Origin of the sequence: Parachlamydia sp. AcF125 (assembly GCF_018342475.1) — a bacterium.
Classification (GTDB): domain Bacteria; phylum Chlamydiota; class Chlamydiia; order Chlamydiales; family Parachlamydiaceae; genus Parachlamydia.
This window is the reverse complement of sequence record NZ_JAEMUD010000005.1, coordinates 1-57,671: the sequence shown is the minus strand read 5'-3', so window position 1 is coordinate 57,671 and position 57,671 is coordinate 1. Positions and strand designations below refer to the sequence as shown.

Sequence of the window (57,671 nt, the reverse complement as noted above, 5' to 3'; positions counted from 1 at the left end):
CTTAAAATGGGCAAAACGTTATAGAAACGATCTTCCAAGGCACACCTTACAATTTCTTCGAGGCATTTATGGAATTGCAGAGAACAATGCACACAGGGCTCTCGACGATGTGATTGTATTGCATCAAGTTTTCTCTGCCATGATAGACGACCTAACCATTGCTGAGGCATATGCTCTCCTGAATCAACCCAAACAGATTCAGCATATGCCTTTTGGGAAGCATCAAGGAACTCCTTTAAAACAGGTGCCTTCAAGTTACGTGCAGTGGCTAGCTGGCACAGGAGCATTCGAAAAGCCAGAAAACTTTGAATTGCGTCAATGCTTTGAAAAGCTAGGCCTCTTAAATGTCGGTTAAACTAAAAATTGGAATTTTAGGGTGCGGATATGTGGGAAAAGCAGTGGCACAATCTCTTAAGCCTCACCATGAGGTTACAGCCTTTACCCGTCGTGTAAATCGTTTAGAAGAATTAGCGACCTATGCCAACAAAGTCATGGTCATCGAAAAAACCCTCGATTCCTTGCTTGAGAATCAACAGATCCTCATTATCACTATTGCCCCCTCGCAAGGAGATTCCTACGAGGAATGCTACTTAAAAACCGCTCAGGCAATCGCTAGCTGTATAGCAAAATGCCCGAATCTAAGGCAAATCATTTACACAAGCAGTACCTCGGTATATGGAGAATATTGCGGTGCATGGGTAGATGAAAATACGATACCTAATCCACAAAATGAAAAAGAACAAGTTCTCTTACAGGCAGAAAAGGTGTTGCTCTCCTTAACTTCCAAAACTCCCAGCGTGTGCATTTTAAGGTTAGGAGAGATCTTCGGACCAGGACGAGAATTAACAAGGCGATTTGCAGGGAATGGTAGGAAAATTTTTCCTGGAACGGGAGAAAATTTTACCAATCTAACTCATCTCGCAGATATTATTAACGTTATTACTTTTGCCATAAACAACGCCTTGCAAGGGATTTACAATCTATGCCTCGACATTCATCCTACGCGTAAATTACTCTACAAACAACTCTGCAGGCGGAATCATTTTCCAGATCCCTTCTGGGATACCCAAGCACAAACAATTCATGCAGGCAATAAAAAGGTCCTTTGTGGTAAACTCAGATTAGCAGGATATTCGCTCCCCTTTCAGGGGTTAGCGTAAAAATCCAAGAATAAGCTATGCCTCCAATTTTTCGGATAAACAAAGGGGCCATTCATACGTAAGGATGGGTTGACCTCATAGACGCCATCCTAGCATTCATAGCAGCCGTATTTGCGTTTGATGAGCACATGGTTCCTAGACTAAATAGCCACTAGCTTCTCCTAAGTTCTTATTTGGAACTTATAAAACCGCCAGGGGAAAACGAGCTGTGTTAAAACAATTTAATGAACAAGATTGTTTGAAGATTTGCAAGCTGAGCTTCAAAACAACCGCTTTCAATTCTTTAGGCCAATCTTCTAAAAAAAGTATCCGAATTAAAGACCTTCTGTGAACTGTAAACCAGGTTCCAGCCATGTTTGTGGGTGTATTTTTAGTTCTTGTTGCTTGTTTGATTTGGGATTTAATTTTCATTGTGCCTCTCTTTATGGTTGGTTTTACGCCACTCGAAGTGGCGGTAGGACGTCACTTTTGTTTTGAAACACTATCGCTAGGTATTTTAGCCAGCTTTTGGTGGAAAGGGACGTTTAAAATATCCCGCTCTATGATCCCTACCGCTTTGAGATTCGCTCTAATCACCAATATCATTTACTATATTTCACTTGTGCTTGCCTTACGGAGTGCGAGTGCCGCCGTCACTGCCTTGATTTGTGGATTAAGCCCCATTACCATCGCCATTTATGGAAACATTAGGCAGCGTACGCATAGCTTTAAAAGCTTAATCATCCCAAGTATGCTCATTCTCTTGGGATTAGTGTTGGTAAATTTGCCCACCTTTGAAAACCATCGCATCGCCAACAGTGTCGAAGATTATTTGTTTGGGCTAGCCTGTGCAATCTTGGCGTTAGGAACCTGGACCTAGTATGTGGTAGCAAACGCAAGTCTTTTAAAACGGCATTTCGAACTCCCTTCCAGTCAATGGGCGACCATGATCGGCGCAGCGACATTTTTTTGGGTTATCGCCATTGCGACAGCAATTGGCCTCATTGACTCTACCCTCATCGATATCGGCAAACTGGCCACTTTTGAAGAAAAACTTCTTGCTTTCTTAGCAGGCTGTCTAATTTTGGGGGTGGTTTGCTCTGGGGGTGGAGCCTATCTATGGAATCGAGCAAGTACTTTACTTCCCCTCCCTTTAGCAGGGCAGCTGACCACCTTTGAGACAGTTTTTGTTCTTGTCTTAGTGTTGTGGATTGAACAGCGCCCCCTTTCTACTCGGAAACAGCAGGCATTATCTTAATGTTAGGTGCCATGGTGGGAAGCTTGTGGTTAATAGGCTCCCCTGGCAAAACAAAAAAGGTAGAAATCCCTGAATTAGACTAAATTCCAAGTCGTGCTCAAAAAAGTAGTGAAAGGACGAAAATGACCAAAAAGAGCACAAATAAGATCTTTGCAATTTGTGTGGCAGTCCCAGCAATTCCACTAAAACCTAGAATACCTGCTACAACGGCAATAATTAAAAAAATAACAGCCCAACTTAGCATAATTTTCTCCTTGTTCTTTTAAAAGTAATAATAATGTTTTTTTAAGTCAATTTATAACAAAAGCAAAATAGGTCTAATAAAAAACCTTTCGGATGTTATCCTTTTTTTAAAGAGATTTAAATGGCAAACCGACTATCCATTGATTGTATTTCAGATACACATTCCAAACATACCTCTCTCAAATTAGGAGGAGGGGACATTCTTATCCATGCCGGTGATTGCACTTCAACGGGTCAGCTTCCTGAGGCCTTAACTTTTCTCAATTGGTTTTGCAAGCAGCCCTATCATTATCATCTTTTAATTGCGGGTAATCATGACTTGATTTTCGAAAAACAGCCCGATCTAATTGAGGTGGAATGTAAGAAACGAAACGTCTATCTCTTAAATGATTCAGGACTTGAAATAGAAGGCATTAAAATTTGGGGATCTCCTATCACGCCATGGTTTGAAGAGGGGCCTTTAATCGACACAGAGGGGAAGAGATTAGGTCCCATTGGGAACTTATCCCTTCAAATACGGAAATTCTAATCACTCATGGCCCTTGTTGCGACATTTGAGATGAACCTAAGGGCCAAGACATTTGAAATCCCTTTACATCCCGCAATGAGCTTTGCCCAACCGATTAGAATCGGCCCCCATTACTATTTATTAACCGTAGAACTCGCAGACACACTGGTTGCCATTAAAAAAGCAAATGGAACGTTTGACACCTCTTTAGTTGCTTCTAGGCCTGATAGGGGTTTAGGAATTGGCACAATTAAAGTGCACGCCACCCTCATTGGCGTGGGAGATACCATTATTGCCTTTTCAAATGGGATTGGCGAATTTTTAGCTTTAGAAGAATGTAAGGAAATTATTTCGAGAAGCCCGTCCTCTCGCTTATTGGAAAATTTCAAAATTAAAATCATCGAGAAAGGTAGAGCATTTACCGAGCGAACAGGTGAAGCAAAGAGTCGTCTTGAAAAGGACCTAATATCAGCTAATCATCGAAATTTATTAAATACCACATTTTTGACAAGAAAAGCCCCGCATATCGCGATGATATTAACCTGTTTGTCTTGAGGGTGTAATCACTTGATTGCTATGCCGGTACTTTAAAGGAGCGGCCTAAGAAACCATTTTCTCAAAGATTCAGCTTGATTAAAATACCACGCTTTTTGCCTGTGCGCACTTTACAAAAGGAAGCATGCCCAATTCTTATTGAGCTTTTTCCAAAAATGGGCAGACTATGTCGAAGGAAGTTTAGAGCCGGATTTTAGGACATAGTCTTTCCTTCCCTCTAGCTTTAAGGGTATTTTGAAAACCAAAAACATGAGCAAAAGCTTCGAAAAAGTCAATGAAACGAAGGATAAATATCTACCAAACTTTGAAACCAAAAGTTTTTCGGTTGTTTGGGCATAATTAAACTATACGCTCTATCATTAAAACGATCCCATAGCAAGGAGCGTTAAAATGAGCAACCTACACTTTTTTCAATAGAGTCTTTATAAGTAACTGAGCTAACCATTTTTCATAAGCCTCTGACGACCATCCTTGCTCAACCACAAATAAGCGGTACATATCGCGCCCCGTAAAAGCCCATAAGATATCCCGCGCTTGGGTTAAATGGAGGCCCTTTGCAAGAGATTGCTCTTTTGCCATCGCTTCGATAGTCTCTTTTTGGCGTGTATAGCGAAGCTGCTCCCTTTCTTGTTCAAGTTCTTTGAGTTCGGGGGCTAAAACAGAAGCTCCCCGGAAAATATCTGTTTGGGCTTTTTCCGCATCATACATCTGTCGGGCAATAGCAGCTGCTAGCACAAGGCGCTCTTTGGAAGACTTGGCGTGTTTGACTTGTTCTACAAGCGCTTCATATTCCTCGACAGAAAACGCTTCATCCATTAATGCCCGCACAATTCCACGCTTAGATTGAAATAGGGCATAAATCGTGGAGGCGGCCACCTCAGAAGCTTGGGCGATTTTTTCAATCGTTACACCTTCAAACCCTTCTGCTTGAAATAGCTTTTTAGCAAAAATTAAAATGCGACTTCGTGTGAGCCTAGCCTGCGCTTGCCTAGTTTCTGATTTGTAATTTCTTTTCTGGCAGTTTGACATATTCAATATAGTTTGATACAATGAATTTACCACCCAATCCCAGGAGAAGATTATGATGGATAAAAATAATCTGGCGATAGCCAGAGCCTATTACACCACTTTGAGAGAAAAAGAGATAGATAAAACAGAAAAGTTTTTGCATCCAAACGTTCAAATTATTGGACCGCTAGCAAAAATGATGGGGAAAGAAACCGTTCTTGAAGCTTTAAAAAAATTCACCAACATTTTTAAAACTCTTACGATACGACAAGCATTTGCTGCAGAAGATCAAGCTGTAATCATTTATGATTTAGAATGTCCCGCGCCTATTGGGACTGTCCCCACAGCTGCATTCGTTACCCTCCAAAAAGAGCTTATCACAAAAATTGAACTCTTTTTCGACGGCCGCCCTTTTGATAAAAAGTAGGTATTGCAAAACTAGGGGTAAAATGCTTTTATTTTACCCCTATTTAATTTTTAACCCTTCAGAAAAGCCCTCCTCCCTCCGCTCACCCAAAAATTCCTAAACCACGCGCCCTTTATCTAATGTTGGAAACATTTGGTATTTAGGCCTAAAATTGTGAGATAACCCCTTTAAATTTTATTAGCTTTAATAAATGAGGCTTCTCGCGAGGGGCAAGGACTATGTAAAAAACAGGCTCTCGCCTCAAAAATGTGAAGGACAGAGCCTCTAATTTTTAGAAAAGCGATTTCTTCCTCAAACTATCGCCTATTTGAAGGGATGATAGAACCCCTCGCTTAGGAAGAACATTCCTTCAATTAGACGGATAAAAAGGCCTTTCCAATGATTTTAATTAAAGAATTGCAACAATCTGAAAGCAAAGCTCTTATTTCTCTTCTTAACGAACATTTTAAAGAAAATGGAGGGAAAGAAGAAAATGAAAAAAAACTTAAAAAAAGGGCTCTCTCTTGTTTGCAAGCTATGGAGAATACGAAAGAACTCACGCTTCTTGTAGCCATAGAACCTAATGCTACAGCTGTGGGTTATATCCTTATCCACTGGTTAAAGGCCTTATGGACCGATTATCCTGAAGCCTTTATCACCAGCTTTTTTGTGCGATACAATTGGAGGTTAAAAGGGGTAGGCTCTTGTTTATTAGAAGCAGCTATTCAAGAGGCTAAGAAGCGAGCCTGTGTCAGATTATTTTTAGAAAATAATCGAGACAATCCCATTTATCAAAAAAATTATTATGCAAAAAGAGGATGGAAAGAGCGAATAGATATCTCTATTTTTGAGTTTCCGCTCGAAAAAAATAGCTTTTAAGCCTTTTCATATCCTTTCTCCTGTCTAGCTCTAAAGAGCCTTACCTCCCTGAATTCTTTTTTCTAAATTGTGCAGAAAAGGCCCTAACTTTGATTGCTCCGCTTGCTCTAGCCGGTCAATGAAAAGAATCCCTTCAAGATGATCGTATTCATGCATAATTGCCCGCGCTTCCCAGCCAGAAACTCTTTCTTGGATTGTTTTTCCTGTAACTGAAGTATATTCAACTGTAACTTCTTTGGGTCGTTCCACCGAAGCGCGGATAGCAGGAATAGATAAACACCCTTCCGGGGCTTTCCATGTTTCCTCACTGTATAAAGAAAGACGCGGGTTAATAAAAACTTTAATCTGTCCAGCCTCAAATTTATCCTGCTCCATCTCAATGGGAGTGCGAATAACAAATAACCTAATCGAATGATGAATTTGGGGAGCAGCTAAGCCAATCCCCTCGTATGTATCCATCGTTTCTACCATTTCTTCTATAAGCTTGCTTGTGTCGGCAGTCATTTCAGTAATCGCCTCGGCTTTCTTTCTTAGAATTGGATCGCCATAGTAAGCTAGAGGTAACAATTTAAATTGACCCGTCGTAGCAAGAGTGGGTACATGTCCTTGAGCTAATTGGCCTCCTAGGTAAAACCATCTACAGCCGATTTTTTCAAAATGGCTCCTCTCCGTAAAAGTCGCATCCTGGCCTTCTTGCGAGATATAAGCCGTAAAAGTGACTATGGCTAACGCATCTTTTTCTTTAAAATCGAAAATTTCAAGCTTGTGAAAAGAAGTGTAGCGGGAAAAGTGTGAAAGGCTACGTTTCCAAGAAAATTTATTTTCCGAATATTGAGGACTTGCCGGATGAGTGGTTTCCACTAGATATTCGGGAATATTTAAAGCATACGCAGAGTATCTTGAGCACATGAGCAAAAGCGCATTTTCTGGTAGATTGCCTTGATGAAAAAGCTTACAACAGTAATCGTATTCCTGTTCACTTCCACATGGACAAGGTTTTACAAGACTCATCATTATTCCTCTTTTAAGCTCATTTCCTTACTATTGGAACCTATACCTAGAAAATATGCTTTAAAATTTGCTTATAAGAGGAGTTCGTAGGGCCTAAAATCTGAAACCTCTCCAAAGAGAGCTCCTACAGACAAACCTCGGCCATCCTTACCTCATCGCAGCTCCTTTCTCTGCAAAAGGAAAAATACTTGGAACAAGATTTCTTGAAAAACGTGTTTTCTGGATGAAAAATACTAAATCCCAAAAACAAACGATATATTTTCACTAAGCGTACAGAAAAAAACTTACAAAATAAGAAAGGATCGGAAACATTCTCAATTCTGAAATGTTTCCGAAAATGTGCCCAGAATAGGACTCGAACCTACACACCTTACGGCACCAGAACCTAAATCTGGCGTGTCTACCAATTTCACCATCTGGGCAGGCGAAAGAACTTAGAATGCTAGCAGTTATTCCCTTGTTTTGTCAATCACATTGTGATTCTTTCATATAAATAGCTACACATGGAAATCCCAAAGGCTGCAAATACAGGGGTATTTGTCCACGCTTTGTCATATAACTTATAAATAATATTCAAAACGCTTAATACAATTAAACCTGGGCATAAAACCACCAAGATAGGAGAAAGCATATTTGCAATCCCTGTAAAGCCTAAATTTGCAATTACGCCAGAGATTAATAAAGTGATTACAAGGGGCAAAATCTCTCCTCCCCGCCCTTTCAAAAGATCTTTTTTAATATACTCTCCACAGATCGATACAAGCGGTATGGCAGTCGTTAAACAAGCCATCGCTACAGCGAGACAGGCAACAAAAGCACCTTTGGAACCTAACAAATACATGGCAATCGCTGAAAGGCGCTCTTCTGGAGCATGTCCAGCCTCCAAAATGGGTGTATAAAAGGCAGCCACGTAAGTTAAACCTACATACATGACGGACAATAGCCCTGCAGCCAAAAGGCTGGCTTTCACCATCTGTTTAAAGACTTCGCGTCTTGCCATCAAGGGATCTTGCCCATAATCCATTCCGATAAAATGAGACATGACAAAAGGAGCAAAAATAAAGGAAGCGATTAAATCCAGGGTATTATAGCCCACGCGCAAACCTTCAGAAAATGCTTCGGAAGGCGATAAGGGACTGGCTGCTGCGGGAGGAGGATTTTGAAACCCCAAAAATAAGATCATTCCCAAAGATCCGAGTAATACAGGGGTTAACAATAATCCGAGCAGATCGATAATACGCCTTTTTTTCACGGTAAACACTAAGACAAGAATCCCGGCCGCAAGGGTGAAAAAAGTAAAATTCATAAATTCCGGCAAATAGGGCTTCAATGTGGCGTAAGAGAGGGTAGCAAGACGTGGAATCGATCCTATAGGCCCCAAAATTGCTTGAATAATAAAAATTAAAATTACGCCAGGAACTTTGCCGATTCTTTCAAAAAATGCTCGATAATTCCCCTCAAAGAGCATCATAGAAATTAATCCTAGCAAAGGTAAACTAACCCCCGTAAAAATCAAACCTACCATTGCAAAAAAATTCTTGTCGCCCGAATTACCCCCAAGAATGAGAGGCCAAATTAAATCCCCCGCTCCAAAAAACATAGAGAATAAAGCCAGCCCAGCTGCCACAATATTAGACTGTTTTTTTACAATTGAAAGGGACATATTTACTCTCCGACGTTAACGTTCCATTTGAGTTCCGCCAAAGAGATCTATTCTAAACTGTGAGGGGGAGGAATGATCTAGGCGGATCAAAGATGATTAGTTGCGTGTCCCCGTATCCCCTCGTCCCATGGCAAAAGAAAAAGAAGATAAAGCTTTACTTAAACCTTGCTTTTTCAAATGAGCAAATAGAGAAGAGGGATGCGCTGAATACATGCAGTAAGATTTGCCTAGTTAAATTAATTTAATAAGATTTTAGCCTAAAAACACATATAAATCAATCTCTTTTTAAACGCAAAACGGGATAGGGAATAAAGCATTAAACCCATTATGCGCTTTTAGGAACAAGGAGGAGTTGGCCTTCGGCTAGCAAAGGGAATTTGAGAGTTTAAAAAATTCCTTTCTTGTTTCCTAGCCCCCTGCCCTTTTAAATTTTTTTTCAGCAAAGAGCTTTCAATTAAAACTTTAGCGATGGCCTGTTAATTTCCTCATAATACCCTCCGGCTACCATTGCCGCTTTTAATATTAGTTTGTAAACAATCTATTTTTAAATAATTATTGATATTTTATTTTTAAATAATTAAAATTATTTACAAAATGTTTAACTTTAATAATAAAGAGGTTTTTAAATGGTCTCATTACAACAGGACTATTCGCGAGTATTTCTAAACATTAAAAATGATGACCGATTTGTCTCCATTCATACCATCCCCCCTATTTCCGCCGAGACTCAAAAAATTTTGGAGAGATTGGGAAATCAATCGGTGCAGGCTTTCAAGAGCGCTCCTTTAAAAGAGAGAGCAACCCAGCTGGCTGAAACCGTTAAAAAATTTCATGCTGCTAGAAAAAAAGACACTAAGCTAAATAAATTTTTAGCTATATTGCAAACATCATTCACTGTGGCGATTGCTGTGGGAGGCCTCTTCGGTACCCTGGCAGCGCTCGCCGCAGGCTGCCCTCCCGTTGCGATAGGAGTTGCTCTAGGAGCTAGCTTAGTTTATTGTCTTCTTTGCGTTTGCAACGCGCATGATTATGATATTAAAATAAGGCCTCGCCTTAAGGATATTGTGAAGGTATTCCTATTAGGCCCTTTTTTCACCTTATATGAAGCCTTTGGGAAAGCCGACCGCATCAAGCAAACGATGCTTGCACAAAAAGAATCCCTTGAAGCAAACTTTACGGAACTAACCGACTTCTTTAACAGCAAGCATGCGCAAATAAAAGAAAAACTCCTCCAAGAAATGGAGAATCTCGAAACTTCTCTAAAGAGCTTAGAAAAGCTTCCCTTTCAAACGCTTGCTATAAAAATTGAGCTTTATAGACAAAGAGATCATTACCGCACAGCGTTAAGCGAGCTAGATGAAGCTAAGACATTTTTCTCAAAATACCGTTAAATTTCTCGAGGTGCATCAAATGATGCATCCTTTAGAACCATTTTTTAAAAATAACACACGGCCGAAAGCTTCCAAATTATTTTACAGGAGGTATTTGAGAGTTTTTGCCTCGCATCACATCCTCAAAAAGAAGTAAGCACAAAGAGGGGCTAAACACCAGAAAGCTTCAAAAGCTAATCCTCCATAGCTTGCTGCATTTTCTCTACCCTCTTCTTCATTTCTGCTGGTTTAAGAGGTTATTTAAACTTTTCCATACACATTTTAAGCCGGAATTTTAGAGTAGAACCCTCCCTATTTTCGCAGGGGATATAATGAAAGCGGAGGTGGAGAGCTGTTTGGCCGACTTCTATGCCGTTTTTTGCAACAATAAATAGGGGGAAATCCCACACGCTTTTTCAGCGGCAACATTCACTTTTTTGATCACTTGTCCTATTTGCATTATTCGATAACAGCGAGACCTTCGAAACGCTCAACGGGCCTTTTTGGAATAACGAGAGAATGTCTTAGCAAAATAGGCTTGTGAGTATAAAGAGCCATAATAAGATCCTCTTTGTAAACTTTTGATGACCCCCCTATGGGACAATTGCAAAAAGGGCAAGAATCCAAGCTTGAAGGGCTATTAGTAAAAGACTTGGAAGCGAAAAATAAGGTCTCCCCTATTAAGAGCACCACGCTTATAAAAAAGCCATTTGTATGTTTGCCCCATACTCCCCCTCTCTCACTCAAACTTATCAATTAAAGTTTACTCAATTGCAATTTTGACAATAATTTTATTGATATGCTCGTTAGACACAAAAGGGGCATGCGCATCTTCCGGGAAAAAAATAACAAATTTATTTTTTACCATAGGGATCCAAAGCGAGGGTTGATCGCTAAAAAACATAATGTCCCTTTCGTCTTGGTAGGGTTCAGAAAAATGTTGACATTCCCCTTTCCATTTCCAGCCAATTTCTTCTTGCCCGGATAGTGTATATTGCATATCAATATATTTCTTGTGCGCTTCCAGAGGCACTTCTCCTCTTTTCCTCCCCTCTCTTGCTTCTACTATGGCTATAAGACGCTCATCTTTTAGATAAATTTTTTGAGGAGGCAAAGATTGGGTATGCGCGCGAAGGATAAATTCAAAAGCTTCTTTAAAAAGAGGGTGTATAGGTAGATACCGATTGGCATGGCTGAGATCATCAATAATCATATTTCCCCCATTTTATCTCTTTTTTACCTACTAGATAGCCTTAAGAAGTGAGATGTTATTTTTTGTTTTTAAATGCCCTAGAGCTTTTTTTAATCTAGTTTAATGCGCTTTCTTTAAAAAAAGAAAGTAAAACCTCTTGCATTCAATGAAACACTTAAACTCCTAACGGCCTCATAGCCAAAGTGGCAAAAAAGGGATTTAAATATCCAAAAGTAGCTAAAAAGTCTCTGAAGATATTATAAAAAATACCCAAAAGGGCTTTAGGCTAAAATTCTTTGCCCGTTGTTTAACAGCTTGCGCATTTATGGAAAGCAGACAGAAAATCCCTTATCACCGTATGATATTCCAACTGTGAGCATGGGCTGAAACCATAACCCCCTTTATTCTCTCTCCTAAGCTCCGCTGTTTGTTCTTTTACCCAATCTCCAACTAGAATCTCGGCTAGAGCAAGCATCCTCTGCCGCAAGATAAGCTAAAGGAGAGGGACGAACAGTGGAACTGAGGTTTTTAAGCGCCTTCCTGCATTATAAGATTTTTTTGGACTAAAAAATAAGGGGCGTCGATATCTTCTAGCACTTCCTTTTCCTGCTATTTCTTTGACAGATGCCCGTTTCGTACCTCTCCATTTGTCTTTTATCCTGGCTGGGCAATTATCTAGGAAAGAAGAGGCAAAAAACAAAAGGTGCAAGATCTTCCATTGTTTCAACAAAGAAGACTTGTCTTATTCCTTTGAATTCTATGAGAAATCAAGCGCAGGGGTATGCAAAAAATTTGAAGCATCAATAAATAATTTTATCTTCCTTGATGCGAGACTCTTGGTTGTGGTAAGATTGATAAAAGTAGAAGCTGTTTCGACGAAGGAGTTATATGCAATTACCGCTGGCGTATTATGGAGATCCTATCCTAAGAAAAAAATGTGCTAGAATAGAGCAGATTGATCATCAACTTAAACAGCTGGTGAGCGATATGGAAGAGACGTTAGAGGCGCATCGAGGCATTGGTCTTGCAGCCCCCCAAGTTCACCATGCGCTCAATCTTTTTATTACAAAAGTTCCCCTTAAAAATACTTATGAGGAAGAAATCCCTGCAAAGTTACGGGTTTTTATAAATCCAAAAATACTGGCTTATTCTCAGGAAAAAAATATATGCGCTGAGGGGTGTTTATCCATTCCAAACCTCTACGCACCTGTCGCCAGACCTATCTCTATCTCGCTGCAATATACAGACTTAGAGGGGAAAATTTGGATTGAAGAGTTTAAAGAACTAGAAGCCCGTTGCATCCTTCACGAGAATGATCATATAAATGGAGTCCTGTTTATAGATCGGGTAAAGAAAGGCAACGAGCGCAAACTTTTGGATCCTTTATTAAAGCAAATTAAAAAGCAATACCACCCAAAACAGTGATTAAGAGTTTTTTTCAATGCTATAAGGGTTTAAATTAGGCACCTGAGGGCGTCCAATGGCGGTTGTCCACAAAGAAAGCAATACGCAAGAGGTTAAGAAAGCAATTGCTAACCAGCCTGTAAATTTTTTTAATACGTCAGGAGTAGAAGTTCCAAAAAGAGAATCAGACGTATCGCCGCCAAATGAAGCACCTAGGCCAGAAGTTTTACTTTCCTGAATTAAAATCACAAAACACAGCACCACACATAGTAATAAAAAAAAGGTGATGGAAATAAAATATAAGGCCATCATGAAGAAACTCCAGAATTAAAATTTTGATACTCGATAATTTGATGAAAGGTAGTAGGAGATAACGATGCCCCTCCTACTAAAAGACCATCGATGTTAGATTGAGACATTAAATGAAGGGCATTTTCAGGTTTGACAGAACCTCCATAAATAAGAGGTAGGCTCTCTGCAGCTTCTTTTCCCCACCTTGCAGCAACTACTTCTCTCATAAAAGCATGGACTTTTTCCGCTTCCTCGGGAGTTGCCACATGGTTAGTCCCAATCGCCCAAATAGGTTCATATGCAATCATCAAATGAGAAAACTGGTCCTGAGTGACTTGGTTTAAGTTGGCTTCAATTTGGGACCGAACTTTCTCCTCTGTTTTGCCGGCTTCTCTTTCTTGCAACGTTTCTCCCACACACAAAATCACATTCAGCTGATCCGCAAATGCACGCTGAATTTTTTGGTTCACAACTTCATCTGTTTCTTTAAACAAAGTGCGCCTTTCAGAATGCCCCACAATAACAAATTGTGCTCCAGCTTCTTTCAACATGACTCCTGCAATCTCTCCCGTGAAAGCTCCTTGTGCAGCGTCATTCATGTTTTGAGCTCCGATGACAATAGAAAAGGGACGGGCAGCTTCCACGGATGGATGAATCGCAGTAAAAGGAACGGCTAAGCAAACTCGCGGTTCATCCTTTGTAAGCAATTGACCTAATTGCTTAATGAACTCAATTGATTCTTGAATGGTTTTATGCATCTTCCAGTTTCCCACGATAATGGGAGTTCTTTTAGAATCAGACATAAAAATAAGGCCCTCTTTTGCGGTTCAACTTGATCCTTGTTAAAACTGGAAATAGTAGCAGAGAAAGATTTTGGTAGCAAGTCGGGTTTCTAAAATTGACTCTCAAACTTTTATGCTGTATAGTATTTGTAAGATAAAATTTGTTTCTTAAGGTTTCTAACAATGCAATTAACCCTCGATTATTTTCAACAAGAAGATGTTTTAAAACTTGGGCAGGATTTGCTTGGGAAGTACTTAATGACCCATATGGACGGCCTGTTAACCGGTGGACAGATTGTGGAAGTAGAGGTTTATCGAGGCCCTGAAGATCGAGCTTCCCATGCCTGGAATAATCGTCGCACAAAAAGAAATGCGGTCATGTATGAAGAAGGAGGTGCCTGCTATGTGTATTGGTGTTACGGCATTCATGCCCTGTTTAATATTGTCGCCCATAAAAAAGAAGTTCCTCATGCCATACTCATTCGAGCAATTCAACCTGAAATTGGAGTGGAAACTATGCTAGAAAGAAGAAAATCTTCTCGCTTATCTCGAGCAACGGCTGGTGGGCCAGGCGCTTTAACTCAAGCCCTTGGGATTACAGTCAAGCATAATGGGCTTCTCCTAACCGGACCTTTCATCTGGGTAGAGGATAGAGGGGTTACAGTCCCTCTAAAAGAGATTGTATGCTCCCCAAGAGTGGGGATTGATTATGCAGGTGAAGATGCTCTTTTACCTTGGAGATACCGCATTAAAGACAACCTTTGGACTTCTCCTGCTAAATAAACCACATAAGGGATTTGCAATGAAAAAATCGTTTATCACAGGACTTGTGATTCTTCTCCCATTGGCTACAACACTTTTCGTTGTCAATTTTGCCTTTAACTTTTTAACCGGTCCATTTGCAGGCGTTCTTTACCCTCTTTTTAATTATTATAACCTTTTTAATGAAGGATTTTTGTTTTTAACTGCTGAGCGCACCCGGCAATATGTCAGCCAACTTCTCGTTCTTTTATTCCTTTTTTCTTTTACCTTGGCTTTAGGAGCAATCGCTCGTTGGTTTTTTGTGCATTATTTAATTCAAGTTTGGGATCTTATTCTTTATCGCATCCCTATTGTAAGAACGATATACAAAACGTGCCAAGATGTCATTAAAACAATTTTTACGAGCGAGAGCAAATCGTTTAAACAAGTCGTCATGGTGCCCTTTCCAAACCCTGAATCCTTTGCTTTAGGCTTAGTCACAAAGGAAGACTTACCAGGCATGGGGCCCCACCAAAATCCACTTGTAGCAGTCTTTATTCCCACAACGCCCAACCCCACTTCTGGCTTTCTCCTCATGCTGAAAAAAGAAGATTTAGTATATCTTGATATGAAAGTTGAAGATGCTTTTAAATACATTATTTCTTGTGGGGTGATTCAAACACCTTTTACAGCGATATCAAGGGACTCGTGATGATTAAGAAATATTTCCTCACCGGTTTGGCCATTCTTTTACCTATCTTTGTCACCTTATTTTTGGTTGCATTCACTTTTAATCTTTTGTCAAAACCTCTGCAAGGCATTATGTTTAGCTTGCTAAATTACTATGGTTTGACAGAAAAAATCTCCGCTTTTCAATCGGACCAAATTTTGACCATTGTAAGTAAAACATTGAGTTTTTTAATTTTGATGGCCACTATTCTCCTCGCAGGTATTGCTGCACGCCTATTTTTTATGCGCACGATTTTGCGTTTTGGCGATTATATTATCCGTAGCATTCCAATAGTAAATAAAGTTTACAAAGCTTCACAAGAGGTAGTCAAAACTCTCTTTGGGTCAAAAACCAACAATTTTTCCCAAGTGGTACTAGTCCCTTTTCCTCATGCTAGAGCTTTAAGCATTGGTTTTTTGACAAATGAAAACTCTTCGATTAGTTCGGCGGAGAGAATTGAAGACCGGGTTTCTGTATTTGTACCAGGAACGCCTAACCCAACAATTGGTTTTATGCTAACTTTTAAAAAATCTGAAATACAATTTATTGAAATGACCGTTGAGGAAGCTTTAAAGTTTATCGTCTCTTTTGGGGTGGCTGTCGAACCAAAGTTTTCCTCTATTTTCTTAACCCATAATATTCAAACGAACAACTCTTCTTCCTCTCTTATTTAAAAAATGAAAGAAAAAAATTATCCTCTTGTTGATTTTTTCTCCGTAAATAACGCGCGCGAAAAGCTAACTTCAATTTGTCAAATAGTTCAACACCATTTTCTTAAAAAGAAACGGCTCTTGATTGCAGCTCCAAATGAAGAGGCAGCTCAGTATCTGAATGGATTGCTTTGGAAATATCCTGAAGAGAGTTTTGTTCCTCATATCTGGACAGAGTCTCCAACGGAAGAATGTGTAGCTATTACGTGTTCACAAGACAATGTCAATCGGGCATCTATCTTGCTTCACCTTGGCCCTTCCGTGCATGTGAAATGGGGATTATTTCAACAAATTTATGAACTATTCGATCAGACGGATCAAGAGAAACAAAAAGCCTCAGAAGCTCGCAAAGCCTATTATATTGAAGTAGGCTGCCAAGTTAACTTTAAACAGTCTGATTTTTTTTCCACACGGTTTTATGAAGCATAAATAGCCCGAGAATTACTTCTCAGAAAGGAGCAACGCAAGCGATTTTTCTGGCTCCCTCCCGGAAATTTTTGCGTTTTGCTTTTCGATTTTCATTTCTAAAAAGTCGCAATCTTCTTTCAACATTTTGATTTCGACAGCTAAATCTTTTATTTTCCTGTCTCGGGAATTGTTCTTTTCAAGCTTTCTTTCAACTTTTGCAAGCCTAAGCTTTAACTTTTCTTTGGCTTCTTCGATTTCATCATAATTGAAAGAGTCATAATTTAAATTTAATAAATGAAAAGCATCCCTCATTTGATTTTTGTCATATTTTTTTTCACAATAAAACCACCCCACTTGTACGGGAGCGGCAATATAGGCATCCATTTCATTAATGACAGAAATTAAGCCCTCTTTTTCCTGTAAACACTTCTCTTTATACACCAAATCGTGCGACTGAGCTGCCTGCTTGGATGCCATTGAAGTTTCTTTTTTAGCAATTAATTTTTTCTTTAGGGAAAATCTATCTTCCAAAATTTTCAAGTGCCATTTTGCTTGTTCAATTTCCTCTTGAAGCAATTTTTCATTCAGCTGGGCCTCTTCCTCGGAGTTTACCGCACCCCTATCCTCAACTTCAGTGGAGGGGTGAGCTCGCTCAAAGTATGCATTATAGGCAGTAAAAACCTGAGAGATAACTTCTTTAAATCTTTCTTTATAGCCTGGTTTAAATTGCATTTTACATTTTTCCAGGAAGCGCAAAAAGCAAATCCAAATCTTGGCCACAAGCCCTTTCTGCCCTTCCGCTGGAAAATGAAAATACACGCTGCGCCCTCTGTAGGCTTGCTTAACAGCGTTGTCGAGGAAATAATATTGGTGATACTTCTGCGTCTCTAAACATTTTTTAACTTCGTCTGGAGGAGGTAGACTAAAATCCATATGCGTCCTGAAATTAATACCAAACCAAATAAGTAGAGGTCTTATTGTGTGTGTGTTTGCTTAAAAATATTGTACAAGAAATAATAAAAATATCAACCTTTTTTAATTATTTTAAACTTAACATTTTAACAAATTTATCTGTAACCTCAGTTGTGAGGGGAAGCTTCTCCAAATTTATAAGGTCCATTAGCTCCTTTAAATCCTGGTTAGCAAACCTCATCGACCAGCTTGTTATTTGTGTTTTTAAAGGAGAATCTTCAGGCCTTTCTAAGAAAATTTGCATTAAAGGAGAGCTTAAGGAATCGACAAAAGTGGTGACATGCGCTGCATACTCATTTGTACCTTTTAAAACAGAAAACTGATTAATAGAAGCTTTAAATTTTCTTTCCATTGCATAAAAAGCAGCATATGCGGTAATCCTTACAGCCCCTTTCCCTATGCCAGTCATTTTCTCAGCAGACTTTAGCATTTTCAGCGCGCCCTCTAAGGAGCCTTCCTCTAATAAATAATGACTCACCATAATCAAGATGTCGAAAAAATGAGCAAAAATGATAACCCTGTTTGCCTCGTCTAATCGAGGTTCGTTTGTTTCAGAATTTTGGCCGAACACAAAGTGAATAAGTTGCACGTTATTTTTTATTTTATCCTCAGAAGGAATTAGGAGCAAAGAATTAACAAATCCTGCAATCGCCCCGCTGATTTTCAGGCCATTTTCCGAATCTTTTAAAGCTTCAGACAAGACAAAAAAAAGAATCGCACTTTTTTGACGGACAATTTCCACCTCTTTACTACCAGACAATTCTAATTTAGCCGTCTTTACTGCTCTTTTTAGAGGTCTTTGTTGTTCCTCATAATGAACCTCCCACTCCTTTTCGCCTACGTGTCCTTTAACGAAGGTTCGCATCACGATCAAAACCATCTCTAAATACCGCTCTCCTAAATTTTGCTTAATTCCTTCTTGCTGCTCTGGATTAAGTACCTCCTTATCGACTGAAGGGGCAGTCTCTAAAATAGCAGGTTCAAAAATTTTTGCCTCGAGTTGTGCTTCTATCTCTTGAATATTCGCTTGTACTCCTGTTAATTGGTTTTTCAACGCTGTCAAATGCTCTTCAAAACTGGCCAGTTCCTTTTGTTTTAAAGCGTGCTCTTTTTCTTGTTGGATCATTTGCTCCTTACAATCCGCTATTTCTTTTTTCACCTGCTCTATCTGTTTAAGCACTTCATCCAGCTGTCCTTGAATTCTTAAAATTTCCTCATCTATTTTTTTAAAATTAAAGTTAGGGTCTAGCCCTTCAATCTCGAGCTGGCTAGGGTTTTTATACCATAGAGAGAAAAAAAAAGATCCGGGAGCTTCTTTAAATTCATGGGCAGCTTTCAGAATTTTTTGTAACTTTTCATTTTGTAGGAGGAAAAGCTGTAATTCCCCTTCGGTTTGAGGGATGCGTTGGGCAGAAGGTTGGCTGGATGTGCCCATTTGGTTTAATAAACCACTTCTTGTTTGCTGGGTTTGTTCGATTTCTTTCTCAATGTCTGCTTGAACCTTTCTTAGGTGGCTCAATCTGCCTTTCAGCTCAACGTTACTTTCTTTTTCTGTAACTAGGGGGGTATGAGGAGCTCGATCGTCGACTTTAAATTTTTTTTGGGTATGAAGCGTATAAGCTTCATCGATCCGAGCAATCGCTGTAGTAAATTGAGTTTTATATTTTTTATTAAAAATCAATTTGAGCTTTTGCCAAACTTTATGGAATATAATCGCTATCCTTTTTGAAACCGAGCCGATAGAGGGATCGAGTTGATCAAAATCTGAGGAAATAACAATTTCTTTTTCAGGTGTTTTCATAACCCCTTTAAGAAGTGACTTTCTTGTCGGATATTTAAAATATTCCCCGCTTATATAGCTTTGAAAGATGACCCCTTGATTTCCCACTAAAGCACCCCACTAAACTTAAGTGAATAAATTCAACTATTTTAACAGAAAATCAGTGAAAATTCAATTAAAACTACAACATAAATAACTACCAATTAATTTGATCTCAAGCGCAATTTAATTAATACTTGCTCACTTAGTTGCGGTAAAAGCTGCAAACCATACATACTTAACACCCTTATCCAAGCCATTATAATCCGAATCCACAATATAACTCGAATTAACCAAATAGCGCTTTTTTCCCCCATTTTCATTGCGATAACAACCCCTTGCTTCATTAACGCTAAGACCTGTTTTTTAGCTTTTTGGAAAGCTTGCCTTCCCTTTTCTTTAAAAGATTTCATAAACTGGTACATCTTTTGAAGAGCAGTAATGACCCTCTGCTTTAAAGATAAACTTTTAATGACTAGCAATCGTAGTGCTTTGTATGAATGGTTGATTAATTGGCGACCGAGCTCTTTTCCCCTAGAGAGCCTTGACCCAAGCGCGGGAGGTAAGAATTTAAGAAAAGTATGAGCCATTTGAGACCCGATTTGATAAGCCGGAGATAGTGGCATCTTGACCCACTGAAATCCTGCCTTGCTTGCATCTATAAAACGAGCTAGACCTTCGACCGCCTTAACTTTGAGGTTATAACCGAAGCCTTTTGCTTTTAACCATGACGCAATTAACATAGGTTTTGTCCACTCAGCTAGCTGATTGGTGAATTGTTGATAAAGATAAGTCAGTTGAATTTGGGTAGAATGGATTTTTTTGGTAGCAGCTTCAGTATAAGGGCGAATCGCCTCTTTCCATTTTTGCACGATTTTTTCAGCTTTTGCTTTGGTATTGGCATTTTCTCGTTTAAGAATTTTAAAAGCTTCTTTTCCTTTCCCCGCAGCCCATATTTTTATAGATTTAAAAAAAGAATGAAGAGAGGGAGAGTAAAGGATAGCCCCCATTTTTTTTGCAGCGGCTTTTGGCAATTTTAAGAAAGACGACACATCTGTAAGCTTACTTTTAAGCTTTTGTTGCTGAGATGAAAAAAAGCCTAAGAAAGTTTGATTGATGCTTTTTACCCTAGCATAGCTTTTTCCTAGCATCCTCAAAAAAGGCTCTAGCCCTTGCTTAATTATACGCTCTCCATTTTTTTTCACTTTTTGAAGGCGATGACGTATATACTCGAGCACTTGGGTGTATTTTCGCGATAATAGCTGAAGGGGGAAGATAAACTTTACTCTCATTAAAGTTGCCAATTGAAGAAGAAGTTCGCCCCCTTTATTCCAATTTGCTAGGAAAATTTCCACCATTCTTGGGGTTAATTCTTTAGCAAGCCATTTTGGTATTTCATATAAAAAAAAATAAGGAGGAAAAATAATCACGCTAAAAAAGAGTTTGCTAGTAGACACAAGAACGAGCACTAAAAGCGGCTTATTTTCACTTTTGAATTGCTCGTCAACTTGTTTTTGAACTTCTTGTTGAGCACTACTCTCTATGGTGTCTTTTGGAACCCTAGGCATTTTCGCTGAGGATACATAGGGACTATAAAGATGAGAAGGGGGTTCACATTTTCCCAAGCTATCTAAATTACCCGGCATACTAAAACTCCTTCCGCAAAAGTTTTTAAATAATTATTTTACTACATATCCTCTTTTCACTCAAGGCATAACTTAAAAGCTTTTTTACAAAAAGTTAGCTTTTAAACACTTCCTCTAAAAGCCCCTTTTTTCTCCCTTCTATAGCCGTCTAGAATATCCCAGAAGGGCTAGAACCTTCGTTATTATTATTCAATAAAACTAACTTCCGTTATTAACATTAAAACAAGCTAAAAAACCTCTAATTATACCACTATCAGCAAAATAACCTATCGCTTATTTTTATTCCTCTATCTTTTACTAGCAATCAAAGTAAGAAAAAGAGGAAATTCATCTCGACTTCTATTTTCCATTTTTGCCCTTTTTCCTTCGCTTACCTTATCCGAACACCACTCTTCTAAAAATTCGATAACAAATCCTGCTTCATGCAACCACCGCGTATAAGAAGAAAGAGGATGATGAAAAGACCACGTTGTTGAGGAGTTGTGGCCTTCACTTGGATGGGCTTGGATAGGAATTTTTTGAGCAGATGCATAAGAGTCTAAGCGTCGGTACTGCAATTTTTTGCTTTCATCAATTCCCCAAGAGGATTGGCGTGGAATGCGAAAACAAGGGTGATTCATGACAATCACAAACAGCCCTTTTTCAGCTAAAGCCGCGGAAACATGGTGAAATACTAAGTCCGCCCTCTCAAAATTTTGGACGGCTAAGATTAAAGTAGCATGCGAAAACAACCTTTTGCCAAGTTGATACGGCTTAGCAGCATCCCTCACTAAATATTCATGCTGAGGATTGCGATCTAATTGCTTGGCAGCTTTAATAAAAGAGGGAGCGATATCCATTCCTACATACGCTACCTTTTCAGGCAAATGGCGGGCCAAAATTCCTTGGCCACAAGCCACGTCTAAAACAGAGGAATTTTCGTTTAGATTGAGAAGATTCAGTAACTTTGGTAAAATAACAGATTGATGATAATAATGTCCCTCTTTGCCCACTGCTTGGTGATACCATTTGCTTACTGGTTCCCAAGATGTAGAAATTTGTTTTGAGCGGGACTTGGTTGGCTTTGATGGCATAAGACTCCCCTAGCGTTAGCAAAGTCAAAAAATGAAGCAATGAGATTATCGATTCCAGAGTTTTTTGTCGACAGATTGGGAAGAACGGAATAAAGCTTGTAGATTTGTTCCGTCTTAGCATAGAATTTTTGCCCTTGATTTATAAACAAGGCCCAAATATAATAGCCTTTTAATGCAAAGTAAATGATGTTGAAAATAGTAGCCTTTTTCGGCTTTAACAATGGGAGATCTGCTAAATGTCTCTAGACCAAGGTACAAAAGAAGAAATTACAAAAAAGTTCCAACTTCACGAAAAGGATACAGGATCAGCGGATGTTCAAATCGCAATTCTAACCGAAAGAATTACCGAATTGACTGAACATCTGAAAAGAAATCCAAAAGATCACGGGTCGCGTTTGGCTCTTCTTAAGCTTGTAGGCCAAAGAAGGCGTTTACTGGATTATCTAAACTCAACTGATACTGTGCGGTATCAAAATTTAATTACAAAATTAAAATTGAGAAGATAATAGCGGTTTAAGGCAGCATTAGCTGCCTTTATCATTTAAAATAGGGAGGGAATAGAAATCAGAAATCGATCTTCAACAAGCTTTTGAGGTTTGTTTTCTGAATTCTATGAATAATAAATTCCCTTTCCACAATTCCAGCTCCTTGACTAGGAGTCATGGATCTAATCAATCAGCCAGCTTAAAGTGGTTAGCCCCATTTTGACGCATAGCCTTCTTTTAGGACTTCATCCTCATCCTCATCGTTCAAAAGCACAAGAACATGCGGAGATTATAACATTTAGGAGATTAGATGAATATGGAACGACGTACCACACGAGTTAAAGTTGGAGAACAAGAAATTGTTTTCGAAACCGGAAAAATTGCACGTCAAGCAAATGGAGCTGTTTTGGTCCGCTCTGGAGAGACCATCTTATTTAATACAGCTTGTGCTGATTACAACCTAACTCCTGGTGAAGATTTTCTCCCCTTAAGAGTTGACTATCAAGAAAAATTCTCTTCAGCCGGAAAGACGGTGAGTGGATTCATTAAACGAGAAGGGCGCCCCTCTGAGAAAGAAACCTTGGTCTCAAGACTGATTGACCGCCCTCTTCGCCCCATGTTCCAAAACGGCTATTACAATGAAACCCAAGTGCTTTCTTACGTTTGGTCCTATGATGGGGTTAACGCTCCTGAACCCTTAGCAATTTGTGGAGCCTCAGCTGCCCTGGTGATCTCAGATATTCCTCTCATTAAACCCGTAGGTGCAGTGCGAGTGGGCTTAATCGGCGGTAAATTTGTCGTCAACCCCACTGTTGAGCATCAAAAGAAATCCAAACTCGATCTTATTCTTGCTGGAACAGAAGATGCTGTTTTAATGATTGAAGGGTATTGTGATTTCTTAACAGAGGAACAAATTTTAGAAGCTATCGAAATAGGACATCAGGGAATCAAAGCCATTTGCGAAACGCTCCTTGCCTGGCAAAAAGAAATAGGTAAACCTAAAACATTAAATACTTTGCGCCCCCTTCCACAAGAGGTGTTCCAAGCTGTAGAAGAAATTGCAAAACCTCTATTAGACCAAGCTTTGCGCATTAAAGAAAAACAAAAAAGAGAAGAGGCTTTAGGGGCTATAAAAACAACAGTTGAGCAAAAGCTCTTGCCTGAAAATGAGGAGCCTCTTTTCCCAGCTAAAGACGTAACGGCAGCGTTAAAAGAAGTTTCTTCCAAGTATATGCGCCAAATGATTTTAAATGAGAATCTGCGCAGTGATGGAAGGACCTCCGTCGACATTCGCCCCATCGATATTGAACAAGGTCTCCTTCCTCGCGCACACGGAAGCTCCCTTTTCACCCGCGGCGAAACACAAAGCTTATCCGTCTGCACATTGGGAGGCGAAAGTATGGCCCAGCGGTTTGAAGATTTAGATGGAGAAGGTAGTCGCACTTTCTATCTCCAATATTTCTTTCCCCCTTTTTCAGTGGGAGAAGTGGGACGCATTGGCTCTCCAGGGCGAAGAGAAGTTGGCCATGGTAAATTAGCTGAACGTGCTTTACAAGCAATCTTGCCAGCCAAAGAAGCTTTCCCCTACACGATCCGGCTTGAATCTAATATTACAGAATCCAATGGGTCTTCTTCCATGGCAACAGTTTGCGGCGGATGCCTAGCCATGATGGAAGCCGGCGTTCCAGTTAAACGCCCTGTTGCCGGGATTGCGATGGGGCTCATCCTGGAAAATGAACGATTTATCATCCTATCCGACATTTTGGGGATCGAAGACGCTCTTGGCGATATGGATTTCAAAATTACGGGGGATGCAGAAGGGATTACCGCCTTTCAAATGGATATTAAAGTGGAGGGGATCACGCCAGCTATTATGAAGGCCGCGTTAGACCAGGCAAAAAAAGGGCGTATTCATATCCTTCAAAAAATGTTGGAAGTATGTCCAACCCATAAAAAAGAGATGTCCATTTATGCCCCACGCATTGAAACCATGCAAATCAAACCAAGCAAAATTGCGACAGTGATCGGGCCTGGCGGGAAACAAATTCGCGCTATTATCGAAGCAAGTGGGGTGGAGATTGATATTAATGATGATGGCCTCATCAGTATTGCCTCCTCAAATCTGGAAGGAATTGAAAAAGCTAAAGCGATAATTGTCGGTTTAACTTCCGAGGTTGAAATCGGAAAAGTTTACACGGGTAAAGTCGCCAACATTGCCCCCTTCGGCATCTTTGTGGAGATTCTTCCTGGAAAAGAAGGGCTTTGCCATATTTCGGAGTTTGACAATGTCCGAATCAATAACTTGAATGACTATGTCAAAATAGGCGATATGATTACTGTTAAAGTCCTCGAAATTAATGAGAGAGGCCAACTGAAACTAAGTCGAAAAGCCACCTTAGTAGTTAGCGGGGCCAATTAAACTCAGCCAAAAGTAAAATTGTAGTAGTCCAAAATCCACATTTTTTGGAAGGATAAAAAATAAGAAAGCACCCATAATGGGTGCTTTTTCTTTATCTTTTCTTAACGAGCTTACTGCATAATAACTGCACACCAAGGATCATATATGGGATTAAAGCCGCCTCGCATTCCTTCTTCAACGCTTGCAGTGTCAACTGCACCGCCGGCAAACAGCAGTAAATCGCGCAGTAAGCTTATGAAGATTGCCTTGGCAATTTTAAAGTTTCCTCTTCGCCTCATTCAGGCGGTTTGCTTTTGGAAAAAAAGATCGGTCAAATTATCCACAAAACAACAAGAAACCCTTAAAAATATACGGGAAAACCCAGCCTACCTGCTTACAAAACAGGTAAGGCCTATTCCCACCTCAGGCGCTCTTCAAGAAGACATCGCCTTAGAAAAGCTTCAGGATTTTACTAAAAGATTTTGTGTCCATTTTGCCAGGAGCCTCTTTGAGGCAAAATTAAAAGCCCCGCTTGAAAGCATCAACCCGAATGAGGAAGCCATTGCCAACCTGAATGATTGGATCCAATTTTTCCTAGGGCATACGATTGAAGCAATGATCCAAGCTATTTACACTCTCAATGAATCGCCCAATATTGCCGAAGATCTTAAAAAAGTCACCAACCTGAATGATACAATGAAGGCCCTTTTCTCCTGGTTATGCCAGGATCAGGACCGAAAAAAATTGCGAAAAGAAATTGAGGAGAAACTCCCCAACAAAATTAACGATTTAGCCCGCTTGAGCAATACCCAAGTTCCTCAAGTTAGTATGTGGCACTTTACGCCTGCAGAGAAAGTTTTAGGTTGGGTTTTCGAGTCCGATCATAGCAATTCTTCCACATTTTTTACGGAACTCGAGCTATCAAAATATGGAGAAAATGATTTAGTTTTTAAAGCCATCTTACAACTTCTCATTGAAAACAATATTACACATCTTCAAACCACTATTCAAAATGCCTTGCAAGATAAATTGGTGGATGTCGCCCAAAAGCTTTTTGAAAATTCTGCGGAAAAAATTGGAGAGACCCTTGGCAAGTGTTTAACCGCTCGCATAGGGAAGTTAGACTATTCTAGAACTTTTGACTCCCTTGTAAAAATTTTCTCCCAGCACATCGAAGCTTATATAAATGCGGAAAAAAGGCTAGACACTCTTTTCAAAAAAGCTAAAAAAGTAAAGTCGCTAAAAGCCTCAACACCGGAAGAAGAAGCTTTAAAGAGAAAATTAGCAAACATTGCGCGCGCAATCTCAAATAATGGAGAGAAGGCTGCAAAAAAACAGATGATGGCTTTTAGCTTTGCTGAAGAAGAAAAGTGCCATCCAACCATTCAAAAGATGCTGATCATTCCTGAAGAATCAGAAGCTTTTCGAGCAAATATCGCTGAGTTGGAAGAAAACGACTTATATACCAAGATTTCCGCTGAAATATTTAAGCTTCTTTTACCTTCTTCCACTCTTCAAAAAGGCGGGGAAAAAACAGGCCTAGAGCAAATCTGGGATGTATTGATTGATAAGAAAAACTTGCCAGAAGAACTGGAAGCTTTAGTGAGCAAATTCAAAGATACGTCGGATAAACTTTTGCCTGGCTTAGAGCAAACCTGGGATTCTCTTCTCACCAAAGCAGACGTCCAGAAAGAATTGGGAGACTTAGTAGATGCCTCTTTACCGCCAGAAGTGGGAGATTTTCAAAAAATCAAGCAAAGCCTCTTTTTAGGTGTAAAAAAATTCAGCTTAAGTCTAGCGGAAGAGATCCTTAACCAAAATATTTCTACAGGAGTCCGAAAAATAGTTGAGCTCCTTTCCGATCCCGCTTTAGTAGAAGAGCTACTTGGCTCTCAAATTCTCCCTGCGCTTTCTAATCAACTTTTATTAGCAAACATTCGTCAAACCATCTTCACGTCTACACATCTTAAGAAAATAGCCGGCCTTTTCTTGTATTTACGAGCTAGTAAGACTTTAAAGGATAGTGATGCTATTAAGCAGGACATACGAAGGGCCATTTTAGAGATTAGCAAAAAATCCTTTAATAATTTTCGCCTTGAAAAAATGGATAAAGAAGAGTTTGCCCATATCGTAGCTTCCTTAATTAAGGAGATCGAAATCCTTCTTGAGCTCACCATTCGACCTACAGCCTCTTTAAGAGAAGTCATTGCTGTTATGCAAGAATACAATAAGGGGGTCCAAGTCGATAAAAATGCAACATACGGCAAGCTTTTTATGCACGCCTGCTTTGGACTTAGCTCTCTTAAAATTTTTGGCGGGGAAAAATTTTTAAGCCGTTTCAAAGGAAAAATTAGCCAACAAATTAGCGACGCAGCTTATGCTGTAAGCCATTCGTACGTTAGGCCCCTCTATACGGCTTTATTATCTGCCCAAGGAGCATATGGAAAGGAAAAACAAGTTCAAGAACTCTTTTTTGGTGAAAAAGCTTCTTTGAGCCCAGCCAAACGAAAAGAAAAACTGCGAAGAGAAATTAACAAAACAGCATGCCTTGCCCACGATCTGTTGCGCCAAAGCCTGAAAAACAACGTGGGTTTTGCTGCTTTAATTTTTATGCCTTCACGCAAGGCCATTAATCAAGTAGTGACAGACACGGTACAAAAACTCTTCTTAACAAACCCAGCTATTAATAAAAGCCTTTTATTCCATATTCAAAAAAAGACAGCGAAGGCCTTAAAAGGTGGGGAATATGAGTAAAAAAAGAGTTTTTTTGTCCTCTTATGTAAGGTCTAAAGGAAGCCCTTTTAAAATGCTATTACCAAATGAGCTATTTTTTTATATTAAACTTACTCATTCATAGAAAAAAGAAATGATTTCTCAAATTAAACATTCATTTTTTTACACACGTATACTTAAAAGGACATCGTGATGAATATCCATTTTCCTCCCACACTTCCCCCCCACTTTCCTTCAGCTCCGCCAGCCACAAAAAAATCTACCTGGAGTAAAATAGCCGATTTTTTTATTAACTTTTTTAGATACTTTTTTCCTTCAAAAAAGCTGACTGAGCAAGAAGCTAAGCTGGTTAAGCAAACCGCATTTTTATTCGAAGGGAAGAAATTCATCTCCCCCACTTCCCCTTCTCTGCGGCAGGAAAAAAAAACCTCTTATCGCTTTTCTTTTCCAGCTTCTATTCAAGATAATAACGAAGTCACCCCTTCTGCAAACTATGATTCTTCTCTTGTAGCCATGCGAGAATTTTTCAGCCATTTTCCCATGCATATTGCCGATTGCTACTACGATAAATATGCAAAAAATTCTGTAGAAAAAATGAGTGAAAAAGCAGCTAAACTGCAAGAATATCTTAGGGCGGGCGCAAAAATTATCGTTCAATTAGGAAATAAAACCTCTAAAATTTTCATAGATTTAGAAGCAAACACTGCGCGTATTCAAGAGATGGTCGCCAAGAATCGCTCTGAGATTGACTCTTCCTTAGAGCAGATGTTTAAGTGGCTTACCGAAGGAGAAACCCAAGAAACCATTTTAAATGCTTTTCTGACGCATTCAGATAAACTTTCAATTCCCCTAAATAAAAATCTACAAAATGATTACCTCTCTCCCCTTCTAGCTTGGATTTTTAGTCCGACCCATCCAAACCCTCTCACTAAAGCAACTCGAGAAAATGATAAAAAAACTTTCGACACTATTCTCCAAGAAATCGTTTTGATTTTATTAGAAAAAAAAGTCGACTCTTTTGTCGCCCTTATGCATGACACCCTGGGTGAAAATAAACTTCCCCAACTTATACAAACTTCGCTTTCGCAAGTAGTCAAAAAGGTTTCTGACATTTGCAGCGATAGGTTTGCCAATCTTATTCATCATCTCAATGAAATCAAAAAGGACAAGCCTCAAGAGATTGACACCACCTATTATATTGCAGCTTATGACGATATTTTCAAGCAGCTGGAATCCCATGTCGATGCTTTGACACGCCTTTCTGCAGATCCTGCATCTTTTGAGGAAAATTTTGCTGAGGAGGAGAAAGTTTGCCATCCAGCTGTTAAAAATATGATTTTAAATAAAAAACAAAGGGCGATTAGCCATGTCCTTTTAAACGAGAAGAAGGCCTATTTCCATTTCGCTGGGCGCCTCCTTGATTTAATCTGCCCTCCTCAAGTGGTGTATGATTTTGAAGGATATCTTATAAAAAGAGATGGGATCGTCGATCTTTTTTACCAGGCATTGCCAGCCGTCTCACCCGAATTTAAACTCCTCATTCAAAAAGGAGCGCATGTTTTTCAACAAATCATGCCTCAAGAAGCTTTAAAACATATGGAAAAGGCCAAAAGGCCTATAATTGCCAGCGTGGAAAGGGTAATTTTAAACTTTGCCAAAAGAGTTATACAAGAAAAAATCGCTGAGCTCCTAAAAGATACTGTGAATCGCCTTGCTACTCCTGAGCATCGCACAGCGCTTATGGCCGAACATGTTCTCCCTCAAATTAATCGCGTTCTACTTACCCAATATATTTACTCCTTCTTTTCATCGACTGCTAACTTGCCATCAATTGCAAAAGCCCTAGAAAAAACAAAGGGAAGCGAAAATCCACAAGCTGAATTGAAACCATTACTTTCGGAATTATTTGGAAATTCGACCGAAGAGGAAAGAACCCGTTTACAAGATAAGTTTCAGATTGGGACTACCCAATTTGATGAAATCTACGAAGAGTTTATCGCTGATATTCAACTAACATGGAAGAAAAATCCCAATCAGTCAGCCGAAGCATGCTTGAAAAAATACTTCGAATTTTCTGACGTTCCACCAAAAGATATCTATGGAGAGCTTATCGTTAAGCTTGTGGTCAAGATGGGTAAATTGGGGTTTCTTGGCGAATGGGGAGGAGAAACAATCGCACGTCTATTTATCCACAAAATCAATCAAGCCACAACCGTCGCTCTCCATAATTTTAGCTCTTCTCATCAGAAAGTGCTTTCAACGATCATCCAAGCTAGCCAAAAAGCCTATGGTAATAAATCGCAAGTAGATGAATTGCTTTTTTCCCCAGCCTCTCCCCTCTTGGTTGAAGAAAACAAACAAAAGTTAAATATCCAATTTGCACTGTCAGCTTTCCTCACCTACAAACTTTGTTATATTAATGCAAAGTTAAAAATGGAAGAATTTAACGCTAAAATGGGAGAATTTGGCGCTAATCAGACTACTCCTAGTAAGAAAACCATTAAAGGCGCAATTAAAAAAATCTATGAAGAGCTCTTTAAGAGTGAATTAGCCACAAAAAGCTTGATCTTTAAGGTTTTTGAAATTGTTCTCAAAGCCCTTACAGACGCGGCAAAAAACATTCAAGATGAAAAGAAATAGCAAAAAAAGCAAAATCTTCAGCTTCATAAAGAGAAGAAAAGGCAGAGGAAATAAAAAAAGCTAGGAGTAGCAAAAAAAGAGAGCAATTCTTTTCTACTTTTTTTGATGAAACGGCAAAAAGCCCCTTTTGAAGATCGCTTAGCCTTTGCCTTCCCTTCTTATATAGATGCCTTAGCTAATCGGGCTTTATAGGACAGGTGAAGGGTAGAATCATCCTCTGCTCCTCTCCCAATCCGAGTAGAGGTGCATGCCAGCGTCGGATCCAGGCAAAAACTTTGGCGTTAGTCGAAGCCTTTTTTCTAAGGCCCAATTTGCTTTATCGGCTTTAATTCTTTCAGCATACACAACCGGCGCAAACAAACGCTCTTTTTTCTCTCGCTGAGATTAAGGGACTTAAAGGCTGAGAACACTTTTTTTCCTCTTAGCAAGCAGCAATCAATCGGATTAGCTTTCCTTTCAAAATTGAACTTAGAAAAAGGCTTTTTTCCTTCCCTCCTCTCCCCTCTCTTATTTTTTTAACTTTTCTTTTGAATTCCTTGAGATCTATTTTCAATTCGTATAGAAAATAAATCACATTCAACACGCAAGTCTCTAAATGCTGCCTGTAAAAATGAATAAAACACGAGGTAAAGAATGCAAGGTGCAGGGAATCCCACTGATTTTATAGATAGTGAATCTATGAACAATTTAATACAACTCACTTCTGTTTCTCCATCTGGTAACTGCAGTGGCAGAAAAGTAGTGAATTGGCAAAACATGCAAGGAGTCTTGATTGCCACTACCTCCTTGGCAACATTGGCTTTTAAAATTTACAATCTTGTTCAAGGAAAATTTTATGTTGATGAACTGGATGTCGGGGCTAATATAGCTTTGGGATTTCAAGCCAGGCTTCTTTTGCCTCACCTTGCTTCAGAGAAAAATTTAAAATCGATCATGAATTTCATGCAAAGATATTCCTTAGAAATGGTGATGGCTTTAACTCAATTTTACTTAAATGCGCCGAGCTCTATTCCACTGGTAGCATTAAATCAAAGCATTTTAACATTTTTTAATACTTTGTTAGGCTTATTGACAACGGATAGCCTTATTACAGCTTTCACCCTTAAAAAAGGGGATCTTGAATACAGCTATCTCCATTCAAGCAAACCTCTTCCCCTCCTGTCTGGAGAAGCTCAAAAGGGGAAACATTTTTTTATTTATTCAGCTTGGAAAGCTGCTGCATGCGTGGCTTTCCTCATCCCAAAAGATAAATACCATTTATGCCAAGCAAGTGGAATTTTCTTTGGTTCAAACTTTTTAGGGGGACTATTTTCTTTTCTCTCGAGAAAGTTTAGAATAAAAGCCCTAAAGCCAGTTCAAAATGCCCCCACTCAAGACCCTTCTTTGGCCGTGCGAGTATTAAATAATTTAGCTGTTTTCAATCAAGTTACCCATCCTATTGTGATTGCTTTTTTAAATGTTATTTTGCCTAAGGTATTTCCAGCCTACAATGTGGATATTGGCATCGCAGGCTTCCTTTATGGGATGAACAGCCAAGAACAAAAATACCATTTCCAACAAAGCTTCCTGAGCCAATCCGCAGAGGAATCTAGGTTAACGCCTGAAACAAGCGATCTTTTATGGCCAGGAGAAAGGTCGTATAGTGGCCATGAGTATGTCTTAGTTCCAGCAAACGAAGAAAGTGCAGGAATAATGAGTATTAGAGATAAAAAATTTTCTAATATCTATTCAGGAGACGATTCAGATGATAATGAAGAAACAGGTCAGCCCACTCATCGTTTAATCGAAGGGACCGTGTTACCCATAAACGGAGAAGAAGAAGCAAATGAAAAAATTCTTGCCTTGCCTCGTACTGCCTTTTCAAGCACCCGAAGTGCTCGTCAAAGCATGCAATCAACGGCAGCTAAAGTTCAAAATTATGCCAAATCAAGGTGGAAAGAGCTTAGTTTAATGGGGGCATTTGTGGCTGTCACCCTAGGTTTTACCATTTGGGGAGCCACATCCGATGATGCAACCAGCAGAGATCTCATTTCAGGAGCATGTATTGTTGGAGGGATGTTTTTAGCCTATATCTATGCTCTTACCGTCTCTTCTAAGTTTGATCCTCAAAATGCTTCCCCTCCAAGGAAAAATGTATCTAATCAATCCTGCATAGCAAAATCTTATCACAATTTTTTGGAAGCTATAAAAAATACCACTTTTTTTAAAACCATCATCGATCCCTACGGATTTGTGTTTGCCTTTCTTTTATTAAATTCGCTCGGCATTAGATTTGATGATGCAGATTTTAAAAACTCGGAAACATTAGAATATATCATGCAAAACTTAGCCTTAGGGGCTTATGGCGCCAACTGGGGATTACACCGAGCTAAAGCAGATCGCCTTAATCGTCCCGATCGATCGATGACGCCTGTTATGGTGCTTAATATTTTAGTCACAGTCGCCTATCTTCAAGCAACGGGTTACTACAACCAGCAGCCTAGTTAAAAAGCTTCCGACTTCGGCTCCTCCTTTGTAGGGCCGAAGTCCGGAAATAAAAGACGCTTCAGGTTACAAAAAGCCCCAGATCTACTAGATTGCCTAGAAGAAGGCTGCTAGATAAGCAATGCGGGCAAAATTCTTGTAAAGTGCATGGTCAATCATTTATAAACTTAGGTCTGCTTCTATTCTTTTTCATATTTGTTAAAAAGATAGGGGAGCCTTTCTTAAAGATCTCCAGTTTTAAATTATTCAGGGTAAGTCGCGCATATATCCTTCTTAGTAGCAGCCTTCTCTTTATACCTTCCTATGCGAAAAGACCTAATCGTCTGCGAAGGAGATAAACTGCTATCATAAGCTTTTTCTTAGCTTCTTTCTTTTGTCTAATAAAATTTAGCATTAATTTTTCTTCACACCAACTTTCACTTTTAATGAAATTGAAATAAAACAATTTAGTTAAATTAAAGAAAGTTTTAAATAATTTGAAATTAAAATAGCTTCCATGTTAAAAAAATAAATGTAGCCTTTTTTAATTATACATCAAGTAAAGGAGAATCTCATGAAAACTCTTATCATGCGTTTTTTGACATTATTTGTTGTTATCACTGGATTTGGTGTAACTATTCCAGGCTCTGCATTTGCTATCCATTTCGGACCAATACCTGGCGCTGATATAAAAAATGAGCCTTTCAGCGAACAAGTAGAAATTGAGGGAGAACACCCTGAAGAATAAATATAAAGTCCTCTGTAATGACAAGTTACAGAGGACACATTCTTAGGAAATTAGAGACTGATAAAATTTCCACTTTAATTTTAATATTTGCCAGTACAAAAGATCAAGTGATGGTAAATTGGGGTAAATCACTTTGAAACTTACTCCTCCACTCAGGCAGGTAAAAACAAGTTCGTGACAGCTTTCTTCTATCTTATTTGGGCTTCCGTCCAAAGTTTGTAAGGCAAATAAAGTGTCTTTAATGCCCAATTCTTCTTCCTCTCCACACTCTTCCACTTCCTCTCCATTAAGGCAGCGGGACTCTAGGGCCTGGCTTTCCTTGTAATCAGGGCGTATGGCGGCCAAAAATCGATAGCCTATATCGACAAATAAACGCTCTCCCACATTGATTTCTAAACCCTTTTCCCAAAAGAAACTTTCTCCTTTCTTTATTGCTTCTAAAAGGCTTTCCATCTTCACCTGATAATCTTTTTTGCAAATATAATATTTAGGATCGCCGCCTAAATCTACAGGCACAAGAGAGAGATACTCAGAATTGGTAAAGGTAGACCCCTCTAAAGCAATTTTATGCACTTTTCCTAAAGAAGCCTGTTCAGGAAAAGAAATCTTGAGCATTTTTTCTCGAACACCATATTTGAGTTGGTAATAAAAATTATAAATTAAATGGCCTATTTCTTCTTTATCTTCCGCCTGGTAACTTTCCCAAAGGGAGCTTAAAATCGAATGATTAGACAATGCTAAAAGGTTTTCAAACAGATGAAATTCTTGTGGGGCGTCTCCCGACTCCAGTTCTATTTCTCTGCCTTTATCCTGGTTCTTAGGCGTTTCAATTCTTTGCCAAGTCCCTTCTTCCCTCAGACATTCAGGCTCTTCCATTTTAAGGGATTCAAATTCATCGCATAAATAAGTAGAAAACACCCTTAAAATTTGATTAAGGGCATGATCTTGACTTAACCTGGTTTTAGGAATAAATAGGGTCGCTTCTAGATTAAAAGATTGAGGGGTAAGGATAGAAGGGAAAAAAATAAGGGACATTTGAAAGTATTTATTTCCCTCCTGGGCTTTCCACCCCGAATTTACCCATAAAGCACTTTGCGAAGGTTCTAACATCCGGAGAACTTGGCAATTGCCTTTTGCCCACTTAGCTAAATCTTTAAAAATAGGCCCTTTTTGCTCATTAAGAGCCAAAAAAATAAAAGGGTATAAATCCTTTGCAGAGATATGAGGATAAAGGGCAAACCGCAAACATTCAGAAAGCAACCTATTCGCCTCTGGTTTTTTGTCAACATAAGGACAGTCGGGGATGATTGCCTGAATTGTAGTATCAATAAGAGTGGTAATTTGAGGGGAAATAAAAAAGAATTTTTTGGTCGCAAGGAGGATATCCCGAATTTGGAATTTTGTTTCTGTTAACTTTTTTTTCAATTCTTTAATTTCTCTAATTTCTTTTTTGCTCAAATAGTGCCAATTTAAAATATTATAAACAACATCGGCAGGCAATGGGAAGCCGCAAAATTCTTTAAGGTCTTGGATAATTTTTGCGCAAAACATTAAATCGACAGCTTGATAACCAGCAAAATTAGCTTCTAGGTTTTGTATAATCAGCCCTTTCCTAAAGCATGCTACAAAGATCTTCATTTTAGCTCTTTGGGTCTTTGAGAAAGCATACCCTTTTAAAGTTTCGAGAATGATTTTTAAAGATTCTACGAGGGTTTGTGAATGATTCACTGGATTTGAAACCCTTTTACCAGCAGCTAGCTTAGAAAAGGGATTGAGCCAAGACGTTTCAAAACTTGTGAAAGAATTGCGCAACGGTTTTCCCTCATAAGGCTGCGCAACCTGCAAGTACAAAAATTCATACAGCTTCCTTTTTTCCTCTAAGCTCATTTTCCAAATACCCATCAAGATTGCCTTTCGATCATTTGGCGAATATTCTGGACAAATCTGAATGGTGTGCATCGTCAACAAGCACACAAGAAGCAGTTCGTAAAATTTTTTTTTGTTTTCAGAAAGGGAGTACTTTTTTTCTTGAGCGGGTTGATAGTTATAAGTTAAATGTTTGATTTTCTTAAATTGATTTTTTAGCACGTTTTTGAAAAGTTCATAATCCAAACCACCCGGGTTTTGTTTGGGAATATTTTGGTACTCTTTAACCGTATCGGTAAAAAAATAAACAAAAGTGTGCCTTTTTTTTTCTGTTTGGATTTCTTTTAAAAAAATATCATATATTTTGACCGGAGCCAAGGATCCAAGGTCCCCACATAAATACCTGAAAAAGTCTCGCAAAGTTGCATCTTGAATATAATTTTTAAAAGAAAGTTCCGGCGGAATTTTACAGCTGCCAAACTCAATGACAAACTCTTTTTTTGTGCTAAAAGGGAGAATTTTTGCCTCCCTTGGTAAGAAGCAAGAGAGATGATAAGTTTCCATAAAAGAGGTGACTGGGGGAAGTATGCCAGAGATTTTACCTCCCCATTCTTCATGTTGCGCCCACCTCATGATATGCGTTTTCCAACTCCCTTTTTCTATAGGAAAAGGTAAGCATTTTATTTCACATAATTCTCGATCTAAAGCCTCTTTTAGCTTACCCCCTACAATATAGGCAGAAGGCCCAAAAAGTTTATAAATCCATTGCACCTTGGCAACATAATTTTTTTTTAATTCTTTGGCATACTCATAAGGCGTGGAGATATCCTCCAGCGGTTTGATTTTATACAACCTGAGACACTTTGCTTCTTCAAAAGGAAAAGGCTGATATAAAAGATATTGGCACATGATTCTCAATACCGCCGCAGTGGTATGAAGGCAAGCTTCAGGTCCATAAGCGGAGCGATTTCCTAAAAATGTCCGCTTTGCAGCATTCAAATTCTCTCCCCTAGAAAGAGGTTTAAAATAATTTTGAAAAACACCCTCAAATTCTTTTTCTGTTTCTTTATAGGCATTTTCCATTAATTTTTTATTTAAAACACTATCAACCTCAGAAATATTTATTTTCCCATAAATTCTCAAGAGGTCTACTCCGTTTTTATTTTTAATGTCGGATAGCGCTACGCGAAAATTTCTTTTTTTTATCTCCTTATAGAGTTCAGCCGCGAGTGGCGACACAGTAGGCGGTTGAGGTTCAAGCACCCCCATATAATCCTCCAAAAAAATGATTCAGGTTAAGATAAAAAAGTAACAGACAAATTTTTGTTTGTCCATGTTGCTCTCTAGTGTATGTAGAAATTATTTGATAGAAAACTAAAAAATTAAGAGCTTCGGCGTGGGAGAATAAGGAGGAGATTCTTTACTGGAAGAATTATTCTTTTTAAGTTATTTTTACTTCCTTCACGAGGAGAAATTATGATCATTGATGGGGCAAAAATTGCAGCTAAGATTCAGCAGGAACTTTTCGATTCTATTAAGCATTTGCATGGTCGCCCCCCTTCCCTGCACGTGGTGATTGTCGGTCACCACCCTCCTTCTGAAATTTATGTCAAACGCAAGACAGAAGCCTGCTCTAGAATTGGCATTCTTTCACACACCCACCGTTTTTCTGCAGAAATTACAGAAAATGAACTTTTAGCGCATCTTCAGAAATTAAATGCAGAAGCTGCAGTGGACGGAATTTTGGTGCAGCTTCCTTTGCCAGCGCATATCCATTCAGGCCGCATCACCCAAGCAGTGGCTCCCGACAAGGATGTAGACGGATTTCATATGATCAATTTAGGAAAACTCCTGATTGGTGACCCATCCGGATTTATCCCTTGCACCCCTCTTGGCATCCAAACCTTGCTGACTCGCTCCTCTATTGAAATTTCAGGAAAGCATGTCGTAATAATAGGCAGAAGCCAGATTGTGGGGAAACCGATGGCCACTTTATTAATGCAAAATACCCCTCAAGCTAATGCAACTGTGACGGTGGCCCATAGCCAAACAAAAAATTTGAAATCGATTTGCCAAACAGCCGATATTTTAATTGCAGCTATAGGCCAGCCCCGTTTTGTTACCGAAGACATGGTCAAAGAAGGATGTGTGGTCATAGATGTAGGAATCAACCGTGTGGCGGCTCCCCACCTTCCCAAAGGGTATGAGATTGTGGGCGATGTCGATTTTCAAAATGTGCAACAAAAATGCGCATTCATTACCCCGGTGCCTGGCGGAGTAGGTCCCATGACCATTGCGATGCTGCTAAGCAACACCTATAAAAGCTACTGTCTTAGAGAAGGGCTACAGTCAACATGAAATATTGGCTAACCCTCTTTTGTTTTTTAATCCTCTCCTGTCAAAAACCCCCTTCCCTCTACCAATTTACTGGCCAAGCAATGACGATGAATTATCGTATCTTGATTGGTCATTCTCTTTCGCCTGTTGAGCAAGAGCAAATTAAAGCAACTATTCGGGCGATCTTTGATGAAATTAATTTCACGTACAACAAATGGAACCCCGCTTCAGAGCTTAGCAAGCTTAATCAGCTCCCCGCCTATGTTCGCGCTCCCTTGTCCCCTGCCCTCAGCCAATGTTTACAAACAACCGAAAAAATTGTGCATCTAAGCCATGGCAAATTTGATCCGACCATTGAAACGATTCAAAGGATTTGGAAAACTCATCTAGCTGAAGGAAAAGCCCCCTCCTCAGAAGAAATTCAATCTGCACAGGAAAGTACTGGCTGGAGTAAGCTTCACTTCGATCACAACGAATTTTGGAAAGAGCATGATAAAACGCAACTGGATTTAGGAGGCATCGCTAAGGGGTTAGCGATTGATCTCCTTGTTGAAGAGTTGAACCATTTAGGATACAACAACGTGTATGTAGAATGGGGCGGAGAAATCCGCACAAGTGGACAACACCCGGGAAATAGAGCATGGCGTATTTACATTCGGCACCACGAAACTCAAGAGGCAGCCCGAGCATTAGCTACAGTTGAGCTAACAAATCAAGCGATTGCAACCAGCGGGGATTACCTGCAAAAATGGACCCTCACAAACGGGGGAGAAAAAACCACCTATTTTCATATTATAGATCCTATTACAGGTTCCCCTCTGATTTCTCAACCAACAACCATCGCTAGCGCAAGTGTACGTGCACCTACCTGCGCATACGCAGATGGCCTTGCAACTGCAGCGATGCTTTTCTCCAATCTAGAAGTAGCTAAAAAATGGGCACAAGAGCTAGAACAGCAAGACCCTCAGCTCCATTTTTGGCTGTTGGCTTCTGATGGCGCCTTTTATATCACAAGTCGAGAATGATTACCCATGCCTTAGAAGTAAATCTCTGGCTGCTTTGGCCTGCTCTTTAAGGCTGGCATATTCTACCGAATCGTCTGCATAATCAATTGCAAGCTGTAAAGCTTCGAGTGCACTTTTGCGATCATGGACTGCAAATAAACATTTTGCTAAATAAAAATAGGGCACAGGGCTGTCCAATCGATTAATGGCCGCCATTTCATAGGCATCGATGGCAGCTTCCCAATGACCGCTTAACTGGGTGGCCATTCCCAATCCCAACCAATAATCGTGATTATGGGGATTTAATGTTGCTAAAAAAAGAAAAGCATTTGCGGCATCTAGGTAGCGTTTTTTTTCAAACAAGTAATAAGCTGCCTGATAAAATTTAGCCATCGTTTCATCAGAAAATTCCATGATTTCCTGCGCTGTCTTTCCTGCAGCGATCTGCTTTTTTAACCAAGCTCTATCTTTCAGTTTTTGTTTCACTTTTTTAGAAAGTGTGAATTCACTGAAGCGATCATCCATAAATATCTCAAAATCCTTAAGATCAAATGAAAAATAACATCAGGCGGCTTGCATTTTTTCCCTAAGAGCAAACTAAAATTCGGATAAGCCTATCTTACCTTTTAATAACGAATCACGCGGTTGCTGTAAAAGAAATTTTATGGCGTAATGCAAAAAGATTGAATCTTAAAGAGTTAGTTCCATTTAGGGTGAAAACGGTGAAAGGCTTCTTGAAGATGGGCGCTACTTACACGGGTATAGCGATCTGTGCTGCTAATGTTTGCATGCCCTAATAAATCTTGAATAACCCTTAAATCCGCCCCATTATTAAGTAAGTGAGTCGCAAAGGAATGGCGCAAGGTGTGAGGGGAGATGGTTTTTGTAATACCGGCTTGTTGGGCATATTCTTTTATTGAGCGCCAAACTGAGATCCGATCTACTGGCTTTCCCTTTAAAGTGACAAATAAAGATTGTTCTTTCTCGCTATCCCACTGCCAACGATAACGGTTTAAATAATCATCCACAGCCTTGATAGCTTTACTACCCACAGGCACCAGCCGCTCTTTGCTTCCCTTTCCATACACACGTACATACTGGTCATCCATCGAGTAAAGGGTTAAAGCACACACTTCGGATACACGCAAGCCAGATCCATAGAGGAGCTCGAAGATGGCGCGATCGCGTACTCCTTTTGCAGTCTCATTGTCGGGTTGTTTTAGCAAAAGATCTACCTCTTCAATATCTAAAATATCGGGAAGGATCTGCCAAAGTTTAGGACTTTCCAATAAAAGGCTAGGGTTTTGGGTGACGGTGCCTTCTCTTTTTAAAAAAGAGAAAAAAACTTTTAAAGAAACCAGCGTTCGTGACAAGGTGGAGGTCGCATATTCTGCCGCTTTTAAAGTGCTTAAAAAAGCCACCACATGCTCAGGCTCAATGGCATTAAAACTGCATATGCCTTGCTGCCAAGCATGATTAGCAAAAGTTTGCACATCACGCATATAAGCTTCAATTGTGTGGGATGAAAGCCCTTTTTCTGAACGAATAAAAATAAGAAAATCTTTAATTTCTCGAAAAAAAGAGGCGTGTGAACTCGATTCTTTTTGCTTCATGAACGTAGCTTATTGGATAGGCGAGCTTGTAAATCTAAAATTTTTTCCCTTTCTAAATGCACTTTTCGTACAGAAAAAGTCTCTTCTGATAAAGGATCTTCGTATAAGTGTACTTCTTGTCCATTTTTTTCATGAAAGCAGTGGCGCAAAACAATTTTCCGTTTACGTACAAGCCACAAGGCTAAAATAAAAGCCTCGTCTTCTTCTCCCACTGTTTTAGCGGCATTTCTAAAAAGCTCCATGGCTTTTTCTTCGTAGGTAATTAGAGGCATCCCCCCTTTTATAGAGGAGTTGGGGACTTTTGATTTCCAATACGCGGCATTATCATCCGTTATTTTCCCCTCCTTTTCCCAACAATTCAGACAGTAGTCTTTGCGTTGAAATTCAGTTATTTCAGATGTTTCAAGCAGCACTGAACAATACTCCATACCTGGTGTAAAAGGTTCGTGCCCGAGCGCACAGGCGGCCTGACGTTTAGGAACTTCAATTAGAAAAGGAAATTTAATAGCCATAAATCAATGGAGGGTATCTAAATGTTTTAAAAAAGCTTCTCCAAGAGGATAAGACTGTTTAGGTGTTTTAGTCGACCCTTTTTTAGATGCAAAGCACGCGATAATCTGATTGGCCAGCACCTTTCCGAGTTGAACACCTTCTTGGTCAAAAGAATTAATATTCCAAATAAACCCTTGAAAAGCTACTTTATGCTCATAGTAGCTTAAGAGAGCTCCTAGAGATTGAGGATCAAGAGATTTCCCTAATAAAATATGAGAAGGCGTATTTCCTGGAAATACTTTATTTGGGTTTTCATTCGTTTGCCCCAAAGCCAATGCTAAAGATTGGGCAAACAAATTAGATAGCAACTTTTCACGCGAAGAGGTGCCTTTTAGCATAAAATCGTCCATTTGTCCTTCTTTAAAGCCAATAAGTTCTAAAGGAATCGTAGCTGTTCCTTGGTGAATAAGCTGAAAAAAAGAATGTTGGGCATTTGTGCCAGGCTCTCCCCAAATAACTGGGCAGGTTTGGAAATCTACCGGAATTCCATACCGATCGATCCTTTTGCCATTAGATTCCATCTCCACCTGCTGAATATGGGCGGCAAAGCGAGAAAGAGGTTGAGCATAGGGAATGAGAGCCAAGGTGGGATAACCCAGGAAATTATGGTTCCAAATGGCAAACAAAGCCCCCAGAAGAGGCAAATTACGATTTAAATCTTTGCTAAGGGCAATTTTATCCATCGCATTTGCCCCTTTCAACAATTCCCAATAGACCTCAAATCCAAAGATGAAGGAAAGGAGGACTCCTCCTCCCATGGAAGTGGCAGAATAACGCCCACCAATCCATTCCCACATGTGAAAAGATTCTAAATACCTTTCAGGGTCATCTAACGGGCTACCGGGAACGGTCACAGAAATGAAGTGATCTTCAGCTCTTAGTCCCTGCTGCTGAAAGCTAGCACGCACCAGCTCTTCATTTGTTAACGTTTCAAGAGTTGTCCCTGACTTAGAAACGACTAAGACTAAGCTCTTCTTCAAATCCACTTCACGCAAAACTAAAGAGGCATCATCAGAATCGATATTACTAATAAAATGGATGTGCCGCCCTTTTTTTTGCAAATACTGTAAAGCTAGGTAAAGGGCTTTTGGGCCAAGATCTGATCCTCCTATTCCAATCACTATGAGATCTGTAAAACGATTTTCCTTGTCGAGCTTTTCCATAAATCGCTTAAGCTTATCGACTTCTTTGCGAGCTAAAGCTGTGGCTTCTACTGCTTTCTCCCCTTTTTGGGGTTCTTCAAAAAAATCGCGAGTGGCCGTATGCAAAGCAGCACGGTTTTCGGAGGGGCACCCATCAATCTTATTGACAGGCTCGCCAGACTGCATCTTTTGCATCTCTTCCAAAACTTTTCTTTCTTGGGCGAGATCAAACAGAGCTCGCAAAGTTTCTTCAGTTACTTTTTCGGTGCCGTATAAAAGCTTATAACCCCCCGCTTCTGCATAAAATTTGGACAAACGGGCAGGTGTTAAAACACCTTCTTTACGTAAATCAAGAGGGTCTTCTGCCAGCTTTTTTAATCGGTCAACGCTTTCTAATTGATTGAAAGGCTGCTTATGAACGGTTTGTAGGTTTGCAGACGCCATGATATAAACTCTCCAGTGAGGTAAAGATGGATGTATCATTTACCATGCGGGTTCAGCTTATTTTGATCAAGTGAGAATATCGCAGATACTCTAATACAAACTATAATGAAATGTCTGCTTTACAAAATTTTTTCTTGCCATTCTTTAAAAGAAAGCTCTTCAGGGACACCTAAGGGGTATCCTAAAGAAACAACTTGCCCGCCAGCCGCGCAAAATCCCATCAATTTACGCTTTCCTTCAGAGCTTAAGCAATCTGGCAATACAAATAGCGTATCCAACTCATCCCACTCGTGAGTCATATTTTGTTCTGAAATGACACGAAAAGGAATCGCTTGGATGTTTAATACTTCAATCACCTTGCTAAAGTATCGAAAATGGACAGATTGCTCTCGTTTCAAGGAAGGCAAGCATATCGCCATTTTTTCTTGATTTTGAGTAGCAGGATAATAAAGAGCGTTATTTTCCCATCTCATTGCTGGGTTTCCTATCAGGGATCCCTTAACCCCCATTTCGAAGCGGGGAAATCGTTCTTTTAACAATAGCTGCATTTGCAATGCAGGATCTTGAATAGAGGTCGCATCCATTAAAAGAAATAAAGGAAGCACTTGCGACATATGCCCTGCTAGCAAATCGACATAGTCTGCTGCTAAGTCACGGCAAAAAAGGGCACCTAAGGACTTAAGGGCTGCCTGTGAAGGATTAACCTCCTTAAAAGATTCAACAGATAAGCCACTCTCCTGCTGAAATTTTTCCACCTCTCCGAATAAATCTTGCAGCCAATTTTGAAAGTGAGCAACGTGCTCAGGCTCCCACGAAAAATTTTCACTTAAATCGGCATTCCCTTTGTAAATACAGAGCCCAAGACTATGTTCATGAAATTCTAACCACGGACCTTGCAAGAAATGCTCCAAAGATAGCCCAAGAGATAAAAACTGCGTGCGATGAGAAATCGGTTTTAAAAGTGCAGAAAACAAACCTAGCCGCATTTCCCAAAAAATAGTCAGCCCTTCTTCAATGCACTGAGACGCCCATTCTTTTTCTTTTTTCCAGTCTAAGTTTCCTTTTACTGTTCCATCTAGAGAAATTAATACAGCCTGATATCCTGAGGGAATTTCAGAAAAAGGGGTAGCTGAGGGATAAATTTTAATTTGCCGATTTTCCATAAACATCTACTTTAAAATGAACTGGCAGCTTCCATCCCCTTCTTTTGAAAAAGGTGATAACGGATGGCTCTTCCCTGATCTTTCCACAATTGTTCAAAATAAGAACTTCCATAGTTCCCTCCATCTTCCTTATAATAAGGAGCGGGGAGAGAAGAATTAAAATCCACACACTCTTTGACAACTTCTATCATCTGAGCCGAATATTCGGTCGAGTCTGTTACCAATGTCAAAGAACCCGAAGGCTTTAAGATGCGCGCCATTTGTTGCACAAACACAGGTTGAATAAGGCGGTTTTTCGCATGGCGCTTTTTCGGCCAAGGATCGGGGAAATTAACGTAAATGGCTTCCACGCTACTCTGCGGAAAAAAACGTTGAGTGGTAAATAGCCCCTCCCCGCTAATCACAACAAGGTTAGAGAGCTTCAAATTTTTAATTTTTGCCCAAATCTTGCGCACCCGATCAAATTTCTTTTCAACAGCCACCCAATTAATGGAAGGATTTTGGGCGGCTTTTTCCGTAATCCAGGCTCCATTTCCACTGCAATATTCCACGTGTACAGGCGCAGAATTGCCAAATAAGCAGGGATCTTCCCAGCCGGGGAACGAAAAAGGATCTGAGTCAGAAAGCCCTTTTAAGGGAATGTACCACACCCGATCTTCGATTAAAATTTTACGTTCCCCTTCCCGAAAAGGAGACTTTAAATCTTCAGGCTTCATTTTATAACACTCTAACAAAATAAATGAGAAAAATCATAGCGCATGAAAGATTATGACTCAATCGCTAATTTCTTTTTCAGAAAGGCACGATCGGTATAAATTTCTTTTTGGAATACCGCGCATTTCAGCGGCAAGCTTGATCGCTTCTTTTTTGGAAAGGTTATATTGGTTTTCAAGAAACTGCACATGCTCTTGAGGCGTCAATTGCTCCCAAGGAAGAGACTTGGCAGCCTCTTCTTCCCCTTTAATCATGACCACCACCTCCCCTTTTAAGGGATGCAGTTCCCAATGGGCGAGCAAAGCTTGCGCAGTGCCCCGGCAAACTTCTTCAAACTTTTTAGTTAGCTCACGCGCAACAACCAGCTGTCGTTGAGGAGCTAAAGTATGCATGGTTTTAAGAAAATCTAAAAGGCGGTGAGGCGACTCGTAGCAAATAGTGGTGCCTTCATATGGAAGAATCTTCTGAAGAGTTTTTTTTAGTTCTTCTGATTTCCTTGGTAAAAAGCCACAAAATTGGAATAGGTCAGTTGGCAGCCCTGAACAGGCCAACGCTGCGATTGCTGCGCAAGGCCCAGGAATGGAAACCACTTTGACCCCTTTTGCCACGCACTTTTCCACAAGGCGATAACCAGGATCGGAAATAGAAGGGGTTCCGGCATCTGAAATTAATGCTATTTTAACTCCTGTGTGTAAAGCAGCTAAAATTTCTTGCTCCTGAGCAGACTCATTAAATTTATGGAAACTTTTAAGAGGCTTCACGATTTCATAATGGTTTAGCAAAATAGCACTTTGACGCGTATCTTCGCATAGAATCAGCTCGCACTCTTTCAACAAACGCAAGGCGCGCAGTGTGATATCTTCTAAATTTCCAATGGGAGTTGCAATTAGATAAAGCATAAGAGAACTTAAGGAAAGAAAAGGTGGCACCCAGATTCGAACTGGGGAATGGAAGCTTTGCAGGCTTCTGCCTTACCACTTGGCCATGCCACCGTTGATGAACTCTACGTTATACCTGACCTTCCATGATCCAGTCAAGGGAATTTAGAAAAACATGCAGAACTGACGCATTAAACTTCTATAGAGTACGTTATTCTTTATCAACCTCTCCTTTCAAAGCTTAAAAAAAGCAATCTATTCACCAAATTTTCGGAAAAAGTGCTTACAGGGAGCTTTTTTAATGCATCAGTTCTGACTTTATCACTAGGTATTCAAAGCGAGCTTACCATACAGCCTTTGTCTTTTGTACCAATGCTCTAAAAGCAATGGTAGCAATTCCTTTTTTAGCATCAGACCCGATCTTTGGGTCTTTGAAAACTTTCCGTTGTGCTAAGGTTATCTAACCTTTTCCGCCATAAAGCAAGCTCCGTAGGTAATTTTTCTCTTATTTCCTCATAGCTAAGCTCTATTGTATGTGCAGATAAATAAGTTGTTCTTTTGTCAGAAATTGTAAGTTTTTGATCTTTCACTAACAAGCTGTTCTCAATAAAGAAACAGGCTGTAGTGATTAAAGAAATTTTTTTTAGACTTATCTCTAATAAAGTATTTTTATTGGTTTCCTTTAGAACTTCGGTAGCAGACCGTCTGGCATGAAAATCACCTTCTTTGAGCATTTGGACAAGGCCAACTAATGCCTCCTTAGGAAGCTTATTTCCTTGATTTGCCAGTGCTCCTAGAGCATCAATATCAGAGAAAACAGAATTGTCCTCCTTGAGGATTTGGACAAGAGCAACTAATGCCTCCTCTGGAAGCTTATTTCCTTGTTGTGCCAGTACTTTTAGAATTTGGACAGCAAAAAATTTGGCATTAGGATCGCCCTCCTTGAGGTTTTGGACAAGAGCACTTAATGCTTCTTTAGGAAGCTTACTTCCTTGTTGTGCCAGTACTTTTAGAACTTCGGCAGCAGAAACTTTGGTACCCAAATCACCCTTCTTAAGGGCTTTGATAAGAACACCTACAGTCTCCTCAGAAAGCTTACTTCGTGGTTTTGTCAGTACTTCTAGAACGTCGGTAACATCAGCTTCTACGGCGGAACCGCCCTCCTTGAGGTTTTGGATGAGAGCACCTAATGCTTCCTCAGAAAACTTTCTTCCTTGTCGTGCCACTATTCCTAGAGCTTGGGCAGCAGAAAATTTGGCATCAGAATCGCCCTCCTTGAGGATTTGGATAAGAGCACCTAATGCTTCCTCAGAAAACTTACTCCCTTGCTGTGCCAGTGCTCCTAGAGCGTTAGCAGCAAAAAGTGAGGCAACAACGCCGTCCTCCTTGAGGGCTTGGATAAGAGCAACTAATCCCTCTTCAAGAAGCTTATTTCCTTGCTTTGCCAGCGCTCCTAGAACATCGGCAGCAGAAAATTTGACACTAAGATTGCCCTCCTTGAGGGCTTGGATAAGAGCACCTAATGCTTCCTCAGAAAACTTATTCCCTTGCCGTGCCTGTGCTCCTAGAACATAGGCAGCAAAATCTCTGGTACAAAAATCGTCCTCCTTGAGGATTTGGATAAGAGCAACTAATCCCTCCTCAGGAAGCTTATTTCCTTGGTATGCCTGTGCTTTTAGAACTCTACCAGCAGAAAATTTGGCATCAGAATCGCCCTCCTTGAGGATTTGGATAAGAGCACCTAATGCTTCCTCAGAAAACTTATTCCCTTGCCGTGCCTGTGCTTCTAGAACATCGGCAGCAAAACGTTTGGCATCAGAATCGCCCTCCTTGAGGATCTGGACAAGAGCATCTAATGCTTCTTCAGGAAGCTGGCTTCCCTGTTGTGTCAGTGCTTCTAGAACATTGGCAGCAAAACATTTGGCATTAAAATCGCCCTCCTTGAGGATTTGGATAAGAGCAACTAATCTCCCCTCAGGAAGCTGGCTTTCCTCGTATACCAAAGCATTAGCGACATGCTGTTTAATATGATTATTGCCTTCCTTTAAGACTTGGATGAGAGCATCTACCGCTTCTTTAGCAGCCTCATCTCCTTGCTTTGCCACTGCGATTAGGACAACCAAGGCGAGGCGCCTGACAAAAAAATCGTTATCAGAATTCTTAAGAACTTCAATAATAACTCGCACAACGCCTGTAGCTAACCTTTGCCCTGTTCTTATGACTTCTGGTAAGTTTATGAGCGTTTTTTGCCTAGTGTGTGGATTGGATAACAGTCCTTCAATAAAAGTTATTACGCTAGAATGATTGAAGATTTTTTTATTCTTAAGCAGATGTGTAAAGTCTAAATCTAACAAAGAGAGATGAGCCATATAGTCTTTCACAAGCTCAATAAAGCCTTCATATTGCTTCACTAAAGTAGGATCCTGGCACTCCTCAAAACACTCAGCAATTAAATTAATTTCATTTCTGATAACTAAGTCTCGTGGTTCGGCAAAAAGATCGTCAAAAAAAGGCTGGAGCGCAGCTGAATAGTGCCGGCTGCTTGAGGCAGCTAGAGAAATATAACCTGCAATCATGCGCAAAACAAGAGCGTAGCGGGGTTCAAATTTGTACTTTTGCACAAATTCTTGGCATGCTCGCCTTTCTCCTTTAAGGTATTGATTGGCAATTTTTGAAGCAGTTAAAAACTCTTGGAAGGTTAAGTGTATAAAATACCCTTTTTCTTCAGCTTCAGGGATACGCATAAGTCCACAATCTGTAAGCTCATTGGATAAAATTTTGTTACCCCTAAAGTGCTCGATGTCTGGCTTGCTTAGATAAAGGGTATTGTTTTCCATAGCAAAATCGGCCATTTCTTCAAAAGCGGTAGCAATATTGGCTACTTCTGGATTTTGACGCAGATTTTTCTCAGCCAAAATTTGCTCTTTAGTTTGTTTGGATTGTCCTTGGTCAATTCTTCTTAAAAGAAACCACTTATACATCCAGTTAACTACGCGTGCATAAATGCTCGTCATGGTAAAGGATTGCTCAGTATCAAAAACCTGGAAGCTTTCATTAAAGAAACAACAAAGAAGCGTTAAGTTAATTGGAATTTGTGCCAGACTTAGCACCTGAGGAGAAGTATTTAATAAATGATTAAGCTTCTGTTTTTTCTCTTCGGCTTGAACGTGTTTAAAAAATCTATCGCTATAACGTTTAACCCCTTCTTTATCAAAACCTAAAAGCTCTAGCTCACAAGAGCGGTTAAAAGAGCAGCTTCCAGGTCGTGAAGTGACCAGAATATGGGGAAATAACTCTTTTAGCTCCTTAAAGGCTTTAGCAAGACTGGTGTTCCCTTGTGCCTGTGAGGAGAGTTCGTCATAGCCATCTAAAATAAACAGGGTTTTTTCCCGAAAAGCAGAATCGTGTATGCAAGCTTCAATGACTCGACGATCGATTTTGCCGGCATATTCTCTAGCAATAAGATCAGCTGGAGTATACTCTTTATCAGCAGGATACTTCCTTAAAGTCAAATTTCTTAAGGGAATCCAAAAGAGGTAAGAAAAAATCCCTTGCCAAAGATCCCCTTTTGCCCAACGATAAGCGATATAATGGCATAAGGTGCTCTTACCACTTCCTGCAGCTCCTTGGAGATAAATTCTTTTACGACCCTTTTTTACAAGGTTTTCTTGTTCGAAAAGCTTTTCAAGTTCGATAGTCTGCTTAGGCTTGAAGATAGTTTCATAAGTTTGGATGCGACCATCTTGTAAGTAATCAGAATGTTTATCAAGTGCTTGGTCGCGTGTTTTTCTCTCCTCACTCTCAATCATCGCTAAACGCACATAAATTTCTTCTAAAGGCACTTTAAATTCCCACTCTTGCTGTGCTTTCATTCTGAAAATAGAAAGGGTTTCTTGGGAAAGGTAATAGTTTCGAAGAGAGTTAATGAGATATTGCGGATCTAGTTCTGTCTGAGATAAGGGCGGTTCTGCACAATATTGAATGGTAGGACCAGCATGTATATACAGCTGAGAATTCTGCTCTAAATGGATATGTTTAGCGCTAGCCTGGGAATTGACAAACCCAGGCTTAGTTGGCAAAACGGGATAAAGAGCACTATACCCTTTAAAACTGTGCTCGCGGCAATTAACCCCATCAGGAGGCCATTGCTCCGATGGATGATTTACTTTGGTTTTTTTTTAAAAAACCCTTCTGTTAAATTACGAGATGCTTCCTCAGAAGCGCCTGCCACAACGGCAGATTGAGAACCTGCGCCCCCCTCCATGTAGCTTACCTCTGCCTTTCCTCCTTGCGAAGCCATCACCAAGTTTGTGGCATCTTTATCCAACTTATGATGTTCATCTTTAGCAATCCCTCCGCTACTAGATGCGGGAAAGTTGGAATTTTGCAGAGGCTCTGGATGGGAAATAGCAGGAGGTAAATCTTCTCCCTCCTTCTTTTCTGCAGCTAGATATCTTAAAGGGATGCTTGGATTTTGCCCCCATAGGTACCCTTTTTTGTCTAATCTAGAAACGCAAACTAAACCGATTAATTTAGCGCTAAGCGATAGGTAAAGCTTTTTTTCGTTTTCAAAATAACGCTTTTTTTCATCTTCATTCGAGAAAGGATATAATTTTTGGATTAACTCAAGTGTTTTTTCAGGCTTTTTGGCATCTAAAATCGCATTGTCTGATTTGATACAATGGATAATTTGAGCTTGGTGGTTTAAAAGAGCTAACTCTTCCTGCTCTAAAGTACTATACGCGTTTTGCCTTACCTGCTTAGATTTAAGATAGGTAAATTTGGGGAGATGCTTCCCTTTTCTTCCTTTCGCTAAAGCTTTTATAATCTCATTTGTAAATTCGGCATGATGTCCACTAAAAACTAGGTTAAAAATCCGCTGCCCATACTTGGCTGTATAGTAAGCCACCGCTTCAGGGGAATATTCTTTATGAGTTAATTCTTTAGTATGCAAAAGCTTAAAACCTACTTGCTGCAGAGCTGAGCCTAGAAGGGTTTGTTGAGAAATGGCAAGGTCTTTAACACCGCTTTGTCCCTTAACCACATGATACACAGCCGAGCGACAAACATAAGCCTCGTTGGCAAATGTGTTTGCTAAAATTTGATAGAATTGATAGTCCACTTGCAATCGAGCTATTTCTTGGATGTTTTGGCGCAATGTATCTTTCAGATTGTTGCAGCTTTTTTCTAATAGAGCGCAGTTTTTTTGTTTTCTTTCAATAAGCGCTTGGATCTCTTCATCATCGCTATTCTCGCCTAATCTTTTTAAAGCAACCAATTCTTTACTTAATTTTGTTTTTTCTGCGTCTAATTGATTAATTAAGGCCTGTTTTTTGCTCTTTAAAGTTAAGATTTGTCCACGGCAAGTCGCACATTCTTCCAAATACTCCACATACAGTCTGTTAAGGGCCGCAACAGGTATGTCTTGTTTGCGTACGGGAATAGAAAATTCTGATACCGTTATGCCTTGAATTTTAGCCGCCAGTTTTGCTAAATGGTTGCCATGTATTTCTTCTACCTTTTGAAAAATGGCGTCGTAATCCTGCTGACAGCTTGAGATATGGGTTTCTCGTTCCTGTTTAGGCAATGCTGAAAATTCTGCTTCAGGTATTTCTCTTAGCTGCTCCTTGGCTAGCAGCTTAAATTTTTGCCATTCCTCTTCTTCCAAACTACAACGCAGAGAAAATAAACTGGCGGCCATTTCTTGCACGTGTTTTTGATGTTTATACTTTTTAAATATTTTGGTAAATTCTTCTTCCGAAAAAAGCCTCTCTCCATGAATGGAGGGATTATTTTCTTCGTCGTGCAGAAATTTGGGATAACTTTCTTGGTCATTTGCTAGGGTATCGATATAAGCATTCGAATCTCGCTGGGAAGAAGAGGTCATTTTAAATAGCTCTTCGGAAATGGTATAAAACCCCTCAATCACCGCATTGCTGATCCGCCCTTCAAAATCGGGCCCCTTGGTTTTAATTCTTGCTTCTGCCCGCTCAAAAAAAGAACATTCTCCTTTAAAAGTAGTCTGTATGGAAGTGTCAATATCGGAGGTTAATTTACGGCTTCCCGGAGCTTTAATCGCAATGGTGCACTTCGCAGACTTGTCTAAGCCTGTAGGCAACTGAAGTGTTTTCTGCTCGACTATAAAATGATACCAGGTGGCCGTAAAGGCATACCTACCCTGCGAAGTTTTGGCTAAATCACCTGTGATTTCAGCACTTAAATTAAAATAGGTGGCAGGAAATATTCTTAAAATCGCTTCTCGATAACTGGCATAATCGACTATATCGCGATCTTTTATATGCTCTTGCATCTGCTGCGTAGCCTGCAGCTGGGCCTCTTCCCCCGGACGTATAGTCATGACGTATGTGCTTTTAAGGGTTTCCCAATCAGTGCCTCCTAACTTTTCAAACCGTTGGATCGCTGGAAAATCTTGTGGAATAGACATAATAATCTCTCTGTTTAATGCAATACTATTTGATGGAAAAAACAAGCTATAAAAGCTTGGAGAGTGGTTCTCGATTTATTTCCATTTTCTCATTCATTACAAGGGAAAAACTAATTAAAATTTTGGTTTCATGCAAGTTTTTTTAACTGAAGGGGCGTAAACAAATATGAAGCATTGGCGAAAATCTTACCAACGGATTTGTTTACATTAAATTACCACTGTAGGAATAGTTAAGAGGTTCGATTAAAAAGCCCTCCCTTTGCGTGAGCGGTCGAAAATTATTAGCAATAATTCCTTTTGACATCAGGCTCGATCTGTGGATATTTGAAAGTTTCCCCTCGGACTAAGTTTATCTAACCTCTCCCGCCATGCAGCAAGCTTCGTAGGTAGCCGTTCCCTTATTTCCTCGTACGTGAGCGCTAATCTCTCTTCGCATGCATAAGTTATTCTTTTATCAGAAATTTGAAATTTTTGATCTCTAACTGAAAAGGTGCTCTCAGTAAAGAAACAAATTTCAGCGATTAAAGTAAATGCCTCACTACTCATTTTTAATAATGCATTTTTATCAATTTTTTTTAGAGCCATTGCAACGCCATAACTATAGCCTTCTTTGAGCGCTTGGATGAGAGCGATTAATGCTTCTTTCGAAAGCTCACCTCCTGATGTTACTATTTCTACTAGGATACGAGCAACAGAACCTTTAGTCCAATCATCGCTCTCTTTGAGAGCTTGGATAAGAGCAGCTAACGCTTCCTTCGAAAGCTCTCCCCCTTGCTTTGCTACCGCTTCTAGGGCATTAGCAGAAGAATGTTTAGTCCAATCATCGCCTTCTTTGAGCGCTTGGACGAAAGCAGCTAGTGCTTCTTTCGAAAGCCCTCCTCCTTGCTTTATTATTGCTTTGAGGGCATGAACAACAGAATCTTTAATCAAATCATCACCTTCTTTGTGAGCTTGGATGAGAGCGGTTAATGCTTCTTTCGAAAGCTCACCTCCTTGTTTTGCTATTGCTACTAAGGCACGAACAGCAAAGTCTTTAGCCCTATTATTGCCTGCTTTGAGAGCTTGGATGAGAGCAACTAGAGCTTCTTTCGGAAGCTCACCTCCTTGTTTTAGTATTGTTCCTAGAACGCGAGCAACAGAATCTTTGATCCTACTATCGCCCTCTTTGAGGGCTTGGATGAGAGCAACTAGAGCCTCTTTCGGAAGCTCACCTCCTTGTTTTAGTATTGTTCCTAGAACGCGAGCAACAGAATCTTTGATCCTACTATCGCCCTCTTTGAGGGCTTGGATGAGAGCAACTAGAGCCTCTTTCGGAAGCTCACCTCCTTGTTTTAGTATTGTTCCTAGAACGCGAGCAACAGAATCTTTGATCCTACTATCGCCCTCTTTGAGGGCTTGGATGAGAGCAGGTAGAGCTTCTTTCGAAAGCTCACCTCCTTGTTTTAGTATTGTTCCTAGAACGCGAGCAGCAGAATCTTTGATCCTACTATCGCCCTTTTTGAGGGCATGGATGAGAGCAGCTAGAGCTTCTTTCGGAAGCTCACTTCCTTGTTTTGCTATTGCTTCTAGTGCATTAGCAGAAGAACATTTAGTCAAATCATCGCCTTCTTTGAGGGTATAGATGAGAGCGGCTAGCACCTCTTTCGGAAGCTCACCTCCTTGTTGTGCAACTATTCTTAGGACGCTGGCAGGATAACCCTCAATCCTGCTAGTGCCTTCTTTGAGAGCTTGGATGAGAGCAGCTAACGCTTCTTTCGGAAGCTCACCTCCTTGTTTTGCTATTGCTTCTAGTGCATTAGCAGAAGAACATTTAGCCAAATCATCGCCTTCTTTGAGGGCTTGGATGAGAGCAGCTAGCGCTTCCTTCGAAAGCTCACCTCCTTGTTTTGCTATTACTTCTAGGGAACTAGCAGCATAATCTTTAGCCTGAGCGTCGCCTGCCTTGAACACTTGGATGAGAATGGCTAACGCTTCCTTCGAAAGCTCATCTCCCCGTTTTGCTATTTCTACTAGAATACGAGCAGCCCAATTTTTAGCCTCACTATCGCCTTCTTTTAACGCTTGAATAAAAGCGGCTAACGCTTCTTTCGGAAGCCCACCTCCTTGTTTTGCTATTGCTTCTAGGGCCCGAATAGCATAACCTTTAGTCCAATCATCGCCTTCTTTGAGCACTTGGATAAAAGCCGCTAACGCTTCTTTCGAAAGCTCACCTCCTTGTTTTGCTATTACTTCTAGGGAACTAGCAGCATAATCTTTAGCCTGAGCGTCGCCTGCCTTGAACACTTGGATGAGAATGGCTAACGCTTCCTTCGAAAGCTCATCTCCCCGTTTTGCTATTTCTACTAGAATACGAGCAGCCCAATTTTTAGCCTCACTATCGCCTTCTTTTAACGCTTGGATAAAAGCGGCTAACGCTTCTTTCGGAAGCCCACCTCCTTGTTTTGCTATTGCTTCTAGGGCCCGAATAGCATAACCTTTAGTCCAATCATCGCCTTCTTTTAACGCTTGGATAAAAGCGGCTAAAGCCTCTTTCGGAAGCTCACCTCCTTGTTTTGCTATTGCTTCTAGAGCATTAGCAACAGAACCTTTAGTCCAATCATCGCCTTCTTTGAGCACTTGGGCGAAAGCCGCTAAAGCTTCTTTCGGAAGCTCGCTCCCTTGTTTTGCTATTACTTTTAGGGCATTAGCAGCAGAACGCTTAGTCCAATCATCGCCCTCTTTGAGCGCTTGGATGAAAGCGACTAGAGCTTCTTTCGGAAGCTCATCCCCTTGCTTTGCTATTGCTTCTAGCGCTCTAGCAACAAAACGTTTAGCCCAATCAGCCCCTTCTTTGAGAGCTTGGATGAGAGCAGTTAGGGCTTCTTTCGAAAGCTCACCTCCTTGCTTTACTATTACTTCCAGGGCATTAGCAGCCAAAAATGCCTTTTCCTTTTCTTTGAGCATTTGAATGAGAATGGCTAGCGCTTCTTTCGAAAGCTCACCTCCTTGTTTTGCTATTTCTCTTAGGACACCAACAGCAAAAACTTTAGTCCCACCATCACCTTCTTTGAGAGTTTTAATGAGAACGTCTAGCACTTCTCTCGAAAGCTCACCTCCTTGTTTTGCTATTACTCCTAGTACACTAGCAGCATAACCTTTAGTCTTTATATCGCCTTCTTTGAAGGCTTGGATGAGAGCAGCTAGCGCTTCTTTTGAAAGCTCATCTCCTTGTTGTGTTATTGCTCCTAGTGCCCTAGCAGCATAATCTTTAGCCTCACTATCGTCTGCTTTGAGAGCTTGGATGAGAGCAGTTAGGGCTTCTTTCGAAAGCTCGCCTCCTTGTTGTGCTATTGCTCCTAGTGCACTAGCAGCATGGCCTTTAGTCTCTATATTGCTTTCTTTGAGGGCTTGGATGAGAGCAGCTAGCGCATCTTTCGGGAGCTCACCTCCTTTCCTTGCTACTTCTTCCAAAGCCAAGGTAGCAAGCCTTTTAGCATTAGAATCTTTTTTAGAATCCTTAAGTACCTCAACCACCAATCTTACCATTTCTGAAGCTAAGCTTAGTCTTACAATGCTTATTAAGATGTTTAGCGTATTTTCTCTTATCTGTGGGTCGGATAACAATTCTGTGATAGTGCGCACTATCTCGGGATGGTTAAGGAGATTTTTATTTCTTAGCAATCGTTCAAAGCCTAAGCCTAGTAAACAGATAGACTTAATATAGTCTTTTACAAGCTCAATAAAACCATCGTACTGCTTCACTACTCTAGGATCTTGGCACTCCTCAAAACACTCGGCAATTAAATTAATTTCGTTTCTGACAGCTAAATCTTGCGGTGCAGCAAAAAGATCGTCAAAAAAAGGCTGAAGTGCATCCGCATAGCGACGATTAGTTGAGGCAGCAAGAGAGAGGCTACCAGCCATCATACGCAAAACGAGAGCGTAGCGAGGTTCAAACTTATACTTTCGCACAAATTCTTGGCATGCTTGCCTTTCTCCTTTAAGGTATTGATTGGCAACTTTTGAAGCGGTTAAAAACTCTTGGAAGGTTAAGTGTATAAAATATCCCTTTTCTTCAGCCTCAATGTCTGCTTCAGGGATGCTCATGAGCCCGCAATCTGTAAGCTCATTGGATAAGATTTTGTTGCCCTTAAAGTCTTCGATTTCTGGCTTGCTTAAATAAAGGGTGTCGTTTTTCATAGCAAAAGCGGCCATTTCTTCAAAAACGGTGGCAATATTGGCTACTTCTGGATTTTGGCGTAGATTTTTCTCGACTAAAATTTGCTCTTTAGTTTGTCTGGATTGTCCTTGATCAATTCTTCTCAAAAGAAACCATTTATATACCCAGTTAACTATCCGTACATAAATAGCACTCATCGTAATAGGTTGCTTAGTATCAAAAACCTGTGTATCTTCATGAAAGAGACAGCAGAGAAGCGTTAGGTTAATCGGAATTTGCACCAGACTTAGTACCTGAGGAGAAGTATTTAATAGACGGTTAAGCTTCTGTTTTTTCTCTTTGGCTTGAGCATGTTTGAAAAATCTGCCAACATAACGCTTAATCCCCTCTTTATCAAAGCCTAAAAGCTTTAACTCACATGAGCGGTCAAAAGAGCAGCTTCCAGGTCTTGAGGTAATAATAACGTGGGGAAATAACTCTTTTAGCTGCTCAAAAGCTGTAGCTAATAAGCTTGTGCTTGCTTGAGCATCTGCTGGAAGCTCATCATAACCATCTAGAATAAGAAGGGTATTTTGTAGAAAAGAGGGTTCGTTTATACAGGCTTCAATCACCCTGCGATCAACTTTGCCGGCATATTCTTTTGCAATTAGGTCAGCTGGAGTATACTCTTTATCGGGGGGATATTTTCTTAAAGTCAAATTTCTTAAAGGAATCCGAAAAAGGCAGGTAAACATGCCTGTCCAAAGCTTCCCTTTTGCCCAGTGATAGCTAATATAGTGACAGAGGGTACTTTTACCAATGCCCGCCGCGCCTTGTATAAAAATTCTTTTGCGAGCTTTTTTTTCAAGGCTTTCAAGCTCAAAAAGCTTTTCAATTTCAACCTCTTTTTTAGGCTTGAAAATAATTTTGAAACTCGGAATGAGAGTATATTGTAAACACTCAGAACATTCATTCAGGGCTTGGTCCTGCGTTTTTCTTTCTTTATTTTCAATAACGCCTAAACGCACATAAATTTCCTCTAAAGGCACTTTAAGTTCCCACTTTTGCTGCGCTTTGATTCTGAAAATAGAAAGGGTTTCTTGAGAAAGGTAATAGTTTCGAAGAGAGCTAACCAACATTTGGGAACTTAGATTTGCCTGAACTAAAGCCTGTATAATAGCTTCATTTTCAAAAATAAGCGCTAAGGCTGTTTTTTTCTTATGATTTAAGATATTGAGGTTTGCTCCTTTTTTTACTAAGGCTTGGGTAATTTTGCAGTAGGAGCCTTCAGCTTTAACAGGAGGCTCACCCCACCCCATAATTACTAAATGTAAAGGAGTATTTCCCTCTCTATCTTGTTGATCCAGCTGAAGCTTGTTTGTAATTTGGCCTAACAAATATTCAAAAATCTTCTCGTTTCCTGTAGATGCAGCTAAGTGTAAAGGTAGCTGGCCTTTGCTATTTTTAGCTTCTATAAGTGTATAGTCATATTGCAGTAAAATCTTAACGATATCGATGCAATCTTTTTCTGATTGACAAGCATGGTGCAAAACATTATTTTGAAAACTATCGAGCTTTTTAAAATCCGCTCCCTGTGCAAGCAGAAATTTCACGAGAGATATAGCTCCTGTCTTGGCAGCTGCATGCAAAGGGGTTTCTTCGATCAATTCTCCTGCTAAGTCATTGAGCTGAGATTTTATGCTTGGCCTTTGAGAGAAAAGATAGATAAAAATACTTAGGTTTTCCTGAGCCACAAAATAATGAAGCAAGGTTTCTCCCTCTTTTAAGCTTCTCTCTAATCTGTCCAGGCCTTTATCAAGTGCTTGCCGATCAAATTGATATTCCTTTATTTCAAGCGTGCAATGCAATTCATAAGCTGTAGCCAGATAAAAGAGCCCATGTAGAGCAGCTTCCTCTTCTGCCTCTTTTAAAAATTTATGCCCTTGAGCAATTAAATCTTTTATGCAGCTGGGGCACTTTCGTTGCAATAAATCCTTGAAACGTTTGTTAAGCTCTCCTACTGCCAACCTAGTGGGCAGCACAGCTCCCTGGTATTGAATGAAAGGATTAACTTGCATAATCATGGTCGCATCTTCCTCT

The 57,671-nt window shown here is 40.0% G+C and carries 44 protein-coding genes and 2 tRNA genes (1 of these 46 running past the window's edge); 22 read left to right on the top strand and 24 right to left on the bottom strand.

Annotated elements, in window-relative coordinates; genetic code table 11:
* The 4 genes from PARA125_RS09055 to PARA125_RS09880 all read left to right on the top strand — a co-directional run.
* Nucleotides 1–355, top strand: the 3' portion of a protein-coding gene (locus PARA125_RS09055) for a putative quorum-sensing-regulated virulence factor (protein ID WP_213158566.1). 341 nt of this gene lie to the left of the window's left edge; the window shows 355 of its 696 coding nt (coding positions 342–696); its start codon lies off the left edge, out of view; it ends in the stop codon at nucleotides 353–355.
* Nucleotides 345–1,160, top strand: coding sequence for an SDR family oxidoreductase (locus PARA125_RS09050; protein WP_213158565.1), 816 nt, complete (start codon nucleotides 345–347; stop codon nucleotides 1,158–1,160). The genes PARA125_RS09055 and PARA125_RS09050 overlap by 11 nt, the downstream gene beginning before the upstream one ends.
* Before the next feature lie 352 nt (nucleotides 1,161–1,512).
* Entirely contained in the window at nucleotides 1,513–2,019 is a 507-nt protein-coding gene (locus PARA125_RS09885) for an EamA family transporter (RefSeq protein WP_249274319.1), read from the top strand.
* A 3-nt stretch (nucleotides 2,020–2,022) separates the two neighbouring features.
* A complete protein-coding gene (locus PARA125_RS09880; protein ID WP_249274318.1) occupies nucleotides 2,023–2,397 on the top strand; it encodes a hypothetical protein in 375 nt (124 codons plus the stop codon).
* Between the two features lie 97 nt (nucleotides 2,398–2,494).
* Here PARA125_RS09880 and PARA125_RS09040 read toward each other — a convergent pair whose 3' ends face one another.
* Nucleotides 2,495–2,641, bottom strand: a complete 147-nt coding sequence (locus PARA125_RS09040; RefSeq protein WP_213158564.1) for a DUF1328 domain-containing protein — start codon at nucleotides 2,639–2,641, stop codon at nucleotides 2,495–2,497.
* A 120-nt stretch (nucleotides 2,642–2,761) separates the two neighbouring features.
* On the opposite strand from PARA125_RS09040, the gene PARA125_RS09035 reads away from it, so the two are divergent.
* A complete protein-coding gene (locus PARA125_RS09035) occupies nucleotides 2,762–3,169 on the top strand; it encodes a metallophosphoesterase (RefSeq protein ID WP_249274317.1) in 408 nt (135 codons plus the stop codon).
* 6 nt (nucleotides 3,170–3,175) lie between these two features.
* Nucleotides 3,176–3,703, top strand: coding sequence for a hypothetical protein (locus PARA125_RS09030; protein ID WP_213158563.1), 528 nt, complete (start codon nucleotides 3,176–3,178; stop codon nucleotides 3,701–3,703).
* A 399-nt stretch (nucleotides 3,704–4,102) separates the two neighbouring features.
* Here PARA125_RS09030 and PARA125_RS09025 read toward each other — a convergent pair whose 3' ends face one another.
* Complete coding sequence (locus tag PARA125_RS09025; protein ID WP_213158562.1) at nucleotides 4,103–4,732, bottom strand: TetR/AcrR family transcriptional regulator; 630 nt, start codon at nucleotides 4,730–4,732, stop codon at nucleotides 4,103–4,105.
* Nucleotides 4,733–4,784: 52 nt separating this feature from the next.
* On the opposite strand from PARA125_RS09025, the gene PARA125_RS09020 reads away from it, so the two are divergent.
* Nucleotides 4,785–5,138 carry a nuclear transport factor 2 family protein gene (locus PARA125_RS09020; RefSeq protein WP_213158561.1) on the top strand — a complete coding sequence of 118 codons (354 nt, stop codon included), beginning with the start codon at nucleotides 4,785–4,787 and terminating at the stop codon, nucleotides 5,136–5,138.
* A gap of 378 nt (nucleotides 5,139–5,516) precedes the next feature.
* Nucleotides 5,517–5,996, top strand: a complete 480-nt coding sequence (locus tag PARA125_RS09015) for a GNAT family N-acetyltransferase (protein WP_213158560.1) — start codon at nucleotides 5,517–5,519, stop codon at nucleotides 5,994–5,996.
* Between the two features lie 30 nt (nucleotides 5,997–6,026).
* Here the strand turns inward: PARA125_RS09015 and def (PARA125_RS09010) are convergent, their stop codons facing one another.
* The 3 genes from def (PARA125_RS09010) to PARA125_RS09000 all read right to left on the bottom strand — a co-directional run bounded on the left by def (PARA125_RS09010) (nucleotide 6,027) and on the right by PARA125_RS09000 (nucleotide 8,670).
* Nucleotides 6,027–7,010 carry a peptide deformylase gene (gene def, locus PARA125_RS09010; RefSeq protein WP_213158559.1) on the bottom strand — a complete coding sequence of 328 codons (984 nt, stop codon included), beginning with the start codon at nucleotides 7,008–7,010 and terminating at the stop codon, nucleotides 6,027–6,029.
* Nucleotides 7,011–7,347: 337 nt separating this feature from the next.
* Nucleotides 7,348–7,429: transfer RNA gene (locus tag PARA125_RS09005), tRNA-Leu, on the bottom strand.
* Nucleotides 7,430–7,476: 47 nt separating this feature from the next.
* A complete protein-coding gene (locus PARA125_RS09000; protein WP_213158558.1) occupies nucleotides 7,477–8,670 on the bottom strand; it encodes a branched-chain amino acid transport system II carrier protein in 1,194 nt (397 codons plus the stop codon).
* Between the two features lie 626 nt (nucleotides 8,671–9,296).
* Here PARA125_RS09000 and PARA125_RS08995 point away from each other — a divergent pair.
* A complete protein-coding gene (locus PARA125_RS08995) occupies nucleotides 9,297–10,061 on the top strand; it encodes a hypothetical protein (protein ID WP_213158557.1) in 765 nt (254 codons plus the stop codon).
* Nucleotides 10,062–10,803: 742 nt separating this feature from the next.
* On the opposite strand, the gene PARA125_RS08990 is transcribed toward PARA125_RS08995, so the two are convergent.
* Nucleotides 10,804–11,253, bottom strand: coding sequence for a NanQ anomerase/TabA/YiaL family protein (locus PARA125_RS08990; RefSeq protein ID WP_213158556.1), 450 nt, complete (start codon nucleotides 11,251–11,253; stop codon nucleotides 10,804–10,806).
* A gap of 867 nt (nucleotides 11,254–12,120) precedes the next feature.
* Between PARA125_RS08990 and def (PARA125_RS08985) the strand changes: the two genes are divergently transcribed.
* Nucleotides 12,121–12,657, top strand: coding sequence for a peptide deformylase (def, locus tag PARA125_RS08985; protein WP_213158555.1), 537 nt, complete (start codon nucleotides 12,121–12,123; stop codon nucleotides 12,655–12,657).
* Here def (PARA125_RS08985) and secG read toward each other — a convergent pair whose 3' ends face one another.
* Both secG and tpiA read right to left on the bottom strand, forming a co-directional pair.
* A complete protein-coding gene (gene secG, locus PARA125_RS08980; protein ID WP_213158554.1) occupies nucleotides 12,658–12,948 on the bottom strand; it encodes a preprotein translocase subunit SecG in 291 nt (96 codons plus the stop codon). It lies immediately after the preceding gene.
* Nucleotides 12,945–13,730, bottom strand: a complete 786-nt coding sequence (gene tpiA, locus PARA125_RS08975) for a triose-phosphate isomerase (protein WP_213158553.1) — start codon at nucleotides 13,728–13,730, stop codon at nucleotides 12,945–12,947. Before tpiA ends, secG begins: the two co-directional genes overlap by 4 nt.
* A gap of 162 nt (nucleotides 13,731–13,892) precedes the next feature.
* Between tpiA and PARA125_RS08970 the strand changes: the two genes are divergently transcribed.
* Genes PARA125_RS08970 through PARA125_RS08955 form a run of 4 tightly spaced genes read left to right on the top strand, consistent with a single transcriptional unit; the run spans nucleotide 13,893 to nucleotide 16,319 of the window.
* Nucleotides 13,893–14,492: a DNA-3-methyladenine glycosylase gene (locus tag PARA125_RS08970; protein WP_213158552.1), complete on the top strand. Its 600-nt coding sequence runs from the start codon at nucleotides 13,893–13,895 to the stop codon at nucleotides 14,490–14,492.
* 19 nt (nucleotides 14,493–14,511) lie between these two features.
* Complete coding sequence (locus PARA125_RS08965; RefSeq protein ID WP_213158551.1) at nucleotides 14,512–15,162, top strand: DUF502 domain-containing protein; 651 nt, start codon at nucleotides 14,512–14,514, stop codon at nucleotides 15,160–15,162.
* Complete coding sequence (locus PARA125_RS08960) at nucleotides 15,162–15,854, top strand: DUF502 domain-containing protein (protein ID WP_213158550.1); 693 nt, start codon at nucleotides 15,162–15,164, stop codon at nucleotides 15,852–15,854. The genes PARA125_RS08965 and PARA125_RS08960 overlap by 1 nt, the downstream gene beginning before the upstream one ends.
* A 3-nt stretch (nucleotides 15,855–15,857) precedes the next feature.
* Nucleotides 15,858–16,319, top strand: coding sequence for a DNA polymerase III subunit chi (locus tag PARA125_RS08955; RefSeq protein ID WP_213158549.1), 462 nt, complete (start codon nucleotides 15,858–15,860; stop codon nucleotides 16,317–16,319).
* Between the two features lie 12 nt (nucleotides 16,320–16,331).
* On the opposite strand, the gene PARA125_RS08950 is transcribed toward PARA125_RS08955, so the two are convergent.
* The 4 genes from PARA125_RS08950 to PARA125_RS08935 all read right to left on the bottom strand — a co-directional run bounded on the left by PARA125_RS08950 (nucleotide 16,332) and on the right by PARA125_RS08935 (nucleotide 21,808).
* Complete coding sequence (locus tag PARA125_RS08950; protein WP_213158548.1) at nucleotides 16,332–17,231, bottom strand: hypothetical protein; 900 nt, start codon at nucleotides 17,229–17,231, stop codon at nucleotides 16,332–16,334.
* 106 nt (nucleotides 17,232–17,337) lie between these two features.
* Nucleotides 17,338–19,071 (bottom strand): hypothetical protein, encoded by a 1,734-nt coding sequence (locus tag PARA125_RS08945; RefSeq protein WP_213158547.1) that lies wholly within the window; start codon nucleotides 19,069–19,071, stop codon nucleotides 17,338–17,340.
* A gap of 182 nt (nucleotides 19,072–19,253) precedes the next feature.
* Nucleotides 19,254–20,735 carry a hypothetical protein gene (locus tag PARA125_RS08940; RefSeq protein WP_213158546.1) on the bottom strand — a complete coding sequence of 494 codons (1,482 nt, stop codon included), beginning with the start codon at nucleotides 20,733–20,735 and terminating at the stop codon, nucleotides 19,254–19,256.
* 287 nt (nucleotides 20,736–21,022) lie between these two features.
* A complete protein-coding gene (locus PARA125_RS08935) occupies nucleotides 21,023–21,808 on the bottom strand; it encodes a class I SAM-dependent methyltransferase (protein WP_213158545.1) in 786 nt (261 codons plus the stop codon).
* 236 nt (nucleotides 21,809–22,044) lie between these two features.
* On the opposite strand from PARA125_RS08935, the gene rpsO reads away from it, so the two are divergent.
* The 6 genes from rpsO (at nucleotide 22,045) to PARA125_RS08905 (ending at nucleotide 33,275) form a co-directional block, all read left to right on the top strand.
* Complete coding sequence (gene rpsO / locus PARA125_RS08930; RefSeq protein WP_006339906.1) at nucleotides 22,045–22,314, top strand: 30S ribosomal protein S15; 270 nt, start codon at nucleotides 22,045–22,047, stop codon at nucleotides 22,312–22,314.
* A gap of 295 nt (nucleotides 22,315–22,609) precedes the next feature.
* Nucleotides 22,610–24,712, top strand: a complete 2,103-nt coding sequence (gene pnp / locus PARA125_RS08925) for a polyribonucleotide nucleotidyltransferase (RefSeq protein ID WP_213158665.1) — start codon at nucleotides 22,610–22,612, stop codon at nucleotides 24,710–24,712.
* Between the two features lie 144 nt (nucleotides 24,713–24,856).
* The gene (locus PARA125_RS08920) at nucleotides 24,857–27,445 is read left to right on the top strand and encodes a hypothetical protein (protein WP_213158544.1); all 2,589 of its coding nucleotides are present in this window, start codon (nucleotides 24,857–24,859) and stop codon (nucleotides 27,443–27,445) included.
* A gap of 171 nt (nucleotides 27,446–27,616) precedes the next feature.
* Nucleotides 27,617–30,064, top strand: a complete 2,448-nt coding sequence (locus tag PARA125_RS08915; RefSeq protein ID WP_213158543.1) for a hypothetical protein — start codon at nucleotides 27,617–27,619, stop codon at nucleotides 30,062–30,064.
* Nucleotides 30,065–30,697: 633 nt separating this feature from the next.
* Nucleotides 30,698–32,551: a hypothetical protein gene (locus PARA125_RS08910; RefSeq protein WP_213158542.1), complete on the top strand. Its 1,854-nt coding sequence runs from the start codon at nucleotides 30,698–30,700 to the stop codon at nucleotides 32,549–32,551.
* Between the two features lie 550 nt (nucleotides 32,552–33,101).
* Nucleotides 33,102–33,275, top strand: coding sequence for a hypothetical protein (locus PARA125_RS08905; protein ID WP_213158541.1), 174 nt, complete (start codon nucleotides 33,102–33,104; stop codon nucleotides 33,273–33,275).
* 42 nt (nucleotides 33,276–33,317) lie between these two features.
* Here PARA125_RS08905 and PARA125_RS08900 read toward each other — a convergent pair whose 3' ends face one another.
* Nucleotides 33,318–36,410 carry a hypothetical protein gene (locus PARA125_RS08900; RefSeq protein WP_213158540.1) on the bottom strand — a complete coding sequence of 1,031 codons (3,093 nt, stop codon included), beginning with the start codon at nucleotides 36,408–36,410 and terminating at the stop codon, nucleotides 33,318–33,320.
* Between the two features lie 207 nt (nucleotides 36,411–36,617).
* On the opposite strand from PARA125_RS08900, the gene folD reads away from it, so the two are divergent.
* Nucleotides 36,618–37,499: a bifunctional methylenetetrahydrofolate dehydrogenase/methenyltetrahydrofolate cyclohydrolase FolD gene (gene folD, locus PARA125_RS08895; protein WP_213158539.1), complete on the top strand. Its 882-nt coding sequence runs from the start codon at nucleotides 36,618–36,620 to the stop codon at nucleotides 37,497–37,499.
* Complete coding sequence (locus tag PARA125_RS08890; protein WP_213158538.1) at nucleotides 37,496–38,503, top strand: FAD:protein FMN transferase; 1,008 nt, start codon at nucleotides 37,496–37,498, stop codon at nucleotides 38,501–38,503. Before folD ends, PARA125_RS08890 begins: the two co-directional genes overlap by 4 nt.
* Here PARA125_RS08890 and PARA125_RS08885 read toward each other — a convergent pair whose 3' ends face one another.
* The 11 genes from PARA125_RS08885 to PARA125_RS08835 all read right to left on the bottom strand — a co-directional run bounded on the left by PARA125_RS08885 (nucleotide 38,504) and on the right by PARA125_RS08835 (nucleotide 57,655).
* Nucleotides 38,504–39,007, bottom strand: coding sequence for a SycD/LcrH family type III secretion system chaperone (locus PARA125_RS08885; RefSeq protein WP_213158537.1), 504 nt, complete (start codon nucleotides 39,005–39,007; stop codon nucleotides 38,504–38,506).
* A 173-nt stretch (nucleotides 39,008–39,180) separates the two neighbouring features.
* Nucleotides 39,181–40,095 carry a site-specific tyrosine recombinase XerD gene (gene xerD / locus PARA125_RS08880; RefSeq protein WP_213158536.1) on the bottom strand — a complete coding sequence of 305 codons (915 nt, stop codon included), beginning with the start codon at nucleotides 40,093–40,095 and terminating at the stop codon, nucleotides 39,181–39,183.
* The gene (locus tag PARA125_RS08875) at nucleotides 40,092–40,607 is read right to left on the bottom strand and encodes a hypothetical protein (RefSeq protein ID WP_213158535.1); all 516 of its coding nucleotides are present in this window, start codon (nucleotides 40,605–40,607) and stop codon (nucleotides 40,092–40,094) included. The genes xerD and PARA125_RS08875 overlap by 4 nt, the downstream gene beginning before the upstream one ends.
* Before the next feature lie 3 nt (nucleotides 40,608–40,610).
* The gene (locus PARA125_RS08870; protein WP_213158534.1) at nucleotides 40,611–42,233 is read right to left on the bottom strand and encodes a glucose-6-phosphate isomerase; all 1,623 of its coding nucleotides are present in this window, start codon (nucleotides 42,231–42,233) and stop codon (nucleotides 40,611–40,613) included.
* 119 nt (nucleotides 42,234–42,352) lie between these two features.
* Complete coding sequence (locus tag PARA125_RS08865; protein ID WP_213158533.1) at nucleotides 42,353–43,396, bottom strand: hypothetical protein; 1,044 nt, start codon at nucleotides 43,394–43,396, stop codon at nucleotides 42,353–42,355.
* A gap of 11 nt (nucleotides 43,397–43,407) precedes the next feature.
* Nucleotides 43,408–44,112 carry a tRNA (guanosine(46)-N7)-methyltransferase TrmB gene (trmB, locus tag PARA125_RS08860; RefSeq protein ID WP_213158532.1) on the bottom strand — a complete coding sequence of 235 codons (705 nt, stop codon included), beginning with the start codon at nucleotides 44,110–44,112 and terminating at the stop codon, nucleotides 43,408–43,410.
* 57 nt (nucleotides 44,113–44,169) lie between these two features.
* Entirely contained in the window at nucleotides 44,170–45,009 is an 840-nt protein-coding gene (gene rsmI, locus PARA125_RS08855) for a 16S rRNA (cytidine(1402)-2'-O)-methyltransferase (RefSeq protein ID WP_213158531.1), read from the bottom strand.
* 21 nt (nucleotides 45,010–45,030) lie between these two features.
* A tRNA-Cys gene (locus PARA125_RS08850) sits at nucleotides 45,031–45,102 on the bottom strand.
* 296 nt (nucleotides 45,103–45,398) lie between these two features.
* The gene (locus PARA125_RS08845) at nucleotides 45,399–49,067 is read right to left on the bottom strand and encodes a HEAT repeat domain-containing protein (protein ID WP_213158530.1); all 3,669 of its coding nucleotides are present in this window, start codon (nucleotides 49,065–49,067) and stop codon (nucleotides 45,399–45,401) included.
* An 83-nt stretch (nucleotides 49,068–49,150) separates the two neighbouring features.
* A complete protein-coding gene (locus PARA125_RS08840; protein WP_213158529.1) occupies nucleotides 49,151–51,433 on the bottom strand; it encodes a hypothetical protein in 2,283 nt (760 codons plus the stop codon).
* 303 nt (nucleotides 51,434–51,736) lie between these two features.
* Nucleotides 51,737–57,655, bottom strand: a complete 5,919-nt coding sequence (locus tag PARA125_RS08835; RefSeq protein ID WP_213158528.1) for a HEAT repeat domain-containing protein — start codon at nucleotides 57,653–57,655, stop codon at nucleotides 51,737–51,739.
* Between the last annotated feature and the right edge of the window lie 16 nt (nucleotides 57,656–57,671).

Coding starts and splice junctions, on each gene's coding strand:
- PARA125_RS09020 (WP_213158561.1), top strand. CDS start 4,785: ATGATGGATAAAAATAATCTGGCGATAGCCAGAGCCTATTACACCACT.
- PARA125_RS08905 (WP_213158541.1), top strand. CDS start 33,102: ATGAAAACTCTTATCATGCGTTTTTTGACATTATTTGTTGTTATCACT.
- PARA125_RS09025 (WP_213158562.1), bottom strand. CDS start 4,732: ATGTCAAACTGCCAGAAAAGAAATTACAAATCAGAAACTAGGCAAGCG.
- PARA125_RS09040 (WP_213158564.1), bottom strand. CDS start 2,641: ATGCTAAGTTGGGCTGTTATTTTTTTAATTATTGCCGTTGTAGCAGGT.
- PARA125_RS08995 (WP_213158557.1), top strand. CDS start 9,297: ATGGTCTCATTACAACAGGACTATTCGCGAGTATTTCTAAACATTAAA.
- PARA125_RS08915 (WP_213158543.1), top strand. CDS start 27,617: ATGAATATCCATTTTCCTCCCACACTTCCCCCCCACTTTCCTTCAGCT.
- def (WP_213158559.1), bottom strand. CDS start 7,010: ATGATGAGTCTTGTAAAACCTTGTCCATGTGGAAGTGAACAGGAATAC.
- trmB (WP_213158532.1), bottom strand. CDS start 44,112: ATGAAGCCTGAAGATTTAAAGTCTCCTTTTCGGGAAGGGGAACGTAAA.
- PARA125_RS08935 (WP_213158545.1), bottom strand. CDS start 21,808: ATGCCATCAAAGCCAACCAAGTCCCGCTCAAAACAAATTTCTACATCT.
- PARA125_RS08835 (WP_213158528.1), bottom strand. CDS start 57,655: ATGATTATGCAAGTTAATCCTTTCATTCAATACCAGGGAGCTGTGCTG.
- PARA125_RS09030 (WP_213158563.1), top strand. CDS start 3,176: ATGGCCCTTGTTGCGACATTTGAGATGAACCTAAGGGCCAAGACATTT.
- PARA125_RS08960 (WP_213158550.1), top strand. CDS start 15,162: ATGATTAAGAAATATTTCCTCACCGGTTTGGCCATTCTTTTACCTATC.
- PARA125_RS09000 (WP_213158558.1), bottom strand. CDS start 8,670: ATGTCCCTTTCAATTGTAAAAAAACAGTCTAATATTGTGGCAGCTGGG.
- PARA125_RS08990 (WP_213158556.1), bottom strand. CDS start 11,253: ATGATTATTGATGATCTCAGCCATGCCAATCGGTATCTACCTATACAC.
- tpiA (WP_213158553.1), bottom strand. CDS start 13,730: ATGTCTGATTCTAAAAGAACTCCCATTATCGTGGGAAACTGGAAGATG.
- PARA125_RS08940 (WP_213158546.1), bottom strand. CDS start 20,735: ATGCCGGGTAATTTAGATAGCTTGGGAAAATGTGAACCCCCTTCTCAT.
- folD (WP_213158539.1), top strand. CDS start 36,618: ATGATCATTGATGGGGCAAAAATTGCAGCTAAGATTCAGCAGGAACTT.
- PARA125_RS08875 (WP_213158535.1), bottom strand. CDS start 40,607: ATGGCTATTAAATTTCCTTTTCTAATTGAAGTTCCTAAACGTCAGGCC.
- PARA125_RS08955 (WP_213158549.1), top strand. CDS start 15,858: ATGAAAGAAAAAAATTATCCTCTTGTTGATTTTTTCTCCGTAAATAAC.
- PARA125_RS08890 (WP_213158538.1), top strand. CDS start 37,496: ATGAAATATTGGCTAACCCTCTTTTGTTTTTTAATCCTCTCCTGTCAA.
- PARA125_RS08965 (WP_213158551.1), top strand. CDS start 14,512: ATGAAAAAATCGTTTATCACAGGACTTGTGATTCTTCTCCCATTGGCT.
- PARA125_RS08910 (WP_213158542.1), top strand. CDS start 30,698: ATGCAAGGTGCAGGGAATCCCACTGATTTTATAGATAGTGAATCTATG.
- rsmI (WP_213158531.1), bottom strand. CDS start 45,009: ATGCTTTATCTAATTGCAACTCCCATTGGAAATTTAGAAGATATCACA.
- PARA125_RS09885 (WP_249274319.1), top strand. CDS start 1,513: ATGTTTGTGGGTGTATTTTTAGTTCTTGTTGCTTGTTTGATTTGGGAT.
- PARA125_RS08870 (WP_213158534.1), bottom strand. CDS start 42,233: ATGGCGTCTGCAAACCTACAAACCGTTCATAAGCAGCCTTTCAATCAA.
- PARA125_RS09050 (WP_213158565.1), top strand. CDS start 345: ATGTCGGTTAAACTAAAAATTGGAATTTTAGGGTGCGGATATGTGGGA.
- PARA125_RS08840 (WP_213158529.1), bottom strand. CDS start 51,433: ATGTCTATTCCACAAGATTTTCCAGCGATCCAACGGTTTGAAAAGTTA.
- PARA125_RS08885 (WP_213158537.1), bottom strand. CDS start 39,007: ATGGATGATCGCTTCAGTGAATTCACACTTTCTAAAAAAGTGAAACAA.
- rpsO (WP_006339906.1), top strand. CDS start 22,045: ATGTCTCTAGACCAAGGTACAAAAGAAGAAATTACAAAAAAGTTCCAA.
- PARA125_RS08900 (WP_213158540.1), bottom strand. CDS start 36,410: ATGGGGGTGCTTGAACCTCAACCGCCTACTGTGTCGCCACTCGCGGCT.
- PARA125_RS09015 (WP_213158560.1), top strand. CDS start 5,517: ATGATTTTAATTAAAGAATTGCAACAATCTGAAAGCAAAGCTCTTATT.
- def (WP_213158555.1), top strand. CDS start 12,121: ATGCAATTACCGCTGGCGTATTATGGAGATCCTATCCTAAGAAAAAAA.
- PARA125_RS08970 (WP_213158552.1), top strand. CDS start 13,893: ATGCAATTAACCCTCGATTATTTTCAACAAGAAGATGTTTTAAAACTT.
- PARA125_RS08920 (WP_213158544.1), top strand. CDS start 24,857: ATGGGATTAAAGCCGCCTCGCATTCCTTCTTCAACGCTTGCAGTGTCA.
- PARA125_RS08865 (WP_213158533.1), bottom strand. CDS start 43,396: ATGGAAAATCGGCAAATTAAAATTTATCCCTCAGCTACCCCTTTTTCT.
- secG (WP_213158554.1), bottom strand. CDS start 12,948: ATGATGGCCTTATATTTTATTTCCATCACCTTTTTTTTATTACTATGT.
- PARA125_RS08950 (WP_213158548.1), bottom strand. CDS start 17,231: ATGGATTTTAGTCTACCTCCTCCAGACGAAGTTAAAAAATGTTTAGAG.
- PARA125_RS09035 (WP_249274317.1), top strand. CDS start 2,762: ATGGCAAACCGACTATCCATTGATTGTATTTCAGATACACATTCCAAA.
- xerD (WP_213158536.1), bottom strand. CDS start 40,095: ATGAAGCAAAAAGAATCGAGTTCACACGCCTCTTTTTTTCGAGAAATT.
- PARA125_RS08945 (WP_213158547.1), bottom strand. CDS start 19,071: ATGAAAACACCTGAAAAAGAAATTGTTATTTCCTCAGATTTTGATCAA.
- pnp (WP_213158665.1), top strand. CDS start 22,610: ATGGAACGACGTACCACACGAGTTAAAGTTGGAGAACAAGAAATTGTT.